This window comes from Corynebacterium gottingense (genome assembly GCF_003693265.1).
Lineage (GTDB): Bacteria > Actinomycetota > Actinomycetes > Mycobacteriales > Mycobacteriaceae > Corynebacterium > Corynebacterium gottingense.
The window spans coordinates 1-55,981 of record NZ_RDRE01000013.1; the positions used below are offsets into that span (position 1 = coordinate 1).

The 55,981-nt window shown below is 66.3% G+C and carries 46 protein-coding genes and 2 pseudogenes; 17 read left to right on the plus strand and 31 right to left on the minus strand.

Annotated elements, in window-relative coordinates:
- The 9 genes from ftsY to gdhA form a co-directional block, all read right to left on the minus strand.
- On the minus strand, window positions 1–1,516 hold a 1,516-nt coding region (ftsY, locus tag EAW56_RS08475), incomplete at its 3' end, for a signal recognition particle-docking protein FtsY (protein ID WP_122086112.1).
- 46 nt (window positions 1,517–1,562) lie between these two features.
- Window positions 1,563–5,006: a chromosome segregation protein SMC gene (smc, locus tag EAW56_RS08480; protein WP_122086114.1), complete on the minus strand. Its 3,444-nt coding sequence runs from the start codon at window positions 5,004–5,006 to the stop codon at window positions 1,563–1,565.
- 36 nt (window positions 5,007–5,042) lie between these two features.
- The gene (locus EAW56_RS08485) at window positions 5,043–5,333 is read right to left on the minus strand and encodes an acylphosphatase (protein ID WP_122086115.1); all 291 of its coding nucleotides are present in this window, start codon (window positions 5,331–5,333) and stop codon (window positions 5,043–5,045) included.
- 19 nt (window positions 5,334–5,352) lie between these two features.
- Window positions 5,353–6,855: an alanine/glycine:cation symporter family protein gene (locus tag EAW56_RS08490; protein WP_122086117.1), complete on the minus strand. Its 1,503-nt coding sequence runs from the start codon at window positions 6,853–6,855 to the stop codon at window positions 5,353–5,355.
- Window positions 6,856–6,930: 75 nt separating this feature from the next.
- Entirely contained in the window at window positions 6,931–7,785 is an 855-nt protein-coding gene (gene mutM / locus EAW56_RS08495; RefSeq protein WP_095536782.1) for a bifunctional DNA-formamidopyrimidine glycosylase/DNA-(apurinic or apyrimidinic site) lyase, read from the minus strand.
- A complete protein-coding gene (gene rnc / locus EAW56_RS08500; protein WP_095277509.1) occupies window positions 7,786–8,559 on the minus strand; it encodes a ribonuclease III in 774 nt (257 codons plus the stop codon).
- Window positions 8,556–9,092 carry a YceD family protein gene (locus EAW56_RS08505; protein ID WP_122086118.1) on the minus strand — a complete coding sequence of 179 codons (537 nt, stop codon included), beginning with the start codon at window positions 9,090–9,092 and terminating at the stop codon, window positions 8,556–8,558. Before EAW56_RS08505 ends, rnc begins: the two co-directional genes overlap by 4 nt.
- A 13-nt stretch (window positions 9,093–9,105) precedes the next feature.
- The gene (locus EAW56_RS08510; RefSeq protein WP_122086120.1) at window positions 9,106–9,909 is read right to left on the minus strand and encodes a DivIVA domain-containing protein; all 804 of its coding nucleotides are present in this window, start codon (window positions 9,907–9,909) and stop codon (window positions 9,106–9,108) included.
- A 70-nt stretch (window positions 9,910–9,979) separates the two neighbouring features.
- Window positions 9,980–11,326, minus strand: coding sequence for an NADP-specific glutamate dehydrogenase (gdhA, locus tag EAW56_RS08515; protein ID WP_122086121.1), 1,347 nt, complete (start codon window positions 11,324–11,326; stop codon window positions 9,980–9,982).
- Between the two features lie 158 nt (window positions 11,327–11,484).
- Between gdhA and EAW56_RS08520 the strand changes: the two genes are divergently transcribed.
- The gene (locus EAW56_RS08520; protein WP_122086123.1) at window positions 11,485–12,642 is read left to right on the plus strand and encodes a glycerate kinase family protein; all 1,158 of its coding nucleotides are present in this window, start codon (window positions 11,485–11,487) and stop codon (window positions 12,640–12,642) included.
- 30 nt (window positions 12,643–12,672) lie between these two features.
- Here the strand turns inward: EAW56_RS08520 and EAW56_RS08525 are convergent, their stop codons facing one another.
- Window positions 12,673–13,071 carry a hypothetical protein gene (locus EAW56_RS08525; protein ID WP_122086124.1) on the minus strand — a complete coding sequence of 133 codons (399 nt, stop codon included), beginning with the start codon at window positions 13,069–13,071 and terminating at the stop codon, window positions 12,673–12,675.
- A gap of 35 nt (window positions 13,072–13,106) precedes the next feature.
- On the opposite strand from EAW56_RS08525, the gene EAW56_RS08530 reads away from it, so the two are divergent.
- The 5 genes from EAW56_RS08530 to EAW56_RS08550 all read left to right on the plus strand — a co-directional run bounded on the left by EAW56_RS08530 (window position 13,107) and on the right by EAW56_RS08550 (window position 20,956).
- Window positions 13,107–14,432: a DUF4921 family protein gene (locus tag EAW56_RS08530; protein ID WP_208636502.1), complete on the plus strand. Its 1,326-nt coding sequence runs from the start codon at window positions 13,107–13,109 to the stop codon at window positions 14,430–14,432.
- Window positions 14,433–14,533: 101 nt separating this feature from the next.
- Window positions 14,534–15,817: an amidohydrolase gene (locus tag EAW56_RS08535; RefSeq protein WP_122086126.1), complete on the plus strand. Its 1,284-nt coding sequence runs from the start codon at window positions 14,534–14,536 to the stop codon at window positions 15,815–15,817.
- A 47-nt stretch (window positions 15,818–15,864) separates the two neighbouring features.
- A complete protein-coding gene (locus EAW56_RS08540; protein ID WP_122086127.1) occupies window positions 15,865–18,282 on the plus strand; it encodes a glycogen/starch/alpha-glucan phosphorylase in 2,418 nt (805 codons plus the stop codon).
- 35 nt (window positions 18,283–18,317) lie between these two features.
- Window positions 18,318–20,201: an aminodeoxychorismate synthase component I gene (gene pabB, locus EAW56_RS08545; protein ID WP_122086129.1), complete on the plus strand. Its 1,884-nt coding sequence runs from the start codon at window positions 18,318–18,320 to the stop codon at window positions 20,199–20,201.
- On the plus strand, window positions 20,171–20,956 hold the full coding sequence (locus EAW56_RS08550; RefSeq protein ID WP_122086130.1) for an aminotransferase class IV: 786 nt from the start codon (window positions 20,171–20,173) through the stop codon (window positions 20,954–20,956). Before pabB ends, EAW56_RS08550 begins: the two co-directional genes overlap by 31 nt.
- Here the strand turns inward: EAW56_RS08550 and EAW56_RS08555 are convergent.
- The 17 genes from EAW56_RS08555 to EAW56_RS08630 all read right to left on the minus strand — a co-directional run bounded on the left by EAW56_RS08555 (window position 20,925) and on the right by EAW56_RS08630 (window position 37,161).
- The gene (locus EAW56_RS08555; RefSeq protein WP_122086132.1) at window positions 20,925–23,327 is read right to left on the minus strand and encodes an ATP-binding cassette domain-containing protein; all 2,403 of its coding nucleotides are present in this window, start codon (window positions 23,325–23,327) and stop codon (window positions 20,925–20,927) included. The genes EAW56_RS08550 and EAW56_RS08555 overlap by 32 nt on opposite strands.
- 105 nt (window positions 23,328–23,432) lie before the next feature.
- A complete protein-coding gene (gene pyk, locus EAW56_RS08560) occupies window positions 23,433–24,857 on the minus strand; it encodes a pyruvate kinase (RefSeq protein ID WP_095534968.1) in 1,425 nt (474 codons plus the stop codon).
- 52 nt (window positions 24,858–24,909) lie between these two features.
- Entirely contained in the window at window positions 24,910–25,911 is a 1,002-nt protein-coding gene (lgt, locus tag EAW56_RS08565; protein ID WP_122086134.1) for a prolipoprotein diacylglyceryl transferase, read from the minus strand.
- Between the two features lie 59 nt (window positions 25,912–25,970).
- On the minus strand, window positions 25,971–26,807 hold the full coding sequence (locus EAW56_RS08570; protein ID WP_095277546.1) for an indole-3-glycerol phosphate synthase TrpC: 837 nt from the start codon (window positions 26,805–26,807) through the stop codon (window positions 25,971–25,973).
- Between the two features lie 73 nt (window positions 26,808–26,880).
- Window positions 26,881–27,594, minus strand: a complete 714-nt coding sequence (locus tag EAW56_RS08575; protein WP_122086135.1) for a TIGR02234 family membrane protein — start codon at window positions 27,592–27,594, stop codon at window positions 26,881–26,883.
- 26 nt (window positions 27,595–27,620) lie between these two features.
- On the minus strand, window positions 27,621–27,989 hold the full coding sequence (hisI, locus tag EAW56_RS08580) for a phosphoribosyl-AMP cyclohydrolase (RefSeq protein WP_122086137.1): 369 nt from the start codon (window positions 27,987–27,989) through the stop codon (window positions 27,621–27,623).
- Window positions 27,990–28,763: an imidazole glycerol phosphate synthase subunit HisF gene (gene hisF / locus EAW56_RS08585; RefSeq protein WP_095534841.1), complete on the minus strand. Its 774-nt coding sequence runs from the start codon at window positions 28,761–28,763 to the stop codon at window positions 27,990–27,992.
- Window positions 28,764–28,809: 46 nt separating this feature from the next.
- On the minus strand, window positions 28,810–29,643 hold the full coding sequence (locus EAW56_RS08590) for an inositol monophosphatase family protein (protein WP_341867419.1): 834 nt from the start codon (window positions 29,641–29,643) through the stop codon (window positions 28,810–28,812).
- A 30-nt stretch (window positions 29,644–29,673) separates the two neighbouring features.
- Window positions 29,674–30,429: a bifunctional 1-(5-phosphoribosyl)-5-((5-phosphoribosylamino)methylideneamino)imidazole-4-carboxamide isomerase/phosphoribosylanthranilate isomerase PriA gene (gene priA, locus EAW56_RS08595; protein WP_122086138.1), complete on the minus strand. Its 756-nt coding sequence runs from the start codon at window positions 30,427–30,429 to the stop codon at window positions 29,674–29,676.
- A 29-nt stretch (window positions 30,430–30,458) separates the two neighbouring features.
- Window positions 30,459–31,142 (minus strand): imidazole glycerol phosphate synthase subunit HisH, encoded by a 684-nt coding sequence (gene hisH / locus EAW56_RS08600; RefSeq protein WP_122086140.1) that lies wholly within the window; start codon window positions 31,140–31,142, stop codon window positions 30,459–30,461.
- Between the two features lie 11 nt (window positions 31,143–31,153).
- On the minus strand, window positions 31,154–32,398 hold the full coding sequence (locus EAW56_RS08605; RefSeq protein ID WP_240511634.1) for an MFS transporter: 1,245 nt from the start codon (window positions 32,396–32,398) through the stop codon (window positions 31,154–31,156).
- A gap of 58 nt (window positions 32,399–32,456) precedes the next feature.
- Window positions 32,457–32,633 carry a hypothetical protein gene (locus EAW56_RS12725; protein WP_158221631.1) on the minus strand — a complete coding sequence of 59 codons (177 nt, stop codon included), beginning with the start codon at window positions 32,631–32,633 and terminating at the stop codon, window positions 32,457–32,459.
- A complete protein-coding gene (hisB, locus tag EAW56_RS08610; protein ID WP_095536795.1) occupies window positions 32,634–33,257 on the minus strand; it encodes an imidazoleglycerol-phosphate dehydratase HisB in 624 nt (207 codons plus the stop codon).
- Window positions 33,250–34,368, minus strand: coding sequence for a histidinol-phosphate transaminase (locus EAW56_RS08615; protein WP_122086141.1), 1,119 nt, complete (start codon window positions 34,366–34,368; stop codon window positions 33,250–33,252). The genes hisB and EAW56_RS08615 overlap by 8 nt, the downstream gene beginning before the upstream one ends.
- 2 nt (window positions 34,369–34,370) lie before the next feature.
- Window positions 34,371–35,684, minus strand: coding sequence for a histidinol dehydrogenase (hisD, locus tag EAW56_RS08620; RefSeq protein WP_095555123.1), 1,314 nt, complete (start codon window positions 35,682–35,684; stop codon window positions 34,371–34,373).
- Between the two features lie 114 nt (window positions 35,685–35,798).
- Complete coding sequence (locus EAW56_RS08625) at window positions 35,799–36,371, minus strand: hypothetical protein (protein WP_133064784.1); 573 nt, start codon at window positions 36,369–36,371, stop codon at window positions 35,799–35,801.
- Between the two features lie 13 nt (window positions 36,372–36,384).
- Window positions 36,385–37,161 carry a nuclear transport factor 2 family protein gene (locus EAW56_RS08630; RefSeq protein ID WP_095277568.1) on the minus strand — a complete coding sequence of 259 codons (777 nt, stop codon included), beginning with the start codon at window positions 37,159–37,161 and terminating at the stop codon, window positions 36,385–36,387.
- A gap of 226 nt (window positions 37,162–37,387) precedes the next feature.
- On the opposite strand from EAW56_RS08630, the gene EAW56_RS08635 reads away from it, so the two are divergent.
- From EAW56_RS08635 to EAW56_RS08660, 6 genes are all read left to right on the plus strand, one after another.
- Window positions 37,388–37,975: a TetR/AcrR family transcriptional regulator gene (locus EAW56_RS08635; RefSeq protein WP_095553937.1), complete on the plus strand. Its 588-nt coding sequence runs from the start codon at window positions 37,388–37,390 to the stop codon at window positions 37,973–37,975.
- Window positions 37,976–38,014: 39 nt separating this feature from the next.
- The gene (gene glgX, locus EAW56_RS08640; protein WP_095547224.1) at window positions 38,015–40,207 is read left to right on the plus strand and encodes a glycogen debranching protein GlgX; all 2,193 of its coding nucleotides are present in this window, start codon (window positions 38,015–38,017) and stop codon (window positions 40,205–40,207) included.
- A gap of 81 nt (window positions 40,208–40,288) precedes the next feature.
- Window positions 40,289–41,716: an exonuclease domain-containing protein gene (locus EAW56_RS08645; protein ID WP_095547225.1), complete on the plus strand. Its 1,428-nt coding sequence runs from the start codon at window positions 40,289–40,291 to the stop codon at window positions 41,714–41,716.
- 87 nt (window positions 41,717–41,803) lie between these two features.
- On the plus strand, window positions 41,804–42,433 hold the full coding sequence (locus EAW56_RS08650; protein WP_095553935.1) for a hypothetical protein: 630 nt from the start codon (window positions 41,804–41,806) through the stop codon (window positions 42,431–42,433).
- Window positions 42,434–42,501: 68 nt separating this feature from the next.
- Window positions 42,502–45,006, plus strand: coding sequence for a malto-oligosyltrehalose synthase (treY, locus tag EAW56_RS08655; RefSeq protein ID WP_122086143.1), 2,505 nt, complete (start codon window positions 42,502–42,504; stop codon window positions 45,004–45,006).
- A gap of 55 nt (window positions 45,007–45,061) precedes the next feature.
- Window positions 45,062–46,117 carry a GTP pyrophosphokinase gene (locus EAW56_RS08660; RefSeq protein WP_122086145.1) on the plus strand — a complete coding sequence of 352 codons (1,056 nt, stop codon included), beginning with the start codon at window positions 45,062–45,064 and terminating at the stop codon, window positions 46,115–46,117.
- Here the strand turns inward: EAW56_RS08660 and EAW56_RS08665 are convergent.
- Genes EAW56_RS08665 through EAW56_RS08675 form a run of 3 tightly spaced genes read right to left on the minus strand, consistent with a single transcriptional unit; the run spans window position 46,114 to window position 47,436 of the window.
- Window positions 46,114–46,497: an RNA-binding S4 domain-containing protein gene (locus EAW56_RS08665; RefSeq protein ID WP_095534854.1), complete on the minus strand. Its 384-nt coding sequence runs from the start codon at window positions 46,495–46,497 to the stop codon at window positions 46,114–46,116. The two genes, EAW56_RS08660 and EAW56_RS08665, sit on opposite strands and share 4 nt — an antisense overlap.
- 12 nt (window positions 46,498–46,509) lie before the next feature.
- Complete coding sequence (locus EAW56_RS08670) at window positions 46,510–46,743, minus strand: hypothetical protein (protein ID WP_095534855.1); 234 nt, start codon at window positions 46,741–46,743, stop codon at window positions 46,510–46,512.
- Window positions 46,744–46,791: 48 nt separating this feature from the next.
- Window positions 46,792–47,436: an IMPACT family protein gene (locus EAW56_RS08675; RefSeq protein ID WP_122086146.1), complete on the minus strand. Its 645-nt coding sequence runs from the start codon at window positions 47,434–47,436 to the stop codon at window positions 46,792–46,794.
- Between the two features lie 66 nt (window positions 47,437–47,502).
- Between EAW56_RS08675 and treZ the strand changes: the two genes are divergently transcribed.
- Window positions 47,503–49,296: a malto-oligosyltrehalose trehalohydrolase gene (gene treZ / locus EAW56_RS08680; protein WP_122086148.1), complete on the plus strand. Its 1,794-nt coding sequence runs from the start codon at window positions 47,503–47,505 to the stop codon at window positions 49,294–49,296.
- 33 nt (window positions 49,297–49,329) lie between these two features.
- Here the strand turns inward: treZ and ilvA are convergent, their stop codons facing one another.
- Window positions 49,330–50,637, minus strand: coding sequence for a threonine ammonia-lyase IlvA (ilvA, locus tag EAW56_RS08685; protein ID WP_095277592.1), 1,308 nt, complete (start codon window positions 50,635–50,637; stop codon window positions 49,330–49,332).
- 466 nt (window positions 50,638–51,103) lie between these two features.
- On the opposite strand from ilvA, the pseudogene EAW56_RS08690 reads away from it, so the two are divergent.
- The 4 genes and pseudogenes from EAW56_RS08690 to EAW56_RS12595 all read left to right on the plus strand — a co-directional run bounded on the left by EAW56_RS08690 (window position 51,104) and on the right by EAW56_RS12595 (window position 55,731).
- Window positions 51,104–52,311 (plus strand): annotated as a pseudogene (locus EAW56_RS08690) (IS110 family RNA-guided transposase).
- A gap of 224 nt (window positions 52,312–52,535) precedes the next feature.
- Window positions 52,536–54,517 (plus strand): annotated as a pseudogene (locus EAW56_RS08695) (choice-of-anchor I family protein).
- Between the two features lie 218 nt (window positions 54,518–54,735).
- Window positions 54,736–55,167, plus strand: a complete 432-nt coding sequence (locus EAW56_RS08700) for a hypothetical protein (RefSeq protein ID WP_122086149.1) — start codon at window positions 54,736–54,738, stop codon at window positions 55,165–55,167.
- A gap of 78 nt (window positions 55,168–55,245) precedes the next feature.
- Window positions 55,246–55,731, plus strand: coding sequence for a hypothetical protein (locus EAW56_RS12595; protein WP_143340178.1), 486 nt, complete (start codon window positions 55,246–55,248; stop codon window positions 55,729–55,731).
- The last annotated feature ends 250 nt before the right edge of the window (window positions 55,732–55,981 follow it).

A 55,981-nucleotide genomic window follows, 5' to 3' on the forward strand; every position in this document is an offset into this window, starting at 1 on the left:
CGAGCTTGACGGGCACGCCGAGCTCCTCCTGGACCTGGAAAACGATGCCGCCCTTCGCCGTACCGTCGAGCTTGGTCAAGACGACGCCGGTGATGTCAACGACCTCGCGGAACACGCGCGCCTGCGCGATGCCGTTCTGGCCGACGGTGGCGTCGAGCACGAGCAGCACCTCGTCGACGTTGCTCTTCTTCTCCACTACGCGCTTAACCTTGCCCAACTGGTCCATGAGGTCGGTGGAGGTGTGCAGGCGGCCGGCGGTGTCAATGAGCACCACGTCCGCGCCCTCCTGCACGCCGGTCGCGACCGCGTCGAAGGCGACGGACGCCGGGTCCGCGCCCTCCTTACCGCGCACGGTCGAGGCGCCGACGCGGCGGCCCCAGGTCTCCAGCTGGTCGGCAGCGGCGGCGCGGAACGTATCGGCTGCGCCGAGCACCACGGAGTGGCCCATGGACACGAGCACGCGCGCAAGCTTGCCGGTGGTGGTGGTCTTGCCGGTGCCGTTCACGCCGGCGACCAGGATGACGGCGGGCTTGCCCTCATTCGGCATCGCCTTGATAGAGCGGTCCATGTCCGGACGCGCGGCCTCGATGAGCGTCTCGCGCAGCATCGCGCGGGCCTCAGCCTCCGTGGACACGCCGCGCTCCGCGATCTTCTCGCGCAGATTCTCGGTGACACGCAGGGTCAGGTTGGTGCCGAGGTCCGCCATGATCAGCGTGTCCTCGATCTCCTCCCATGCGTCCTCGTCGAGGTCGCCGGCAGTGAGGATCCCGAGCAAGCCCTGCCCGATCGCGTTCTGCGAACGCGACAGGCGCCCGCGCAGCTTGCCAATGCGCCCGGCAGCAGGCTCGATCTCGTCGAGCTCTTCCGCGGGGGCGTCATGCTTCTCGACGACCACCTCATCACTCGGCTCAGCACCCGCTTCACGCGCAGCGCCGGCGCTCTCGGCGGTCACAGCAGCGGCTTCGGCGGCCTCGGTGGCTTCGGTCTCCTGCTCGGTGGGCGCGACGTCCTCCGGGGCCACGACGGTCTCGGAGGCCTCCGGCTCGTCAGTGTTCAGCACGACCGTCTCGTCGGTGTCGCTGGAGTCGCTGGGATTGCTGGTGTCGCGGTCGGCGGCTTCCACCGGCGCCTCGTTCTGTGCGGGCTCCTCAACCGGCTCCGCAACCGGATCCTCCACCGGCTCCTCCACCGGCTCCGCGACAGGTTCCGGGATGGGAGCCGCTGCAGCCTTCGGCTCTTCCTTGGCTACTGGGGCCACGGGCTCGTTGCGAAGCACTGGCTCCTTGACCGGCTCCTTCGCAGGTGCGTCGGGGGCGGCGGCGGGCGCAAAATTGAAACCACCCTTGGCCTGGTAATTGCCGGATTTCTCCTGCTGGGTGAGCTCCTTCGGCTCCTCCGTCTTTTCAAAGGAGACGGTCTTTTCTTCTTTCCTGCGGCGCCCGACCACGACGATGCCCACGATGATGAGGACAACGACGATGATCGCGACGATGATCCACAGCAGTGGCGAGTTCATTGCTAGTTCCATATCCATGGCACCCATAGTGCCAGGCGCGGCGGAGCTAGTCAGCCGCAGGCTGCATTCGCTGCGACAGGACGCGCGTCACGCCGTCGCCGCGCATGGTCACGCCGTAGAGCACGTTCGCCACATCCATGGTCGGCTTCTGGTGCGTGATCACGATCAGCTGCGAGTCCTCCCGCAGCTCCTTGAGCAGGGCGATGAGGCGGCGAAGGTTGACGTCATCAAGCGCTGCCTCGACCTCATCCAGCACGTAGAACGGGCTGGGGCGGGCGCGGAAGATGGCCACCAAGAACGCGAGCGCGGTGAGCGACTTCTCGCCGCCGGAGAGCAAGGACAGGCGCTTAACCTTCTTGCCCGGCGGGCGCGCCTCGATCTCAATTCCGGTGGCGAGCATGTCGTCAGGCTCGGTGAGCACGAGCCGCGCCTCGCCGCCCGGGAACAGGGTGTGGAAGACGCGCGGGAACTCGTCCTCGACGTCTTTCCACGCCTCGGTGAAAAGTTGCAGGATCTGCGCGTCGACGTCGTTGATCACGCCGGTGAGATCCTCGCGCGCCTTGATCACGTCATCCAGCTGCGTGGACAGGAACGAGTAGCGCTCCTCGAGCGCCTTGAACTCCTCGAGCGCCAACGGGTTCACCTTGCCCAGCGCGCGCAGATCCTTCTCGGCTTGCTTCAGCCGCGCCTGTTCGGCGGCCTCATCGAAATCCTCTCCCGGGGTGTAATCGCGCAGGAGGTCCGGGATGGCAACGCCGAGGGACTCGGTGATCTTCTTCTCGGCTTCGTCGATACGCACCTGCGCCTGCGACTGCGCAATCTCCGAATTGTGCGCGCTGTCGGTGAGCCGCTTGAGCTGCTGCCGGGCCGCCGAGACCTGGCTGCGGGCCTGCTGCAGTCGCGCCTGCAGCTTGACGACGCTCCCCTGCCACCGGTCGCGCTCCTCCGCCGCACGGGACAACGCGTCCTGGATCCGGGCGATCAGGTCGCGGCCCTGCTCGGAGACGGTGCGGGCGAGCTCCGCCTGCGCGCGACGCTTCTGCATCGCCGCGTCGTGGCGTGCCTTCGCCTGCTTCTCGTGCTCCGCCTGCCGGCGCAGGGCGTCGCCGCGCCCTGCGCGCTGCTCCGCCTCGGCCTGCGCGGACCGGGAGGCGAGCGTGGCCTCCATCTCCATCGCCTTGACCTGGTTCAGTTCCTGCTGCGCCGCGTCGCGCTGGGCGGACGACGGCTCCTCGCTGGGCGTGTCCTCATCGTTGACGCGGGCAAGTCGGTCACGAGTCTGCGCCAAGTCCTCGCGGCGGGCGGCGAGCCGGGCCTCTGCCTCCGTGGCGCGCTGCGCAGCACGCTCATGTTCGTGTTTGTTGGCCTGCCACTGCTTTTCCAGCCGCTCGTGGTCGCGCTGCTGGCGCTCAGACTCCGCGTCGTATTCGCGCAGCGCCGCCTTCGCGCTCGCGGCGGTCACGCGCGCGTCCTCCGCGGCCAGCTTCGCACCCTCCAGCGTGCCCGAGAGCTCCTCAAGTTGGGCCTGGGCCACGTCGAGTTCCTCGCGGGCGCGTTCGATCTGGGCGCTCACTTCCACCGAGGTGGTGGCGCCGGTGCCGGCGGCGACCCAACCTTCGCCGACGACGACGCCGTCGCGCGTAACGGCGCGAAGCCGGGGGTCGTCGTCCACCAGCTGGCGGGCGGTGGGGAGGTCGTCGGTGAGCGCGACGTCGACAAGCAAACGCGTCACCGGCCCCAGCACCGACGCCTCGATGCGCAGGTGGTCAAGCAGCCAGTCCACCGGGGATTCCGCGTCGAGGCGCCACGCGCTGCCGCCGCTGCGGTCGATCACCACGGTGCGGGCCGCATCCGCGAGGAGCTCGACCGTTTCCGCGGTGACGTCGCCGGCCAATGCCTCCGCGTACTGGCCGAGCGCGGCGGACAGTGCCCGGTCCACGCCCGGTTCCGCGGTGACCAGTCCCGCGAGCGGGGCCGCCTCGCTGATGACCTCCGCCGCCGGTTGCTTCGGCGCCTGTTCCTGCAGCGTGGAGATGCGCGACTCCAGGGTGAACACGGCCCGCTCGCGCTCGCGCTGCTGGGCGCGCAGTTGCTCGAGGCGCTTGTCGGCGGCGTCCGACTCCGTGTAGGCGCGCACATGGGCCTCGTCCAGGGGTGCGCGCTGCGTATCCACGTTGGCCACCTGCTCGGCGGCCTCGCGTGCCTCCTTCTCCGCCGCGCGGGCACGGGTGCGCGTCTCTTCGAGCAGCTCGGTCAGGCGCGCCACGTCCTCCTCGGCCGCGGTGATCGCGCTCTGCTGCGATTCCTCCTGCGCGAGCAGCCGCACCACACCTTCGCGCCGGTCCGCGAGCGCGCGCACCTGCGCCATGTGCTCGCGCTCGGCGGCGTCGAACGCTTCCTGTTTCTCCGCGACCTCCTCGCGCAGCGTCTCGAGCCTCTCGGCGGCCTCTTCTGCAGCTTCAAGCGCCTCGGCGTAGTCCTCGTCGGCGAATGCTGCGCGGCGCAGCAGCTCCTCCGGGTCTTGGCCCGCGTAGGGCACCTGCGCGCCCGCGTTCTGTGCGCGCTCGGTGGCGATGCGGACTGTCGCATTGGCACGCTCCGCCAGGGTGGACAGCGTGAACCACACCTGCTGGGCCTGCTCCGCCTGCGGCTGCGCCTCCTCCTGCTCGAACTCGATCTCCGCCTGCGTCTGCTCCGCTTCTTCCAGTGCGGCAGTCGCGGTCTCGACCTGCTCGGCGAGGAGTTCGGCGGCGCGGGTGGCGTCGAGAAGCGTGCTGCGCAGCGTCACCACCTGGTGGCCAGCGAGCGACATGCGGGCCTCGCGCAACGTGGACTGCACGGTGGCGGCACGCTTCGCGGCCTCAGCCTGACGGGCCAGCGGCTTGAGCTGTTTGCCCAGCTCCTCGGTCAGGTCGGTAAGGCGGTCGAGGTTCGCCTGCATGCCGGTGAGCTTGCGCTGCGCCTTCTCCTTGCGGCGCCGGTGCTTGAGCACCCCCGCCGCTTCCTCGATATAGGCGCGGCGCTCCTCGGGGCGCGACTCCAGGATTTCGGAGAGCTTGCCCTGGCCGACGATGATGTGCATCTCGCGGCCGATGCCGGAATCCGACAGCAGCTCCTGGATGTCCATCAGCCGGGCCTTGGACCCGTTGATCTCGTACTCGGACGCGCCGTCGCGGAACATGCGGCGCGTAATCGCTACATCGGTGTACTCGATGGGCAGGTGCTTGTCCGAGTTATCAAAGGTGAGGGTGACTTCCGCGCGGCCGAGCGGCTTGCGGTCACCGGCGCCGGCGAAGATCACGTCCTGCATCTTCCCGCCGCGCAGGTTCTTCGCGCCCTGCTCCCCCATCACCCACGCGAGCGCGTCCACGACGTTCGACTTGCCGGAGCCGTTCGGCCCCACCACGGCGCAAATTCCGGGCTCGAATTTCATCGTGGTCGCTGAAGCGAAGGACTTGAATCCTTTGAGCGTCAGCGATTTCAGGTGCATTGGCGTCAGTGTACCTGCCCGGGCCGCAGCCCGTCCTTAGCGTTCCTCAAAGCCGGAAAGCCCCTTCGGCTCGCCGTACTGCACGCCGACAAACTCCACGCACCCCGGGCGCTTCGCCGTCGACGATTCCTCGTTCAGCAGCGCAAAAAGCTTCTCGACGCTCCCTCGCTCCCCCTCCGCAACAACCTCGACACGCCCGTCGGCGAGGTTCTTCGCGTACCCGCGCAGCCCCAGCTCCAGGGCGCGGGACCGGGTCCACCAACGAAAACCCACGCCCTGGACGTGTCCATGGACGTGGGCTGTCATTCTCACACGCTGTTCAGTCATGCCACCACACTAGCCGCGGCTACTGATCCGGATGATCCGCCACCTTCAGGTCCTCCGCGCTGCGGCGGGTGACCGGGTCGGAGCCGTCCCAGTACTCCACGTTTTTCAGCCCCGGGACCATGTCCCGGTGGAAGACCGGGTCGACGCCCTTGGCGCGTTGCTCGTTGTAGTTCTTCAGCAGCTTGAAGGCCACCCCGCCGAGCGGGACGAGGGCGATGATGTTGATGATTGCCATGGTGCCCGCCATGGTGTCGCCCAGCGCCCACACGAGCGGCAGCGAGCCGAAGGCGCCGAAGATGACAAAGCCGATCACGCCGAGGCGGAAGAGCAGCATGACGAGCTTCGAGTCGGTGAGGTACTCCACGTTGGCCTGCGCCAAGTAGTAATTGCCAATCACGGAGGAGAAGGCGAGGAAGAACAGGATGAAGGTGACGGCGTGGGTGCCCCACGCGCCGACGCTGTCCGCCAGCGCGGACTGGGTCAGCGACGCGCCCTGGATGTCATCGTTGCCGTAGGAAACAGCTGGGCCGAGCAGCACGATAAAGGCGGTGATGGTGCAGACCACGAGGGTGTCAAAGTACACGCCGAGGGTTTGCACCAGGCCCTGCTTGACCGGGTGCGACACCGTCGCGGTCGCCGCCGCGTTCGGCGCGGAGCCCTGGCCGGCCTCGTTGGAGAACAAACCGCGGCGCATGCCCTGGGCGAACGCGACGCCCAGCCCGGCGCCGGCGACCTGCTTGAGGCCGAGGGCGTGTCCGACGATGAGGGCGAACATCCCGGGCACCTCGGTGATGTTCATGATGATCACGAGCAGGCCGATCAGGATGTACGCGATGGCCATGAACGGCACGATGATCTGCGTCACGCTCGCGATGCGGGTCACGCCGCCGAAGATGATCATCGCCGTCAGCGCCGCAACCGCCGCGGCGACGATGCACTTCATGGCGACGGAGTCGGTGTTGAACGAGCCGCCGACTGCCTCCACGATTGAGTTGGTCTGAATGGCGTTGTACACAAAACCGTAGGTCAGCGACAGCGCGACGGCGAAGATGACGGCCAGCGGCTTCCAGTTCAGCCCGCGCGTCATGTAGTAGGCCGGGCCGCCGTGGTAGTTCCCGTCCTCGTCCTTGGTCTTCCACAGCTGCGCGAGCGTGGACTCGACGAACGCGGTAGCGCCGCCGACCAGGGCGATGATCCACATCCAGAACACGGCGCCCGGCCCGCCGACGGAGATGGCCAGCGCAACGCCGGCGATGTTGCCGGTGCCCACGCGGGACGCTGCGGAGATAGTGAAGGCCTTGAACGCGGAGATGCCACCGTATTCCTCATCAAGGTCGCGGCCCTCGCGGTCCTTGCCCTTTGGTGTCTCGGTGACCGCCTTGAGCATTTCAGGCAGGAGTCGGATCTGCACAAAGATGGTGCGGAGGCCGAAGTAGATACCGGCTGCCAGGAGCAGCCAAGGAACGACGTTCCAGATGATGCCATTGAGCGAGTCGTTCACAAACGACGTTGCGGATTCCATGGCGGGAATCTTAATGGGTGATATGAGGAAACTCGCAACGACGATGTACGCTTCCCCACATTCGTGGGCGGGCAGTTAGCCGCGTTGGCACTGGGGGCAGTAGAAGCTGGAGCGCCCGCCCACCACCATCCGTTCGATGGGGGTCCCGCAACGGGCGCACGGTGCGCCCGCTTGCCCGTATGCGTTTAACGAGCGCGAGAAGTACCCTGAGGCGCCGTTGACGTTGACGTAGAGGGAATCGAAACTGGTGCCGCCCTGCTCGAGGGCGCGTGCCATCACGTCCCGCGCGTGGTCCAACAGCGCGATGGTGTCGCGTTGGCGCAGCGAGCGGGCGCTTTTCGACGGCCTCACGCCCGCCGCCCACATCGCCTCATCGGCATAAATCGACCCGATCCCGCTCACCACCTCTTGGTTGAGCAACACCGTCTTAATCGCCGAGCGTTTCGTGCGAATCAGGCGCGCCGTTGCAACCGCGTCAAAGTCGTCCTCGAACGGGTCCGGGGCAATGTGCGCGACTGGTTCGGGCACATCGCCGGAAAACGGGGCGTACTGCCACAGCCCGAAGGTGCGCTGGTCCACGAAGTCCAGCTCGAGCGGCTCCCCTGCCACTGCGCTATCGCGGCCGGAACCGCCAAGCAGGGCCCGAATGCGCAGGTGCGGGCTGTCAACGCTGCCCGGAGCGCCGACGAGCATCTGCCCGCTCATGCGGAGGTGGATGACAAGGGCGTCGGCGCAATCCAGCGTGAGCCACATGAACTTGCCGCGCCGCCCGGTGCCGGTAATGGTTGTTCCGGGCAGGACAGCTGCGAGGTCGTGGGTGTTCCCGCGGACCGCGCGGGGGTGCAGCACCTCGACCGCGGTGAACGTGCGGCCGACCACGTGGCGATCGAGCCCGCGGCGGACCACCTCCACCTCTGGCAGTTCGGGCACTTAGTGCTCCTTGGCGGTGCCCGCCACGGCCTCGGGGTGGTCGCGGAGGAACCGGACCGCGTTGCGCGCCGCTTCTTGCTCCGCCAGCTTCTTGCTCGGGCCGACACCGCGGCCACGGGACTCCTCGCCGACGAAGACGTCGGAAGTAAAGGTCTTGTCGTGGTCGGGGCCCACCGAGGTGGCGCGGTACTCCGCCAACGGGGCCTTCAGCTCTGCGAGGCGCTCCTGCAGTTCGGTCTTCCAGTCCTTGTGCTTGCCGGAGACGGTGGCGTGCTGCAGCTTGTCGTCGAACAACCGGAGCACGACGTCCCGTGCCGCGGTGAAGCCGTGCTGCCGGTAGATCGCGCCAAACAGGGCCTCGGTCGTATCGGCCAAGATCGAGTCCTTCTTCCGGCCGCCCGTGGCCTCTTCGCCTTTGCCCAACAGGATGTGCGGGCCCAGGTCAATCTCGCGGGCGATGTCCGCCAGCCCGTAGCGCGACACGATGGCCGCACGCATCGGAGACAGATCGGACTCCGGCCGTGACGGATAGAGCTCGAACAGTTTCGTGGCCACCGACAGCCCCAGCACGGCGTCGCCGAGGAACTCAAGGCGCTCGTTGTTTGGGAGGTGACCGTGCTCGTTGGCAAAGGAGCGGTGCGTCAGGGCGAGGCGCAGGTAATCGTCGTCAAGCTGCACGCCGATGCGCTCGAGCAGCGGCGAGTGGTCCACTGCGGCGAAGGCTTGCGCAAGGGCTTCCTCGCCGGAGAGTTTGTGTTTGCGGGAACGGCTCACAGGAACTTCTCCAAACCGGCCCAACGCGGGTCGACCAGGTTGTTTTCCTCCCCTGACACGCCGTCCGGGTCGGGGACCCCCGTGTCGCCGTCGCACTCTGGCTCGCAAACCGGGTTGAACGGCAGGGTCAGGCCCGCCTCGTCCACAAACGCCTGCTCAAGGTCAACCGTTTCGTCCTCAATCCGGCGGATCTCATCGCCCGAGCCCTGGTCCTCCTCGGCCTCAGCATCGCCGACGATGAAGCCGTCGTCGCCTTCAAACACCTGCGAGATCTGCAGTGTCTTCGTGGGCGTCAGCGTCTTCAAGCAGCGGACGCACTCGCCCTTGAACTGAGCGGTCAGGCTGGCGTCCACGAGCACGCCCGAGCCGAGCGGGGTGATGGTCGCATCCACTTCCACTTCCTGGCCCTCCGGGAGGGCAATCATCTCCGGCCCCACCCTCGACGGGCTCGGGCCGGACAGGTGGACGGTGACTGGCATTCCGTCGCCGTGGAGTGCGTCGGCGACATCAACAATGAAAGGATTCTTAGCCATAACAGCCAGTATCCTACTCACGGTTTCCGCGGTCAGCTCGCTGGCTCCGGCCGCTGCGCGGGTAGCCGCGAGGATCGTAATGGTCCGTCCTTACGTCTCCCCTGCTGTCACCGCGGTCGCGCGACGTACCGGCTGCACCGGCACCACGGCGCAGCGCGGAACGGTCCGAGGACACAGTGCGCAGGACGGAGGACAACGACTCCTCGAACTCCGCCAGCTTGGAATCCACGTAGTCGTCGCACTCGCCGCGCAGTCGGGACGACTCGGAGTGCGCCTGCTCGACCAAGCGGTGCGCCTCCTCGTCGGCGCGGCGCATGACCTCGGACTCGGAGATGAGGTGCTCCTGCTGCGCAAGGCCCTCGTCGATGGAGCGCTGGTACTGCTGCTTCCCGTCCTCAACGAGGCGCTCGGCCTCGGTGTGGGCGCTGTCGAGCGCGTAGTCCGCTTCCTCCTGAGCGCGCGAGGTGATGCTCTCCGCGTCCTGCTCGGCACGGGCGACCAGCGAGGTGGCCTGCGCCTGCGCGTCGCTCAACATGGATTCGGACTGGGACTGTGCGTCCCCGAGGATGTGGTCTGCCTCCGCCTTCGCGTCGCCCACGAGCTGGTCCGCGCGGTTTTCGGCACCAATAAGGATCTCGTCCTGCTTATCCAGGACGTCCTGCGCATCATCGATCTCCTTGGGGAGGGACTCCCGGATGTCGTCGAGAAGCGTGAGCATCTCGTTGCGCGGAACCATGCAGTTGGCGGTCATTGGCACGCCGTATGCACCCTCAACAGTCTTGACAAGCTCGTCCAGTGCTTCAAATACGCGATACATAGCTCAATAGCCTACTGGAATCCGCCCCGCGCGAAGCGAAGGCGGAACCAGTGTCCAACGACTGCGGCGGTTAGATGACGCCCTGCGCCAGCATCGCGTCTGCGACCTTCTTAAAGCCCGCGATGTTCGCACCGATGACGTAGTCGCCAGCATGGTCGTACTCCTCCGCGGTGTTCGCCGTGACGTTGAAGATGCCGGACATGATCTGGTGCAGGCGGCCGTCGGTGTAGTCGAAGGTCCAGGAGTCACGCGACGCGTTCTGCTGCATCTCCAGTGCCGAGGTCGCCACGCCACCGGCGTTGGCGGCCTTGCCCGGGCCGAAAGAGATCTTCTTTGCGCGGAAGACCTCCACTGCCTCTGCGGTGGACGGCATGTTTGCGCCCTCCGCCACGTACTTCACGCCGTTGGAGATGAGCTTCTTCGCGTGCTCACCGTCCAGCTCGTTCTGGGTCGCGCACGGCAGGGCAACATCCGCCTTGAGGTCCCAGATGGAGCCGTCCTCGTGGTAGGTCGCGCCCTCCGTCTCCTTTGCGTAGTCACTGATGCGTGCGCGGCGAACCTCCTTGACGTCACGCAGCAGCTCAACGTCGACGCCGTTCGGGGTCTCGACCCAGCCGGAGGAGTCGGACATGCCGACGACCGTGGCGCCGAGCTCCTGCGCCTTCTGCGCTGCATAGATGGCCACGTTGCCGGAACCGGAGACGATGACCTTCGCGCCGTCGAGGGACTCGCCCTTTGCCTTCATCATCTCCTGCGTGAAGTACACGCAGCCGTAACCGGTTGCCTCGGTGCGGACGAGGGAGCCGCCCCAGGTCAGACCCTTCCCTGTCAGGACACCGGACTCGTGCTGGTTTGCCAGGCGGCGGTATTGGCCGAAGAGGAATCCGATCTCGCGGCCGCCCACGCCAATGTCGCCGGCGGGGACGTCGCGGTACTCGCCGATGTGGCGCCACAGCTCAGTCATAAAGGACTGGCAGAAGCGCATGACCTCGCCCTCGGACTTGCCCTTCGGGTCAAAGTCGGAACCGCCCTTGCCGCCGCCGATGGGAAGGCCGGTCAGAGAGTTCTTGAAGATCTGCTCGAAGCCAAGGAACTTGATGATGCCCAGGTTCACGGACGGGTGGAAGCGCAGGCCGCCCTTGTAGGGGCCAAGCGCCGAGTTGAACTGGACGCGGAAGCCGCGGTTGACGCGGATCTCGTTATTGTCATCCATCCAGGGGACGCGGAAGATGATCTGGCGCTCCGGCTCGCACAGACGCTCAATGAGCCCGTAGTCCGCGTAGTGCGGGTCCTTGCCCAGGACGATCTTCAGGGAGTCGAGCACTTCGGCGACGGCCTGGTGGAATTCCGGCTCACCGGCGTTGCGCTGGAGCAGCTTGTCGTAGTAGCCAGCGACCTCTTGTTCGATCGAGCTCATGAGCTTTCCTTTCAATACCTGTTAGGCAGTAGGTTTCAGGATCGCGGTTCAGCCTACAGTAGGTTTCGGTCTCGCGATAGAAAACTGCCGAATTTTCATTCTTGGCCGCCAGCTACAATGCCCTCAACATCCCAGCACGCACGGAAAAAGGGGAAATTATGAGCTTGATCACAAATGACGTCGACGGTGTTGAAGCGCCCTCCGCGCGCATCGTTATTGCACCAGACTCGTTCAAGGGCACCGCCACTGCGGAACAAGCCGCACAGTGGCTCGGCGAGGGCGTCCGCAGCGTCATCCGCGACGCCGACATCACCCTCGCACCCATGGCCGATGGCGGCGAGGGCACCTCCTCCCTTTTTGCTGGTGAGCGCATCACTCTCCCCACCACGGACGCCGCCGGGCGTCTCACCGAGGCGACCTACACCTACGACGCGGCCACCGAGACCGCCTACATTGACGTCGCCGCAGCCTCCGGCCTCCCCGCCGTCGCTGACCACCCGGTACCGCTCACCGGCGACACCTATGGCACCGGCGTGCTCATCGCGGATGCGGAAACGCGCGGCGCGAAGCGTATCGTCCTGGGCCTCGGCGGCACCGCCACGATCGACGGCGGCACCGGCATCCTCGTCGCGCTCGGTGCGAACCCCATCGACCAGGCCGGCTACCAGCTCAAGCCGGGCGGTGGCTCCCTCACGCAGCTCGCCGACCTGGACACCGCCAAAGTCAATGTCCCCGCCGGCGCGCTCGAGTGGCTGTTGCTTACCGACGTCACCTCGCCGGCCACCGGCCCCTCCGGTGCAGCCGCAGTGTTCGGCCCACAGAAGGGCGCGTCTGCCGAGGACGTCGAACTCCTCGACGCGGGCCTGACCCGCCTGTGCGAGGTGGCCGGGATCGACCCCGCTACGCCGGGGATGGGCGCCGCGGGCGGCCTGGGCATCGGCATCACGTGGCTCTCCACGCTGCTGCACGGCGACGCCAACCACGTCCACATCACGCCCGGCGCGCGAGCCGTCGCCGACGCGAACGGCGTAGCGGACCTGATCGGAGCTGCCTCCCTTGTGATCACCGGAGAGGGCCGCTTCGACTCGCAGACCGCGAGCGGCAAGGTCGTCGGCGCGATCTGTGAGATGGCTCGCGAGGCAGGAGCAGGCTCCCCCACCGTCGCAGTGGCGGCGGGAAGCTTTGAGGGCGAGCCCGACGGGGGCGTGCTGGCTGTGCAGCTGGAGGATATTGCCGATATCCGCGAGCAGCTCGTCCGCGCGGGCGCGCAGATCGCGGTCGCGTACCTCAACGACGGCGCTACTGGCGCCGAGTAGCCGAGGCATCAGCGAGGGGGCGGCGAAGGGTCAGCGCAGGATCGTGACCATCCACGGGAAGAGCGCGGGCACCTCGAAGCGGTCCTGCTGCTCAAGCGCGACCGGGTCGCGCGGCAGGTCCGCCTTCGGGGTAAGGATGCGCGAGAGGCCCATGGCCAGGCGGTTGTAGCTGTCCACACCCTCGGCGCTGATGAGGTACCGGTGCACCTCGGCCCCGTCGGCGGCGGGGTCGGTGCCGCGCTCTTCCTCGTAGGCGCGCGTGAAAACGGCGAGCACGGGGGCGTCGAGAAGCACTGGGCCCTGGGCCTCGAGCGAGGCGGCGCTGAGCTTGCCACGACGAACGAGAATGTCCAGCGCGCGCTGTAACGCATCGCCGATTTCGCCAGCGTGGGCGGGCGGGACAAAGATATCGAACTGGATGTGAGGCATGCGACAAGCCTAACCAAGGGGTTACGCTGGGTCGCATGAGCTTTCCGCTGCCCTCGCATCGCGACGCACTGTCCACCATGGCCGACGGGACGATCAAGCAGGTCAACCCGTTTTCCGGTACTCAAGTGTGGACCGTGCCGGGGCGTGGGAACCGGCCGCTATCCACACCCGCGGCCGACCCGAAGCCGCTCTCCGGGGACGACTTCACCCACGCGTGCAACTTCTGCGAGGCGAAGCAACTGGCCACGCCACCGGAGAAGTCCCGGATGGTGCGCAACGGCGAGGAGTGGCGCATCCTGCGTAACCAAATGCCGCACGAGCTGGAGCAAACACGTGCCGAATTCAGGCGCGTACCCAACCTCTTCGAAATCGTCTCCTACCAGTACTGGAAGGAGAACTACGGCTACGAGATCACCGAGGCCCAGCGCTCGCGTATGGATGGCTACCTGGCAGACCACGAGGGCCGCGAGCACATCTACAACATTGTCCGCACGCGGCTGAAGGCCTCCGGGCACCAGGGCGAGCCGGACGAGGCGACCCTCATGTCATACGTGCCCGCGTATTTTGCGGGCGGGCATGACGTGATCATCGGACGCAGGCACTACGTTGACGGCGCGGAGAATGACTCACAGCTCGCTGGCTCGGGCACGCTCACGCCGGAGGAACACTTCGGCTTCATCACCTTCACCATCGACGCGCTCGCGGACCTGCTCGACCAGAACCGCTACGCGCCCTACGTGGTGGTGTTTCAAAACTGGCTTGCCCCCGCGGGCGCGTCGTTCAATCACCTGCACAAGCAGCTCGTGGCTATCGACGAGCGCGGGGTCCAAGCCGAGCTGGAGATCAGCAAGTTGCGCCAGAACGTGAACATGTACAACGAGTGGGGCGCGAACTACGCCAGCTACCACAACCTCGTCATCGCGGAGAACGAGCACGCCATTGTGCTCGTCGGCATCGGGCACCGCTACCCCACCGTGAGCGTCTACTCCAAGTCCCCGACTTGCGAGCCGTGGAAGCAGACCTCGGACGAGGTCCGCGGCATGTCCAACCTGCTGCACGCGGTCCACGCAGCGACGGGACCGGAGGTGTCGACGAACGAGGAGTGGCACTACAAGCCGGTGGACCTGGACCTGCCTATGCCGTGGCGGATCAACATCAAGTGGCGTATCTCCACGCTCGCGGGGTTCGAGGGCGGTACGAAGATCTACGTCAACACGCTCTCCCCGTTTGATATTCGCGACCGTGTGGTGACCAACATGTACCGGCTGCGCGAGGAAGGCGCGATCGACCCGGGCATCCGGATTGCGACGGAGTGCGCACCGGCGCGCAACGCGCTGCGCTACAACCCCGCGGTTGGGTGAACGCGGGGCGCACGCGATCGCTCGAGCGCCGCGCAAGGTGGTAAACAGGTAAATACACCCAAACCATCGAGCGTGTGGGTTGACCACACGGAGGAGCAACCTTGAGCGACACGAGCAATATCGCGTCCATAATTGAATCCTACGAGATCGATCCGGCCTGGCAGCGCAGGCTCTACGAGCTGCTGCACGCTAACCCGGAACTCTCGCTGCAGGAGGAGGAAACGCACCAGCGCCTCCTGTTGGAACTGAGCTTCCTTGACTGCGAGGTCATCGCGCCGATTGGCAAGTACGGCATCTGCGCTATCTTCCGCAACGGCGAAGGCAGCACGGTCTTGCACCGTGCGGACTTCGACGGCCTGCCCGTGACCGAGCAAACCGGCGTCCCCTACGCGTCGCACAAGCGCGTCACCACGAAGGACGGCGAAGTAGTAGGGACCATGCACGCCTGCGGCCACGACATTCATACCGCCGCACTGATGGGCATGTGCCACTTCCTGGACAACACGCGCGACAAGTGGTCGGGCACGTTTATCGCCCTGTTCCAGCCTGGTGAGGAGATCGGCGCAGGCGCAGAAGCGATGGTGGACGATGGATTGGTGGACCGCATCCCCTTCCCCGAAGTCTGCTTCGGCCAGCACGTCATGCCCGGGCGCGCGGGGCAGGTCATGTCCAAGTCCGGCCCGCAGTTTGCTGCCTGCGACTCCATCCGCATCCGCATCCCCGGCCGCAGCGCGCACGGCTCGATGCCGCACAACTCCAACGACCCCACATACACTGCCGCGATGATCATCTCCCGTATGCAGGCACTGGTGGGCCGCGAGGTGGATCCGAACGACTTCGCCGTGGTCACCGTGGCCAGCATGCACGCGGGCACGACCAACAACATTATCCCGGGCCACGCGGAACTGGTGTTGAACTGCCGCTTCTACAGCGAGCGCACCAAGGCCCGCATCTACGCCTCGATCGAGCGCGTCGTCCACGCCGAGGTGCTCGCCTCCGGCTCCACCGAGGCGCCCACGATCGAGTACTTCGCGCACGGCGAGCTGATGAGCAACGACGCGGTGGTGTACAACAAGGTCCGCGCCACGTTTAATGATGTCTTTGGCACCGATTCCGTCAACGCCGCGCGCAAGACCGTTTCCGAGGACTTCCCGGTGCTGCCGCAGGCCTTCGGCGTGCCGTACTTCTTCTGGCTCATCGGCTGCACCCCGCGCGAGCAGTGGGACAAGGCCGTCGCGGCGGACCGCGTGGAACAAGACGTACCGGTCAACCACATGTCCACGTTCCTCCCCGAATACGAGCCAACGATCAAGGCGGCAACCAACGCCGGTTTGGCCGCGGTGCTGACCTATCTGGCCACTGATGCGCCCGCGAAGAGCCGGTAGGCTCGGGCAACGTAAACTCATTTTGCAAAATTCCTGGAAGGCAGAGCATGAATAACCCCGCACACGCCCCGTCGCTCGAGGCCGCGCTCGGCGGCCACGTCCGCGCGTTTTCCGGTAGCACGCCGGAAAACGCCACGAACAAGAAGTTCTGGACCGGCTTGTCCTCCGCCGTGATGGAGCAGCTGGCGGACAACTGGAATGCCACCCGTTCCAAGTACGCCGCGGGCCGCCAGGCCGCATACTTTTCCGCCGAGTTCCTGCAGGGCCGCGCACTGCTCAACAACCTGACCAACCTGGGTCTGGTCGACGAGGCACAGCGCGTGGCGCGTGAGTACGGCCACGAGCTGTCGGACGTGCTCGAGGTTGAGCACGACGCGGCACTGGGCAACGGCGGCCTTGGCCGCCTCGCCGCCTGCTTCCTCGACTCTGCAGTCACCCAGGACTACCCGCTGACCGGCTACGGCCTGCTCTACCGCTACGGTCTGTTCCGCCAGGAGTTCGTCGACGGGTTCCAGAAGGAGCACCCGGACGCTTGGAAGGAGTCCTTCTACCCGTTCATCGTGCGACGCGGCTCGGAGCAGCGCATCATCAAGTTTGATGACATGCACGTGCGCGCCATCCCGTTCGACATGCCGATCACCGGATACGGCACCGACAACGTGGGCACCCTGCGTCTGTGGGACGCGTCGCCGATGCACGAGTTCGACTACGACGCCTTCAACCACCAGCGTTTCACCGACGCGATCATGGAGCGCGAAGCGGTCCACGACATCACCCGCGTGCTCTACCCCAACGACTCCAGCTACGCGGGCAAGGTGCTGCGCGTGCGTCAGCAGTACTTCTTCGTCTCCGCGTCCCTGCAGGAGCTGGTAGACAACTACGTCGAGCACCACGGCGAGGACCTCAGCGAGTTCCACAAATACAACTCCATCCAGCTCAATGACACCCACCCGGTCCTAGGCATCCCCGAGCTGATGCGCTTGCTTATGGACGAGCACGGCATGGGCTGGGAGGACGCGTGGGAGGTCACCTCCAACACCTTCGCCTACACCAACCACACCGTGCTGCAGGAAGCGCTGGAGACCTGGGAAGAGTCCATCTTCAAGCAGCTGTTCTGGCGCATCTGGGAAATCGTGCAGGAGATTGACCGTCGCTACCGCATCGACATGGAACAGCGCGGCATCGGCCCGGAGGAAGCGCACCACTACTCCCCCGTGCACGACGGTTCCATCCACATGGCCTGGATCGCCTGCTATGCGTCGTATTCCGTCAACGGCGTGGCCGCGCTGCACACCGAGATTCTCAAGCGTGACACGCTCGCCTACTGGTACGGCATGAACCCGGAGCAGTTCAACAACAAGACCAACGGTGTGACCCCGCGCCGCTGGCTGCGCATGTGCAACCCGCGCCTGTCCGCGCTGCTGGACCGCCTTGCGGGCAGCGACGCCTGGGTGACCGACCTGTCCAAGCTGCAGGAACTGAGCCGCTACGCCGACGACCCGGCCGTGCTCAAGGAGCTGCGCGAGATCAAGGCCGACAACAAGCGCGACTTCGCCGAGTGGATCGCGGAGCGCCAGGGCGCGGAGATCGACCCGGACTCGGTCTTTGATACCCAGATCAAGCGCCTCCACGAGTACAAGCGCCAGCTGATGAACGCGCTGTACATCCTGGACCTGTACTTCCGCATCACGCAGGACGGCGAGCGTGACATCCCGAAGCGCACCTTCATCTTCGGCGCCAAGGCGGCTCCGGGCTACACCATGGCCAAGGGCATTATCAAGCTCATCAACACCATTGCCGAGCTGGTGAACAATGACCCGGAGGCCTCGAAGTACATCACGGTCGTGTTCGTGGAGAACTACAACGTCTCCCCCGCCGAGCACATCATCCCGGCGACCGACGTGTCCGAGCAGATTTCCACGGCCGGCAAGGAGGCCTCGGGCACCTCGAACATGAAATTCATGATGAATGGCGCGCTGACCCTGGGCACCATGGACGGCGCCAACGTGGAGATTGCCGAGGCAGTGGGCGAGGAGAACGCCTACATCTTCGGCGCCCGCGAGGAGCAGCTTCCCGAGCTGAAGCGCAACTACGACCCGAAGCAGGTCGCTGCCGACACCCCGGGGTTGATGCGCGTGCTCGATGCGCTTGTCGACGGCACCCTGGACGACAACGGCAGCGGAGCCTTCCACGACATTCGCACCTCCCTGCTCGACGGCTTCGGCTTCGACGACCCGGACGTCTACTACACGCTCGGCGACTTCGCGGACTACCGCGACACCCGCGACCGCATGGCCGCCGAGTACTACGCAGACCCGGATCACTGGGCGAAGATGTGCTGGATCAACATCTGCGCGTCCGGCCGCTTCTCCTCCGACCGCACCATCCGCGACTACGCGGAGGAAGTCTGGAAGATCGAGCCGCGCCCGGTCAACGCGGAGCACAACGCGTCCACCGCAAACTAGGAGGCGCACACCCCAGCGGTAAGATCATCCGCACCATGATCTTGCTGCTGGACAACCGCGATTCCTACACCTACAACCTCGCCCACCTCGTGGCGAAGGTGACCGGCAGCGAACCCCTGGTGGTCCGCTGCGACGCCCCAGAGGCACCGGAACTCCCCGCGCGCATCCGCGCCGGGGAGTTCTCCCATATCATCATCTCCCCCGGCCCCGGCACCCCGGAGAGCGACGAGGATTTCGGGGCCTCCCGGCGCGCCATCGAGGCCGCAGCGGAGGCCAAACTTCCGCTGCTCGGGGTGTGCCTCGGGCACCAGGGACTCGGGCTTTTCGCCGGTGCGCCGATCCACCGCGCCGCACCGCAGCACGGCATGCTGTCCACGCTCACCCATTCCGGCGAGGGCATCTTCGCGGGGCTCCCGCAGGGCATGCACGTGGTGCGCTACCACTCGCTGTGCGTCGCTGATCCCGCAGCCAGCAACCCGCGTTTGGAAGTCCACGCCCGCGCCGAGGACGGCACGGTCCAAGCGCTCAAGGTCGCGGGCCTGAACCACTGGGGTGTGCAATTCCACCCCGAGTCGATCCTCACCGAGCACGGCGAGGCGCTCATGCGTAACTTCCTCGGCCTGCCCGGTCCGTGGCGCGTGGCGCGCACACGGCTCGAGGGCGCGCTCGACACCGAGGCGCTCTTCCGCGCGCTGCGCTCCACCCTGCCTGCGACGGAGGTGTTTTGGCTCGACTCCGCTACCGGCGACGGCACCACCATCATGGGCACTTCCGCCGGGAGTCTCGCTGCGGTGTTTGGCGGTGCGGGGAGCGTCGATAAGCTTTCTGCCCAGCTGCAACGCGGGGCAGTCGGGCCGATCCCTGGCGGGCTCGTGGGCTACTGCGCCTACGCGCGCACACCCGGCGCGGGCTGGTGGCTGCGCCCGCACGCGTTTGTGGTCTACCACCACGATGGCGCCGTGGTGGAGTGCTGCGTGCTCGTCGACGAGCACGAGACACCCGAGACCGAACGCTTGATGCAGCAGCTTATCCACGCCGTCCGCACCACCCAGGCGACCCCCACCCCGCGACCGCACGAGGCGGGACCGATCGAACTCGGGACCGGGGCGTGGCGGATGGACAAAGACACGTACCTCGGGCGCATCGCGGACATCAAGGAGGCGCTCGCACGCGGCGATTCCTACGAGGTCTGCCTCACCGACACGTGGGAAACCACAATCACCGGGAGCGGTCTCGACGCGTACTGCCGGCTACGCCGCGCCAACCCCGCGCCGTACGCTGCGTACCTGGACACGGGCACGGAGGAGATCCTCTGTTCCTCGCCCGAGCGGTTCCTCCGCCTCCGCGGGGGCATCGTGTCCTCCAAGCCGATCAAAGGCACGATCGCACGCGAGGAAGACCCGGCGTTCCTGCGACAGGACGCGAAGACGCGGGCGGAAAACCTCATGATCGTGGACCTGCTGCGCAACGACCTGTCCCGGGTGTGCGAGCCCGGGTCGGTCGAGGTACCCAGTCTGATGGCCGTGGAGACGTACGCGACGGTCCACCAGTTGGTCTCTACGGTGACGGGGCGGCTGCGCCCCGGAGTCACCGCGGCGGAGCTATTGCGGGCCACGTTCCCCGGGGGCTCGATGACGGGCGCGCCGAAGGAGCGCACCCTAGAGATCATCGAAAGCCTGGAGGCCGGCGAGCGCGGCATCTATTCCGGCACGATCGGGTACTTTGCGTTCGACGGGACGGCGGACCTGAACATTGTGATCCGCACCGCGGTCAAACGTGGCGAGCAGCTCACTGTGGGCGCCGGAGGGGCAATCGTCTGGGATTCTGATCCCGTGGCAGAGTGGGATGAAAAGCAGTTGAAGGCCGATGCAGTAGTGGAGGCGTTGCAGTGTCCGAAAAGTTCGCGGAGTTCCCGTTAACGGAATACGTCTGGGAGGACGGTTTCCGCCCTCGCCGCTGGCAACCCGGCTCCTACGTGGACAGGTACACCGTCGCTGATTCGTGGCGCCATTCTCGTGGCCGTACGAACCGCCTTGACCTCCACCTCGACCGATTCGAGGAGACCGCGGGACCGCTCCCGGAAGGGTTCGTGGAGGAGATGGTCGCCATGGCCTCCGAGGGCGAGCTGTTCCCCCGCATCGCGTTGTACAAGGGTGAACTCATTTTGCAGCTCCGGTTCGCGCCGCTGCCCCGCGACACCACGAGTCTCACCTACGCAGACGCGCCGGACCCGCGGAAGCACCCGCTAGTGAAGGGCCCCGACTTCATCCCACTTCGCTTGCACCGGCGCGAGTACATGGATACACAAACCGATGACATCGCCATCACCGACAGCTCCGGCGCGATGGTTGAAGCGTCAAACGGCGCGCTCGTCGCGTGGGACGGTGAAACGCTTGTCACCCCAGAGGGTGTCTACCTCCCCAGCATCACGCTGCGGCAGGTGACGGAGCGCGCCCGCTGGTTGGGCGTTCCCGTGCGGAAGGAGGCGCTCACCGTGGAGTCGTGCTGCGACCGCCCGCTGTGGTACCTCAATTCACTCCACGGGATTAGCCCGGTGAGCGAGATCCGGACAGCGCAGGGCACGATCATCCCGCCCGCGCACGCGGCGACTGAGCAATGGCGGGAGTGGTGGTGGTCCGGCTTTACGCCCGCGACCGCAGTGCTTCACCAGTAGGCGTATCCAGGCCTGCGAGCTGAGCGGGCGTTGCATCCGCAACGATTTGGCCGCCCTCGGCACCTGCGCCCGGCCCCATCTCCACGATGCGGTCCGCCTGGGCCATCATCGACAGATCGTGCTCGACCACCACGACGGTCTGCCCGGCGTCAACCAGCTTGTGCAGCTCCGCGTTGAGCAGTGCGATGTCGGCCGGGTGCAGGCCGGTAGTCGGCTCGTCCAGGATGTAAACCGTGTGGCCGCGGCGCGAATTGCGGGAGCGCTGCAGCTCGGTGGCGAGCTTAATGCGCTGGGCCTCGCCGCCGGAGAGCTCCGGCGCGCCCTGCCCCAGCCGCAGGTAGCCAAGGCCGACGGCCTGGAGCGTTTCCACCGCGCGCAGGATCTTCGGCTCGTCGGCGAAGACCGTGGCGGCGTCGTCGACAGTCAGCTCCAGCACCTCTGCGATCGTGCGGCCCTCCCACTGGACCTCGAGCGTCTCGTCGTTGTAGCGGGCACCGCCGCAGTCCGGGCAGGTGGTGTACGAACCCGGCAGGAACACGAGCTCCACCTCGATCTTGCCCGCGCCGCCGCAGGTTGGGCACTGGCCTTGCTTCACGTTGTAGGAGAAGCGGGAGACGGTCCACTTGCGGCGCTTCGCCTCGTCGGTGGAGGCGTAGAGCTTGCGCACGTTGTCAAAGAGGCCGGTGTAGGTGGCCAGCGTGGAGCGCGGCGTGCGTCCGATCGGCTTCTGCGTAATCTGCACGACGCGGCTGACGCGCTCGAGGCCTTCCGCATGGTCGACGGACCAACCACGCTCCTCGGCAGGGCTGTCCTCGTCGGTCACCATCGTCGCGTTGCGGCGCAGCAGCCCCGCGAGCACGGTGCTGATCAGCGTGGATTTGCCGGATCCGGAGACGCCAGCCACCGCGGTGAACTGGCCAAGGTGCAAGGTGAAGTCCAACGCGTCGATGCTGCGGGCGCGAACACCGGAGAGCACGAGGTCGCCGGCAGGCTCGGTCGGCTCCACCTTCAGCTCAAGTGTCCTATTGCGCAGGGCGCGCGCGGTGGGGGTGTCAGCGTCGTAGTCCGCAACCGGGCCAGAGTAGACCACGTCGCCGCCGCGCTGGCCGGCGAGCGGGCCGACGTCTACAAGCCAGTCGGCCTGCGCGACCAAGTCCATGTCGTGCTCGACCAGGAGGACGGAGTTGCCGGCGTCGATGAAGCGACGGCAGATGTCCAGCACCGCTCCCCGCTCGGCCGGGTGGAGGCCGGCGGACGGCTCGTCGAGCACGTACGCCACGCCGAACAGGCCGGAGCGCAGTTGCGCCGCCAGGCGGATACGCTGCAGCTCGCCGCCGGAAAGCGTTTGCGCCGGTCGGTCCAAGCTAAGGTGACCCAGCCCGAGCTCCAGGGCGGAGGTCAGCGAGGGCAGAATCTGCTTGAGCAGGAGCGCCTCGGCGGAGCTGGGGTCCTCCGGATGCTGCTGCGCCAACAGCTCGTGGGCGCGGTCGAGCGGGAGGGCGCCGAGCTCGTCGATAGGCAACCCTGCGTAGGTGACCTCGAGGGCGCGCTGGTTCAGTCGGCGGCCGTCGCAGGTTTCGCAAGTCCGCGACTCCATGAAGGACAGGGTGCGCTTGCGCAGCGAGTCGGACTGCGTCTCCGCGAGCGTCTTGCGCAGGTAGCTCGCCACCGAGCGCCAGGTGCCCTCGTAGTTGCGCTGGATCTGGTCCTTGCCGCGCAGGGGTTTGACGGTGACCACCGGGCGCTCGTCCGTAAACAGGATCCACTCGCGGTCCTCCTGTGGCAGGTCCTCCCACGGTGAGTCCAGGTCGTAGCCGAGTGCCTGGAGGATGTCGTGGAAGTTCTTGCCTGCCCACGCGCCGGGCCACGCCTTGATCGCGCCGTCCTCAATGGACAGCGACGGGTCGGGGACCATCGTTGCCTCCGTCGGCTCGTGGACCACGCCCGTGCCGTGACAGGTGGGGCACATGCCTTCCGGCGTATTCGGGGAGAAAGAGTCGGAGTACAGGCCGTGCGGGTTGTCGCCCGCGCGGGAGTATAGGAGGCGGATGCTGTTGGACAGCGCGGAGATCGTGCCCACGGTCGAGCGCGTGCCGCCGGAGGTGGTGGACTGCTGCAGTGCGACGGTGGGCGGCAGGCCCTCGACCTGGCTCACTTGGGGGTCCACGGCGGAGCCGATGAGGCGGCGCGCGAAGGGTGCGACTGACTCGAGGTAGCGGCGCTGGCCCTCGCCGTGGATGGTGCCGAATGCGAGCGAGGACTTGCCCGACCCGGACACGCCCGTGACCGCCACGAGCTTTCCCCGAGGCATGTCGACGTCGACATTGTTGAGGTTGTGCAGGTGGGCGTCGCGGACAGAGATACTAGACATGCTGCCACCATACGTCCGTCCCTGGAAACGCGACATCGCCCCCGGCTGAGCACATGTTTCAGTGCGTCAGCCGGGGGCGATGCGGCAGCAGTTCGCGCGGAAGTCTTAGCGCGGGCTGCGGGTATCCTCGCCCAGCTGGTGGACGTGGATGGTGTTGGTGTTGCCGGAGATTCCCGGCGGGGTACCAGCGACAACCACCATGGTGTCGCCTTCGTCGTAGCGGTCCATGCCCAGCAGGATTTCGTCGACGACCTCGATCATCTCGTCCGTGGAGTGGACATCGCGGCAGAGGAAGGTCTCCGCGCCCCAGGACACGGCGAGCTGCGAGCGCACCTGCGGGTGCGGCGTGAACACCAGAATGGGCAGGTCCGGGCGCAGGCGGGCCACGCGGCGGGCGGTGTCGCCGGAGGTGGTGAAGGTGACAATCGCGCGGGCGTGCAGGTTCTGAGCAATGTCCTTGGCTGAGTACGCCACCACGCCGCGCTTGGTGCGCGGGACGTGCTGGAGCTTCGGCACCTCGCCGGTGCCCTCTGCGGAGCGGACGATGCGGCTCATGGTGCGGACCACGTTGTGTGGGTCAACGCCCACGGAGGTCTCGCCGGAGAGCATGACCGCATCCGCGCCGTCCAGCACGGCGTTTGCAACGTCGGAAGCCTCTGCACGGGTCGGGCGGGAGTTCTCAATCATGGAGTCCAGCATCTGGGTTGCCACGATGACCGGCTTCGCGTTCTCGCGGGCGATCTGGACCACGCGCTTCTGCACGGCCGGGACCTCCTCGAGCGGGATCTCCACGCCGAGGTCGCCACGGGCAACCATGACGGCGTCGAATGCGAGGATGATCGACTCGATGGCGTCAACCGCTTCCGGCTTCTCCAGCTTTGCAATCACCGGGACGCGGCGGCCGACCTCGTCCATGATCTCGTGGACCAGGTCGACGTCCGCCGGAGAGCGGACGAAGGACAGGGCGATCATGTCCACGCCCATGTTCAAGGCGAAACGCAGGTCGGCCTTGTCCTTCTCGCTCAGGGCCGGCACGGAGATGTTCATGCCGGGCAGCGACACACCCTTGTTGTTGGACACCGGGCCACCCTCTGTCACGCGGCACACGACGTCGTTGCCGTCGACCTCGACGCACACCAGGCCGACCTTGCCGTCGTCCACAAGCAGGCGGTCGCCCGGCTGCGCGTCGTTGGCCAGGCCCTTGTAGGTGGTAGAGACGCGGTCGTGCGTACCCTGCACATCATCGATCGTGATGCGGACGGTCTCGCCGGTCTCCCAGTAGGTCTTTTCGTCCTTGAAGCGGCCCAGGCGGATCTTCGGGCCCTGCAGGTCGGCCAGGATGCCGACGGCGTGACCGGTCTCGTCAGTCGCCTCGCGGACCCAGTCGTAGTTCTTCTGGTGATCAGGGTAATCACCGTGCGAGAAGTTCAGGCGGGCGACGTCCATGCCGTCCTTGACCAGCCCGAGGATGCCCTCCTTGGAAGCCACAGCCGGACCCAGCGTACAAACGATCTTTGTTCTTCTATCCACGATCTCCAACCTATCTGGATGTTGACGAACTCTTCAGGGCAACGACCCCGCCTCAGCCTTCATGACCGGGGCGATTGCCGGGCCCTGCTTCCGGTTTCCAACGGTACTCCTTTTCGCCTTCCGATGACCGTTCGGGCACAATCGGACATTCCGCCGTATCTTCCTGCGCTTCCCCGCCGACCGGGCCAGACCCCCTAGTCGACTGCACCTGAGCTGTGGTTTCACGCCCCTTGGGCAAGCGCAGGAACAAGATAACCGCGATCAAAAACACAATTGCAGAAACCCAGGTGTTGACTCTCTGCCCGAAAATCATGGTCGCCTCGTCGCTACGCATGAGCTCCACAAAGAAGCGACCGAACGTGTACCCCGCCACGTAGAGCCAGAACACGCGGCCGTGCCCGAGGCGGAACCGGCGGTCCGCCCAGAGCAGCAGCGCGCAGACGAGCAGGTTCCAGACCAGCTCGTAGAGGAACGTCGGGTGCACACTGGTCAAGACCTCGCCGGTCGAATGCCCGGTCAGTGGCGCGAACTTCCCGGACTCGTCGACCCGGTAGTAGATGTCCAGCGCCCACGGCACATCCGTTTCCGCGCCGTAGAGCTCCTGGTTGAACCAGTTCCCCAGTCGCCCGATGCCCTGTGCGAGCACAACGCTGGGCGCGAGGGCGTCGGCAAGCGGTGCGAACGGCACCTTGCGGTACCGCATGAGGGCCCACACCGCGAGCGTGCCGAGCGCGACCGCGCCCCAAATACCCAGGCCACCGGCGGTAATGTTGAGCGCCTGCAGAGGGTCCTTGCCGGGGTCGAAGTATTTCTCATGGTCCGTAATGACGTGGTAGAGACGGCCGCCGACGATACCCGCCGGGATCGCCACGATGGCCGCGTCCCACACCACGTCCGGGTCGCCGCCGCGCGCCTTGTAGCGCCGCACGCCGAGCCACATTGCCGCGAGGATGCCGGTGATGATGCACAGGGCGTAGGCGCGGATCGGCACCGGCCCGAGGTGCCACACGCCTTGCGGGGGCGACGGAATATTTGCCAAATAAAAGGTTTCCACGACACATAGTGTGCCTGAGCGTGCCCCGAATCTCGAACAGGGCCTCGTGCTTATCGACGCTACCTCCGCGACGGGCAGGCCGGGTGCTGCCCAGCTGCCGCAAGCTTCCTGGTTGCCGCCAAGATGTCTCCCCCGTTCATGATCGCCTCGGCGGCCAGCACCGCGTCCGCCCCGCACGCGGCAGCCGCCATCAAGTCCTTCGCGGTCGCGACGCCGCCGAGGCTGATCTTGATCACCTCGCTGGGCAGACCCGGCGCGATTTCCGCAAACGCGTCGCGGTTGAGCGAGTTGGTCTCAAACGACCACGAGTTCACCGCGATGACGCTCGCCCCGGCCTGAAGCGCGCGGTCCGCTTCCTCTGGGGTGCGCACCTCCGCCATGACCACCATGCCGAGCGACTCCGCGCGGTCCAGCAGCGCGGCGAGCCTCGCCTGCTCCAGGATCTCCACCTGGAGGGGAAGCACGTCCGCGCCGTAGCAGCGCGCCTCGTGGATCTGGTAGGGGTCAACGATCACGTCCCTGCACACCATGGGCAGCTCCACCGCTTCCCTGGCGGCCGCCATGTCCGCCAGGGAACCGTCGAAACGCAGGCGCTCCGTCTGGCACGCGATGAGGTGCGCCCCGCCCTGCTCGATGGCGTGCGCCACCTCCTCGATGGACTGGTAGGTGGCGGCGGTCGGTCCGAACACCGGAGAGTTGCGCTTAATCTCCGCAACCACCCCGCACCCGTGGCGCAGCAGCGCGGCTTTGGCGTCCCGAGTTGGCGCCATTGCGCGGGAGCGGGCCTTAATGTCCTGGAAGGAAACGACAGATTCGCGCTTGGCAACGTCGCGCAGGACGCTGGCGACAACGGTGTTGACCTTGTCGGGCGCGTCAGCCGTGTGCGGTGCCAACATGACTACCTCCAGGAGTCTTGACTGTTGTCCATAGAATAGACGGGTTGGCCGCTGCGCACGAAATCTCCCCTGGTTACTGGTCCCGTCGGCGCACGGAGTGCTCCGGGTGCTCCGGGTGCTCCGGCTGGCCCAACTGCTCAGTCGGATCGATGTCTGCGTCCAGCGCGTCCCACAGGACGCGACCCGAGTCCGGACGTGCTTCGAGGTCCTCATGGATCTTCTCGCGGCGCACCGTCTCCTGCTCGTACTTGTTCAGCTTCGCAGAGTCCTGTCCCGGCTTGGCCGCCAGCAGCACGCCGCCGACCACCGCAACGAGGCAACCGAGCAGCGCGCCGATCGGCCCGAGCGGTGCCACCGTCGTGGCAGTAATGTCGGCCCATTCCGCAATCACAGCTCCTGATGACTGGGATTGTTGCGCGGTCTGCGCGGTGTCGGACCCCACGCTGAGCAGCGTGTGCACCCGCTCGGGGTCGATCGTGCCGAGCAGCGTCGTCGCCGGCGAAATCGCGCCGCCGACGCCCGCGAGCGCGCCAACGATGCCCACCGCGCGCCGACCCCAGCGCCGCAGGGCAACGCCTGCGATCATGCCGACGATGAGCAGCAACGCGACCGCCGTCGTCTCCGTGGACCACTCCGCCCCGCGGATGGCCACGCTGCCTCCGCCGGAGAGGTCGTCCTGGTAGTCCACCTGGATCCATTCCATGCGTGCGAAGGCCCACAGCGCGGCGCCGCCCACGCCGAGCGCGATCGCGCCCGCGCGGGACCAGCCCTTCGACGGTTGGCTCATGTTGTGCTCCTTTGTAGTCGTGCGCGTCAGAGTAGCTGGTCCGCGTCAAAGCAAGTGCGATCGCCCGTGTGGCAGGCCCCACCGGTCTGTTCCACCGTGACAAGGAGGGTGTCGCCGTCGCAGTCCAGACGCACCCCCGTCACGCGCTGCACGTTCCCGCTGGTCAGTCCCTTAATCCAGTAGTCTTGGCGGGAGCGCGAATAGTAGGTCCCGCGCCGCGTGACCAGCGTGTAGGCCAGCGCGTGGTCATCCATCCACGCCATCATAAGCACCTCGCGGGTGTCCGCCGCCTGCACCACTGCCGGAACGAGCCCCGCATCGTTGCGCTTCAAGCGCTGCGCGATCTCCGGATCGAGCGCATAGTCGGCGGGATTATCGCTGTGCTGGGTGTCCATTTACCGGACCTCCTTGCCGGCATCCCGCAGCGCGTCCTTCACCGCGGCGATGGAGACCTCGCCAAAGTGGAAGATCGATGCGGCAAGCACCGCGTCGGCACCTGCATCGACCGCGGGCGGGAAGTGCTCCGCTTTACCGGCGCCGCCGGAGGCGATCACCGGGATCGTCACGGACTCTCGCACCGCGCGCAGCAGGTCCAGGTCGAACCCCTCCTTCGTGCCGTCACCGTCCATGGAGTTCAAGAGGATTTCACCCACGCCCAGGTCCTGGCCGGTGCGGGCCCACTCCACGGCGTCGATACCTGCTGAGCGCGTGCCGCCATGGGTGGTGACCTCGAACCCGGACGGCTGTTCCGCGCCGCCTTCGGGGACGCGCCGCGCATCGACGGACAACACGATGCACTGGGCGCCGAACTCCTCGCTGAGTTCACGCAGCAGCGACGGGTTCGCGATGGCTGCGGTATTCACGCTCACCTTGTCCGCTCCCGCGCGGAGGAGCTCGCGGACGTCGTCAGCAGAGCGCACTCCCCCGCCGACGGTGAGGGGAATGAACACCTGCTCCGCGGTGCGGCGCACGACATCCAACATGGTGCCGCGGCCCTCCTTCGACGCGGAGACGTCGAGGAACGTCAGCTCGTCGGCGCCTGCCTCCCCGTACTTCTTGGCCAGTTCGACCGGATCGCCGGCGTCGCGGAGGTTGGCAAAGTTGACCCCCTTGACCACCCGACCCTCGTCCACGTCGAGGCACGGGATCACACGAATTGCAACGGGCATGGGCGGGCACGTCCTTTCGGGCAGGGCTACAGGGCTACAGGGCTATCTACACAATGGACTTCATCGTACTCAGGGTCCGAGCGTGCGCCTCTGGGGTGCCGAGCAGGGCGCCGACGGAGTGCATGTGCCAGGGCTTGCCTACGGCGTCGGTCACGCGCGCCCCGGCGCAGCGCGCTAGGCACACGCCCGCCGCGTTGTCCCAGATGTGCGGCGAGAAGCTCACGGCCGCCTGGTAGATGCCCTGCGCCACGAACGCCAGGTCCACCCCCACGGAGCCGGAAATGCGGGGGCGCAGCTCCGTCTCCGCGAGCGCCCCGACAAGTCCCAGGCGCATCCGGGCAGGGAACCGCTGCCGGTCGTCCGAGCCGACGGAGCCCACGCCAACCTGCCACGCGGACGCCGTCCGGCTGTTCACCGGTGGCAACGCATCCCCGTTGAGCATGACCGGGCCGCCCGCGACGGCGCTCAGCTGCATGTCCATCAGCGGGATGTCCGTCAGCGCGAGGACCGGCTCGCCGCGCACCACCAGCGAGACCAGAATCGCGCAGTTGGGGTTGCCGGTCGAGTAGTTCGACGTGCCGTCGATGGGGTCCACGACCCAGCACGCGTGCTCGTTGAGCTCCCCGCCCTGCTCCTCCCCAAAGACGGGCACGCCGGTTTCTGACTCGAGGCGGCGCCGCAGGAGCGCCTCGATGGCTAGGTCCGCTTCGGTGGCGAAGTCCCCCTTCCCCTTATCCAACGCCGGCGCCGCCCCGAGGTGCGCGGTGAAGAGCTCGCGAGCTTGCGCTACCACGTCGCGCGCGGCGTCCATGCACCCGGGAAGGTCGACGCCTGTCCCCGCCGCATCGGTGTTGGAATCGGGCTGGTGCAACTCGCTCACGTGCGGTGCCCCTTCTCCTTCGTCTCGCAATTATTCCTGGGCCGCAGGCGTGGCGTGCGCCACCGCGCCCAGCGCTTCGGTCAGCGTGAACTTCCGCTCGTAGAGCGCCTTACCAATGATGGCCGAGTCGATGCCTTCCTCCGCGTAGCTGGCCAGCTCCCGCACGTGGTCGAGTGTGGCGATCCCACCGGAGGCGGTCACCGCAGCGTCGCTCGCCGCCGAGACCTCCCGCAGCAGTTCGATGTTCGGACCGGTCAGGGTGCCGTCCTTGCTGACGTCGGTAAGCACAACGCGCGCGCACCCCGCCGCATCGAAGTACTCCAGGACCTCCCAGAGATCGCCCCCGTCCGAGGTCCAGCCGTTGCCCTTCGTGCGCCACTCGCCGGCTTCCTCGCGCACCGCCAGATCCACCGCGATATTGTCACCAAAACGCGCGATGACATCGGCCGCCCACTGCGGGTTCTCCAGCGCTGCGGTACCGATGTTCACGCGACGCGCACCGGTGGCCAGGGCGCGCTCAAGCGAAGCGTCGTCCCGAATCCCCCCGGTCAGCTCCACCTGCACATCAAGCTTGCCGACGATGTCCGCCATCATCTCGTGATTCGACCCCCGCCCAAAGGCGGCGTCCAGGTCAACGAAGTGGAGCCACTGCGCCCCCTGCTCCTGCCAGCGAAGGGCAGCCTCCAACGGGTCGCCGTAGCTCTTCTCCGTCCCGGCCTCGCCCTGCTCGAGGCGGACGGCCTGGCCATCAACAACGTCTACGGCGGGCAGCAGTGTGAAATCCATGCACACATGGTAGCAGCGCCGCAGCGCGTTTAGCGCAGCGTGTTCACCCAGTTCTCCAGCAGCGCCAGACCCGCGTCTCCGGACTTCTCCGGGTGGAACTGCGTGGCCCACAGCGGGCCGTTCTCCACCGCAGCGACGAACCGGCAGTCGCCGTGCGTTGCCCAGGTGACCTTGGGGTACGCGATGTAGTCGTCGGCGGACAGCGCGAAGTCGCGCACCCCGTAGGAGTGCACGAAGTAAAAGCGCGTCTGCGGGTCCAGACCGGCGAACATCTCACTGTTGTCCGCGATGTCGACGGTGTTCCAGCCCATATGCGGCAGCACCGAAGCCTCGAGCTTCTCAACCACCCCGGGCCACTCGCCGAGCCCCTTGGTGTCCACGCCGTGCTCCACGCCGCGGTCAAACAGCACCTGCAGGCCGACGCAGATCCCCAACACCGGGCGCGACCCGGCGAGGCGCTGGCCAATGACGCGACCGCCGTTGACGCGGTTGATGCCGCGCATGCACGCGTCGAACGCGCCCACCCCAGGAACAAGCAGGCCGTCAGCCTCCACGGCCACGTGCGGGTCTTGTGTGACGGTCACCTGCGCGCCGACATGCTCGAGGGCGCGCTGCGCGGAGCGGATATTGCCCGCTCCGTAATCAAGCAGGGCGACGCTGGGGGCACTGCTCGGCGTTGTCGCGTGGTCCGGGCGCTCAGGGGTGGCGTTCATGGTGGCTCATCTTACCGGTCGCGGCGGCGGTGGCGGCGCGGTGCCTGCACCGACTGGAGCCGGGCGGCGAGGTTGTTCACCTCAACCACGCGGTTGCGGCCCAGCTGGCGGTCCAGCAACGTCACCACCAGGCCGATCATGATGACCGCCGCGGAAATACCGAACATGGGCGAAAACGCCATCGTGGTCAGCAGCATGCCGTAGAAGGTTGAGCCGAGACCGGTGCCGCCGTCGTAGGCCACGTTCCAAATCGCCGCGGCTTCTGAGGTCTTGGACCGGGGCAGCCGGTAGAACATCATGGTCAGCGCCTCGTTCTGCACGGCGCCGAAGCCGAGTCCGTACAGCAGAGCCGCGAGCACCATCCACCACACAGACAGCTGGAACACCAGGATCGCGGCGATGAGGAAGACGCCGAGGGCGGCGGTGATCTGGAAACGAATCATCACGGTACCCGGATACCCCACGCGGTCCATGACGCGGCCCGCGTAGTAGCGCGAGAGCATGGAGGCGAAGTTCATGAACCCCAGCATGAGCCCGCCCAGGGTTGCGCCGGCGACGGGGTCGAGCTCGCGCATCGACGCCGGCAGGAAGTTCGTAATCGCACCGTATGCGGTGGTGACGAACATGAGCGCGAGCGCAGGGACGAGCACCAACCGCCAGATCGGCACGTAAATGTGGTCCGTCTCTGACGTTTCCTTCTCCGGCGGCGGGATGGGCGGGATGCCCTGGCAGGCCACGAGCGCGAGCAGGCCGACGCCGCCCGCGATCAGGTAGACAGCGTCGTACCCGATGCGCTGGACCAGGGCCATGCCAGTGGGCAGCGCGATCATCTGCGCCAGGCCAATCATGATGCCCACCACGCCGGTCGCGCGGCCCAGCAGGCGGATGGGTACCAGCTCCGCGACGATCGCCGCCTCCGCCACCGTCAGCGCACCGAATCCCACGCCGCGGATCGCGGAAATGGTGAGCACCTCGGGCGCCCCCATCCCGAGAAGGTACCCCACCGCGGGGAAGCCCAGGAGAAACGCGGAGACCGACATCACGGTGGTGTAGCCGAACTTTCGTAGCAGCCGCGGAGTAAATACCTGCGTGGTGACGGTAAAGAGCATGAACACACCGGTCGTGGTGCCGGCGAGTGTCTCGCCCCCGCCAGCGTCAAGGACGGCGGTGGGAACGACGGGCAGGAGCAGGGCCCACGCGCCGAACGCGCACGCCATGGCTACGAAGACCGCTTTGAGACCGCGTGCCTGCCACACGCTTGTTAGGGAATTGATCTCTTCCGTAGTCACAGGACGACGGGAAAAGAAGGACACCTCACACCACCTTTGCCATGTTGAACAGCGCGAACACGAATGCCAGCGCAGCGAGTAGAGCTAATACAATTGTGACGGCCTTTGAGCCGTGTTGATACGCCGACCACACTCCCCCGGCGAGCAGCCCGGCAAGCAGGAAAAGGACGACAACCCACATTCCGGCAGCGACGTTAAACACCTACAGCGCCCCTTTCGTCGACGGTACCCCCGAGATACTGGGGTCGCGTTCCACCGCCTGGCGCAGGCTGCGGGCCACCGCCTTGTACTCCGCCTCCGTGATGTGGTGCGGGTCGCGCCCGTAGCGCACGTTGAGGTGGAGCGTGAGGCGCGCGTTGTACGCCAGCGTCTCGAAGAAGTGGCGGTTGATCACGGTGGCGTAGTGCCCGCCGATGACCTGCCAGTCCATGTGCTCGGGCTCGCCGTGCATGACAAAGTAGGGCCGCCCGGAAAGGTCGACGACACCTTCCACCAAGGTCTCGTCCATGGGCAGCAGCATCGAGCCGAACCGGCGGATGCCGCGCTTGTTGCCGATGGCGTCGATAAGCGCCCAGCCCAGCGTGATGGCGGTGTCCTCGACGGTGTGGTGGGCGTCGATGTGCGTATCGCCCTGGGCACGCACGGAGAGGTCGAACGCGCCGTGGGTGCCAAACGCGGTGAGCATGTGGTCAAAAAATGGCAGGCCGGTGTCAACCTCGACTTGGCCCGTGCCGTCAAGGTTGATCTGCACCGTAATGTCGGACTCGCTGGTCGTGCGGGTCGCGGTGCCGATGCGCTGCGCGGCTGGCGCCGGGGACTCAGCCATGGGAAACCTCCTTCGCTGCGGTGAGAAATGCGTCGTTTTCGTGCGGCAGGCCGATGGTCGCGCGCAGGTGGCCGGCCACCCCGACATCGCGAATCAGCACGCCGCGATCGAGGAACTCCTGCCACGCGGCGGGCGCGTTGGCAAACGGCCCGAAGAAGACGAAGTTCGACTCGCTCGGCACGACATCGTAGCCCATCTCCTCCAGCGCCGCCTGGACTCGGTCGCGCTCCTGCGCGAGCTTCTCCACGGTTTCCAGGGTCTGCCCCGCGTACCGAAGCGCCACGCGCGCGGCCGCCTGCGCAAGCACCGAGAGGTGGTACGGCAGCCGCACGAGCATCACTGCCTGGATAAACGCCGGCGCCGCCACGAAGTAGCCGAGCCGCCCGCCCGCAAAATCGAAGGCCTTGGACATGGTCCGCGACACCACGAGCTTCTCCGGGTACCGCTCCAGCAGCGTCACCGCCGAAGCGCTCGGCGAGAACTCGGCGTACGCCTCGTCCACGATCACGATGCCCGGCGCGGCCTGGATGAGCCGCTCGATGTCGTCCAGGGTCGTTACGTCGCCAGTCGGGTTGTTCGGCGTGGTGATAAAGATGACGTCGGGCGCATGCTTATCGACGCCCACCAGCGCCGCCTCAAGATCAATCCGGAAGTCCTCACCGCGCGGGACCGCGATGAACTCCGTTTGCGTGCCCGCAGACAGAATCGGGTGCATGGAGTAGCTGGGGATAAACCCCATCGCACTGCGGCCGGGGCCGGCGAAGGCCTGCAGCAGCTGCTGGAGGATTTCGTTCGAGCCGTTGGCCGCCCAGACGTTGTCGCGGGTGACGCGGACGCCGGTTTGGCCGCTGATGTAGGCGGCGAGGTCGCTACGAAGCGCGAGCGCGTCGCGGTCCGGGTAGCGGTTGAGGTTGCCGGCGACGGCGGCAACTTCCTGCACGAGAGCGTCGATAAGCTCCTGCGATGGCGGGTACGGGTTCTCATTGGTATTCAGCGCGACCGGGACCTTGAGCTGCGGCGCGCCGTACGCGGACTTGCCGCGCAGTTCCTCGCGCAGCGGCAGCCCGGCGAGCTCGGTGGACGCGGCGAGTGTGCCGTCCTGAAACTGCATGGTTAGCGGCCTCCTTCGAGTCGTGCGCGGATGGATTCGCCGTGGGCGGGCAGCTGCTCCTCGGCGGCCAGGGTGATGATCGCCTGGCCGATCTCCGCCAGCGCGGCCTGGTCGTACTCGATGAGGTTGACCGGCTTGAGAAAGGTGTGGGTGGACAGGCCCGCGGAGAACCGCGCGGTGCCGGACGTGGGCAGGACGTGGTTGGAGCCGGCAGCGTAGTCGCCAAGCGGCACCGGCGAGTACGGGCCGACGAAAATCGCGCCGGCGTTGGTCACGCGCTCCGCAACCTCCCGGGCGTTGGCGGTGTGGACCTCGAGGTGCTCCGGGGCGTAGGCGTCGGCCACGGCGACCGCGGCGTCCATGTCGCTCACCAGCACGATGCCGGATTGCGCCCCGCCCAGCGCGCTGCGGGCACGCTCGGCATTGAGCGTGGACGTGGAGTGCTGCTCCACCAGCTCGTCGACGCGGCGCGCGAACGCTTCCGAGTCAGTGATGAGGACACTGGCCGCCTGCTCGTCGTGCTCCGCCTGGGAAATAAGGTCCAGCGCGACGTACTCGGCGTTGGCGTGCTCGTCCGCGATCACCGCGATCTCGCTGGGGCCCGCCTCTGCGTCGATGCCAACCACGCCGTTGACCAGGCGTTTGGCGGCGGCGACGAAAATGTTGCCGGGCCCGGTGACCATGTCCACCGGCTCGAGCTCGACTGCGTCGTCGCCGAACGCCATGAGCGCCACGGCCTGTGCGCCACCGACCGCCCAGACCTCGGTGATGCCGAGCAAGGAGCAGGCGGCGAGCGTGGTCGGGTGCGGCCAGCCGCCGAACTCCTCCTGGGGCGGTGTGCACACCACCATGGAGGTGGCACCCGCCTCCTGCGCCGGGATGACGTTCATGAGCACGCTCGACGGGTAGACCGCCTTGCCCCCGGGGACGTAGAGGCCCACGCGGTTGATGGGAACGAACTTTTCGGTGACGTGCGCCGACGCCGCCAGGCGCGTCGTGTGCGCCGCTGGCTTCTGCTCCGCGTGGACGCGGCGGATGCGCTGGATGGCCAGCTCAAGCGCGTCACGCACCGCGGGGTCAAGGTCGGCGACGGCCCGCTCAATGACCTCGGCGGGCACGCGCACCGACGCGGGGCGGATCCGGTCGAACTGTTCGCCGTATTCCAGGGCTTTCGCAGCTCCTCCGGTGCGCACGGCCTCCACCATCGGCGCCACGGTGGGCAGGACCGCGTTCACGTCCGTCCCGCCGCGCGGTAGTGCGCGACGGAGCTCGGATGTCGTCGGCGTGGTGTCCCGGAGGTCGGTGACGTGCAGCATGGAAACTCCCAACATCGCTCGCGTTGCTTTGAGGTACGGGGCGCGGCCTTTGCGTGGCTGTGCCCCAGGACGTTTCCAGTGTAGGGGTCGGTACCGCTGCGCGCGGCAAGTTCGTCAGTCAGTTGGCGGCTCGTCCCGCTCCACCACGAGGGACATCGCATTGAAGGCCCAATAGATCAGGGAGGAGACAAACGGGCCGACCAACCATGCAGCGCCGAGTTTGGCGGGAGGCACCATCTCGACCTGCTGGCCGTCGGCCAGGTTCGCGTGGTCCAGCGGGTGCAGCGCCGCGGCGAGCACGTCGCCGGTAACGGCCACCGTCAGGACCGCGGAGACCGCGCAGGCGATGAGCCAACATAGCGAGCCGAGGCCTCCACGGGTGCGTCGAGTAGCGAACTGGCGCAACGCGACGACGGCCAGGACGACGCCGATGGCCAGAGTGATCAGGCTGAACCAGCCGGTCGCGGCGAACTCCACGTTTTCCGGACTGGCCACCTGGTCGATGGCGAGCCTCCCGTCATCCGCCGTGCCCACGTACGCCGGGCGCAGCCAGCCCCACACGAGGCCGCCGCCGATACCGAGCAGCAGCGCGCACACTACAAGGCCCGCGTCCGCCCCGATCCGGGCTGGGAACCTCGGGATGCGGGGCCGCGACGCGGGCTGGGTTGTTTCTAATGCGGTACTCAACGAGGGGCGCTGACTAGTTGCAGAGCTTCCAGCGGCCATCCTCGCGCTGGAAGAGCTGGGTCTGGGTATCCTCGCCGGAATCATTCTTGGCCGTCACGGACGCGGAGGCGCGGTCGCCGTCAACGCGCACGTCCGCCAGGGAGATCTCGGACTTCGGCAGGTCCATGGTCATGCCGGCATCTTCCTGCATTCGCGCCGCTTCCTCGACGGAGTCCAGGGTCATGCCCTGACGCTCAAGCTCCTCCATGGCAGGGTCGCGCACGGCCTTGCAGGAGTTATCCAGGATGGTGCGGGTCCAGGTGGCGAGCGACTCCGGGTTGGAGACGGCCTCGACGACCTTGGTCATCTCATCGATGTCGCCCTGCGACGCATCCTGGCCACCGGCGATCGGCTCGTGGGTGACCTGCTCGTACTCACCGTCCGCAAACGGGTTAGCAATGGTGGGCACATCGCCGTTCTCGCCCTGGTTGTCGGAGCCAGAACCCTTCTCGCCGGAGTCCTTGGCGTCCTTCTCCGAGGTCTTCTTCGCGGCATCCCCGCCCTTGGAGTCCTGGTCCTTCTGTCCGTCCTTCTGGTCCTTGTCGTCCCCGGACTTCTTTTCCGATTCCTTCGCGGCGCCGTCGACGGACTCGGTGTTGTCGGCCCCGTTGCCCCCGGCGGCCTCAGCTGCCGTGGACAGACCGCCGCCGTTGGTTTCCTCCCCTGAGCCACACGCAGACAGTGTCAAGGTCAGGGCGATTGCCGTGACGCCTGCTGCAGCAGCTTTCGTCGTCTTGGTGGAAAACCTCACGAATTACCTCTCTTCATCTCCCGGGAAGTCGGACCGCCCGGGTTCGTATCACTCTTGGACGCGCGAACGCACGCTCGAGATACTTGTAAGTTGTCTCGACCATCCTAACAACACCCAGCTGGGGCAATCGTCGAGTTGAGGTGACAACATTCTGGGCGCTTCCTGTGAGCAATCGGGGCAATGAACCTCCCGTGCCCTGACTGCACCACAGTTACGATGGAGCATTATGCAGTTGACCCGGGACACCATTACCGCATCCGCGCTGCGCATTTTGGCAGAGTACGGGCTGGCGGACGTCTCAATGCGCCGCGTGGCCACCTCACTCGGCGTTGCCCCGGGGGCATTGTATTGGCACATCGAGAACAAACAGGAGCTCATCTCCTGCATTGCCGCGGAGATTGTGCGACCAGTTGCAGCCGACGCCGCGGGGGAGGCGACCGCGCCGGAACAGCTCGCGCGCGCCCTCCGGGAGGCCGTCCTGGGCATCCGCGATGGCGCCGAGGTCGTGCTCGCGGCAATGAGCCAGCCGGGAGCGCGCATCCGCGGGGAGCTTTCCACCGTCTTTGAGGAGGCAGTGCGGGAAGTCGCGAACGAGGGCGCTCCGGCAAGTGTCCTTCGCTCAGCGGCGGCGGGCCTGGTCACCATGACGCTTGGCGCGGCGACGGTGTACCAATCGGGCGCGCAGCTGGCGGAAGCCACCGGGGAGCGGCCGGTGGTGGGCGCCGAGGAAGCGACGCGCGAGCACGAGGAAGGCGTCGCGCTCCTCATGGCGGGGTTGCGCGCGGGAGGCACGGCGGGCGAGGCGGGCGCGTAGCCGGGACCGGGCGCGCAAATTTGGCTAGGATCGGGCGACATGACTGAACCTTCTGCACCTTCTGATGCACCCACCACCTCCGAGGCACCGATCGTGTGGCCAGGATCCGCATACCCGCTTGGCTCCACCTACGACGGAGCCGGCACGAACTTCGCGCTGTTCTCCGGTGTCGCCGATGCCGTCGAGCTGTGCCTGATCGACGACGACGGAGCCGAAACGCGCGTCCCACTGGAAGAGATGGACAACCACATCTGGCACGGCTACCTCCCCGGCATCGCCCCCGGCCAGCGCTATGGCTACCGCGTCCACGGGCCGTGGGACCCGGCTGACGGCAAGCGCTGCGACCCGAGCAAGCTGCTCATCGACCCCTACGCGCGCGCATTCGACGGCTCCTTTGACACCCACTCCGCGCTGTTTTCCTACGACCCGGACGCTGAGGAACCCGGCACCGGCCGCAATGAGGAAGACTCCTTGGGTCACACCATGCTTTCGGTCGTGATCAACCCGTTCTTCGATTGGGGCGACGACCGCAGCCCGCGCATCCCCGACGAGGAAACGGTGATTTACGAGTGCCACGTCAAGGGCATGACGCAGTCGCACCCGGACATCCCGGAAAACCTGCGCGGCACCTACGCCGGTATGGCACACCCCGCAATGGTGGAATACCTCAAGGACCTCGGCGTCACCTCCGTCGAGCTGCTGCCGATCCACCAGTTCTTCCAGGACGACCGCCTGAAAGAAATGGGGCTGCGCAACTACTGGGGCTACAACACCTTCGGCTTCTTCGCCCCGGAGCACGACTACGCCTCCACCTCCAACCCCGGCGACGCCGTGGCCGAGTTCAAGCACCTGGTGCGCGCCTACCACGAGGCGGGCATGGAGATCATCCTGGACGTGGTGTACAACCACACCGCGGAGGGCAACCACATGGGCCCGACGATTGCGTTCCGCGGCATTGATAATGAGGCGTACTACCGCCTGGTGGACGATGACAAGTACCACTACATGGACTACACGGGGACGGGCAACTCCTTTAACGTGCGCGACCCGCACTCGCTGCAGCTGATTATGGACAGCCTCCGCTACTGGGTCACTGAGATGCACGTCGACGGTTTCCGCTTCGACCTCGCCTCCACCCTTGCCCGCGAGTTCTCCGATGTGGACCGCCTGGCCACCTTCTTCGACCTCGTGCAGCAGGACCCGGTTGTCAGCCAGGTCAAGCTCATCGCGGAGCCGTGGGACGTCGGCGAGGGCGGCTACCAGGTGGGCAACTTCCCGTCGCTGTGGAGCGAGTGGAACGGCAAGTACCGCGACACCATGCGCGACTTCTGGCGCGGCGAGGGCTCCACCCTGGGCGAGTTCGCGTCCCGCCTCACCGGCTCCTCGGACCTGTACCAACACAACGATCGCCGCCCGACCGCGTCGATCAACTTCATCACCGCGCACGACGGCTTCACGCTCAATGACCTGGTGAGCTACAACGAGAAGCACAACGACGCGAACGGCGAGGACAACCGCGACGGCGAGAGCCACAACCGCTCCTGGAACTGTGGCGTGGAGGGCCCGACGGACGATCCGGAGGTGCGCCAGCTCCGCGCCCAGCAGCGCCGCAACTTCCTCACCACGCTCCTGTTGTCCCAGGGCACGCCCATGATCGCCCACGGCGACGAGTTTGCGCGCACCCAAGGCGGCAACAACAACGTCTACTGCCAGGACAACGAGATCGCCTGGATGAACTGGGACCACCTGGACGAGGCGAACGAGCTCCACGACTTCACCAAACGCCTCATTGCCATCCGCAAGGCCCACCCCGTCTTCCGCCGCCGTCGCTTCCTCTCCGGTGGTGCGTTGGGTGAGGACGTGCTGGACCGCGAGATCGCCTGGCTCGTCCCGGACGGGCAGCAAATGGAGCAGAAGGACTGGGACTTCGCCTTTGGCAAGGCGCTGATGGTCTACCTCAACGGCGACGCGATCTCCGAACCCGATTCGCGCGGCCGCCGCATCACGGACGATTCTTTCGTGCTCATGTTCAACGCCCACTACGAGGACATCGAGTTCCGCATCCCGCCGCAGAAGTTCGGCGCGAAGTGGGAGGTGCTCATCGACACGACCGAGCCCCTGGGCTACCCCGTCGGCTTCGATCCCGCCGACGCTGAGGGCACCCTGACCGTGCCTGCCCGCTCCACCATGGTGCTCAAGCAGATCGAGCCGCCGGTGATGCCGGAGGACTAAGGGGCAGGTGCTTATCGACGCCCCACCGCCCCGGTAGACTAGTGCGAACCCGCATTTGCCTGTGATTGGAGAGTAGTTCACGTGATTTCCGCCCACGGCGCCCTGGTAACGGTGACCAACTCGAAGGTGGTGTGGCGCCCCTCGCCGCTCGCCGCCGCCCTCGCGGGCAAGTCTGACGAGCACAGCGTGGACGTCGCGGACATCACCGAGGTGACCACCGAGCCCGGGGACGGGTGGCAAGAAGGCCGCCTCTCCATCACGCTCGGGGCCGGGGACACCAAGGTGGTGCGCTTCGCGCCCGGCGAGGCGTCGCAGGTAGAAGCGCTCGCGTCGCTCGTGGCTGCGGCGCGCCGGGGCGAAGCCCCGGACGTCGATAATGCGGAAGCCTCTGGCGCGATCCCCGGCTTCGATTTCGTGGGGTTCGACGTGGAGACCGCCAACCCCAACTGGGGCTCCATCTGCCAGATTGGGCTGGTCAAGTTTGTGGACGGCGAAGAGGTCGACCGCGTGTCGTGGCTGTGCCAGCCCCCGGAGAGCTGCAACCAGTTCGAGCCGGGCAACGTGGCCATCCACGGGATTACCGCCGATGATGTGGCTGACGCGCCCGGCGTGGCTGATCGCATCGACGCGATGATTGACTTCGTCGGCGAGCTGCCGTTGGTCGCGCACAACGCGCAGTTTGACGCCTCGGCGCTGCACAGCGCGTGCGTGGCTACGGGGCACCCGGTTCCGCCCATGCTGTTCGCGTGCACGCTCGCGCAGTCGCGCGCGGAGCGCCTTGACGTGCGCAACCACCGCCTGCCCACGCTTTCGGAGTATTTCGGTGTGGGCCTGGACAACCACCACGACGCGTGCGCCGACGCTGCCGCGTGCGCCGGCATCATGCTCGGCCTGGCGCGCCGGGCGCACCACACAGGCTCCCTGGCCAGCTTCGTGCACAGCAGCGGCTTTGTGCTGGGCACCATCGAGCAGGCGAAGGTCACACCGGTGACGCGGGACCGCTCCGGGAAGCGGAGCGCCGCGCAGGCGGAGCTGCTCGCCGATGGCGGCGTGCAGGCCGTCGTGGAGGCTGCCGCCGCGCCGCGCGGCAGCAACCAGGCCGGGCCGAAGCGCGGTGGGCAATCCGGCTCGGGCAAGGGTGCGGGGGCCTCGAGCGGCGGGCAGCGCGGCCCGGCTCCCTGGCAGTCTGTGGCCACGCCCGACAAGGTCCCCGAGCCGAACCTGGACGCCAACCCTGATTCGCCGCTGTACGGCCAGCACGTCACGCTTACCGGCGAATTCGAGCCCTTTGACAAGGGCACGCTCTGGAACGGCATCGCCGAGCACGGCGGCCAGGTGGGCAAGAACGTGACCAAGAAGACGACGATCCTGGTGGTCGGCGCCTGGAACAGCGTCACCTCGAAGGAAAAGCGCGCCAAGGAACTGCAGGAAAAGGGCCAGGAGATCCAGATCTGGCAGGCGGATCGCCTGCTTTCGGTGCTCGAGCTTGACGACGAACCACCGTTCTGACCTGCCAACTCCCCCCTCCGTCAAAAAACTTTCAGCTTTTTTGGCAACGCATGGAACCGGGGCGGCACTTTTTGCGTCTAATAGTGCATGACGCATTTTTCTGACACCCTAGCTCCCCGCGCCCCGGAGCTGCCCGCCTTGCTCATCCCCCGCCTCGCCCGGCGCGACGAGCGTTATTCCACCGGCCCGTACGCGTGGCTCACGCCCGGGCTGAGCTCATCAACTGCGTACATCGGCCTGTCGCCCGGCCTGGCGTGCGTGTTTGACACCCCGGCAACGGCAGCGCTCACGCACCAGCAAGTGGGCATGTTGGGCTTTTCTGAGCACCAAGCGTGGAAGCACGCTGCCGCGCGCCTGCTCCGCTTCGCCGAGGAGCGCGGCCCGGAGGAGGCCTTTTGGGTCCGGGACGCGTCCATCGCGCTCGGTGGTGCCCCGGGCTCGCTCCCGCGCGGCGTTGAGGTCCAAGCGCTTGGGTGGACGGCCGCGGGGTGGGTGACGCACCCGACAACCTTCGACGCGCTGCACTCGCACTTCACGGAAGTGCTGCGCCCGGAGCACGAATTGCTGTACTACGTTGCTGATGACAACAAGTTGTTCGTCTTCGACGCACCACCGAGGGACGTCGCCGGTGTCGTCGGTTGGGAGCGCCTGATGCGGTACTCGCTCGGCTTCCCGCTCCTCCTGTGCCGTCCGCGCAAGATTCGCCGCTTTTACTAGCCACCTCGCTATGGTGAATGGGGTGTCCCTGTGTCCCCGTTCATTCCAGCTCAAGGAGCAGCACGACCATGCGTCGACCCATCACTTCCACCTACCGCCTCCAGCTGCGCGGCCCGGGGGCCGACCCGGCGGGGCGGGCGTTCGGATTTGCTGAGGCGCAGGCGCAGATCCCCTACCTGCGCGACCTAGGGGTATCGCACCTCTATCTCTCCCCCATATTCACCGCCATGCCGGAGTCCAATCACGGCTACGACGTCCTCGATCCGACCGAGGTCAACCCCGAGCTGGGTGGCATCGAGGGTCTGCGCGAGCTCGCCCGGGCAGCACACGACGCCGGACTCGGCATCGTGCTGGACATCGTGCCAAACCACGTGGGCGTGGAGGTCCCGCATCGCAACCGCTGGTGGTGGGACGTGCTCAAGCTTGGCGCGGACTCCGAGTTTGCCACCTACTTTGATATTGATTGGCACGAGGACAACGGCGCCGGCGGTAAGCTCGGGCTCCCGGTGCTTGGCAAGGAGGGCGACGAGGAGCAGCTCCGCCTCACTCACCTGGCCGAGGATGAATTCCCCGCAGGCACTGCCCCGGGCGGGGAGGATGTCCTGGCCTACTACGACAACTACTTTCCCCTCGCGCCGGGGTCGTACGGCGGTCTCGACGACGACCCGCTCGAGGTCTACCAGCGCCAGCCGTACAAGCTGATGTACTGGCGCGACGGCGTAATCTCGTACCGCCGCTTCTTCTCCGTCGATGGGCTCGCAGGGGTACGCCAGGAAGATCCACTCGTCTTCGAGCACACGCACCGGCTCCTTCGCCAGTTGATCGCAGAAGAGCTTATCGACGGCGTACGTGTCGACCACCCCGACGGGTTGACCAACCCCTTCGCGTACCTCTCCCGCCTGCGGGACCTCGTCGGGCACGACCGGTGGCTCGTGGTGGAAAAGATCCTTGGCGTCAACGAGCCGCTCGACCCGCGCCTGCATGTGGACGGCACCACCGGGTACGACGCGCTGCGGGAACTCGACGGCATCTTTCTCAACCGCTCGGCCGAGGACACGTTGAGCATGCTCGCCCTGCAGCAATCCGGCTCGACCTGGGACGAGGAAGCCATCGCGGCGAGCGAGCAGCAGCTCAAGCACGACGTCGCCTCCTCCGAGCTGGGCGCCGAGGTACGCAGGCTCGTCCGCGCCATCCGCCGCGACAACTTCTCCGCGGTGACCGCGGAAGTCTCGGATGAGCAATTGGCGTCGACAGTGATCGAGCTGGTCGCGGCGATGCCCGTCTACCGCGCCGACTACCGGTCGCTCTCGCGCATCACCTCCAGCGTCATCTCGGACATGGCCAAGCGCTTCCCCTCTCGTCGCAACGCGCTCGACCTCATCGCGGCTGCCTTCCTCGCGTCCGGCGAGGCGAAGAACCGCTTCGCCCAAGTCTGCGGTGCCGTCATGGCCAAGGGCGTCGAGGACACGCTGTTCTACCGCGCGAGCAGGCTCGTGGCGCTGCAGGAAGTCGGCGGAGCGCCGGGGCGCTTCGGCGTCGGGGCGGCGGAGTTCCACTTGCTGCAGGACGAGCGCGCCGGGCTGTGGCCGCACGCGATGACATCGCTGTCCACGCACGACACAAAACGCAGCGAGGACACCCGCGCGCGGATCATCGAGCTCACCGAGGTGCCGAACGACTTCGCCGAGCTGGTGCGGCAGGTTGTTGCGCTGGTGCCGCCGCCGGACAGCGCGACCGGCCACTTCCTCCTGCAGAACATCATCGGCGTCTGGCCGGAGGACGGAGCGGTGACGGACGCACTGCGGGAGCGCCTGCACGGTTATGCCACGAAGGCGGTGCGCGAGGCAGCACTCCACACCACCTGGGTGGACCCGGATGCGCGCTACGAACAGCGGGTGCTGGACTGGGTGGACGCTGTCCTGTACGGACCGGCCGCCGCGCGGGTGAGCGCGTTCGTCCGGCAGCTGCACATCGGGGCGGTCCAGGTGTCGCTGGGCCGCAAGCTGCTCCAGCTGGTCGGGCCGGGGATTCCGGATACGTACCAAGGGCAGGAGTTCGTAGAACTTGCGCTCGTGGACCCGGACAACAGGGCGTTCGTAGACTACACTGCGCGCGCGCAAACGCTCGCGCAGTACGACGCCGCCCGCGACGGCGAGTCGTTCGACATTGCTTCGTTCCTGTATGACGAGGTCCCGCCGACCCCCGAGGCGCTGGCGGAGCGCGGCAACCGCGCGAAGCAGGCGGTTACGGCGGAGGCGCTGCGGCTGCGCCGCCAGCGGCCGGAGGTGTTTACGGAGGGCTCGTACCGGGCCGTGTTCGCGCTGGGTCCAGCGCAGCACCACCTCGTCGGCATGGCGCGCGGTATGCAGGGCGAGGACGCGCAGGTGATTGGGCTCGCCACCCGGGAGCCGCTCAAGCTGGCCAGGACCGGCGGCTGGGGCGAAACGACGGTGGACCTGCCGGAGGGTACGTGGGTCGAGCGCCTGAGCAGGCGGGAGTTTCGCGGGACTGTGCAGGTCGCCGACGTGTTCTCCGCGCTGCCGGTGGCGCTGTTCGTGCGGGCGGGGGCGTGAGGATGGGACTGTGGGGGCGTCGATAAGCATGCAGCGGGGTATGCTGTAGCTCCTGATGAGCAACGAGCAGGAGAAGCGCGCCCGGGCGGGCAAGGGGGCGAGGAGGGCTGAGGCGAGGGTTCCCGACGCGACCATCGCCCGGCTCGGCTCTACCTATTTCAACTGGCTCAATGCGCACGAGGACCCGGCGACGGCGTTCCGCCACGCGCTACACGAGCTGATGCGCGATGCCGCCGTGAACTTCGACCGGGTGGACGTGCGGATCAAGACGTGGCCCTCGCTGAAGGAAAAGGCGCGCAAGATGCGCGACGGCGAACCCGTCTACCCGGAACCGTGGACGGACATTAAAGACATCATCGGGGCGCGCATTACGGTGCTGCACTCCACTGAGATCCCCGCTGTGCAGACGCTGCTGGCGGAGGAGTTTGAGGTCCTGCGCAGCGTAGATAAGGCGGAGGAGACGCGCGTGGCCGGTGGATTCGGCTACGGCTCGCACCACCTGGTGCTGCGGGTGCAGGAGAGCTCCGAGGGGCTCGAGGAGTATGTGGGGACCGCCTTCGAGGTGCAAATCCGCACGGTGCTCCAGCACGCTTGGGCCGAGTTCGAGCACGACGTGCGCTACAAGCGGGCCGTTGAGGACGTCGACCCGCAGGTGGACCGTGCGTTCACGCTCGCGGCCGGGCTCATCGAGTTGGCCGATCAGCAGTTTGACCAGATCGCCGGGATCACGGATGTGAAACCTGCGGAGGGGGCGGACGTGGAGGCGCAGATCGCGCCGGAGACCCTGCCGGGCATCCTCACGGTGCTGCTCGGTTCGCGCTACCCGCTCTCGCGGGCGGCGGACTACCGGTTCCTCAACGAGCTGCTGCGCGCGCACGGCCTCGAGCGGGTCTCGCAGGTCGCGGAGCTGCTCAACCCGGCGGACCTTGAGGCGGTAACCAACGGATTGCGCTACTCATTCGTGCCCGGGCAGGTCAGGCTTGTCGACGACCTCCTGCTCAACCGCTACGGCACCGACCACATCGAGCGCACCTGGGACGCCGGCAACCGGCCGAAGGTGCGCCGGGCGCGGCTGACCAAGCGGCTGGCGCAGCTCAGGGCGGCGAACTAGCGGCGCCGACCCAGCAGGCGGTCGGTCTCGCGCCGCTCCTTCTTCGTCGGGCGCCCCGCCCCCCGCTCGCGCTTGGGCATCGTGGCGAAAATGTCCATCGGGGGCGGTGGCGGCGAGTGGTCGAGGTAGCACTGTTTGGCCACGGGCGCCCCGACGCGCTTGCGCACGGTTGCCGTGACCTCCAGGTCGCGGTAGCGGTGGTCCTTCCACACGCGCACCGCGTCGCCGGGCACGACCTGCGCGGCAGGTTTCACCGATTGTTCGTTCAGCTTGACGTGCCCGGCGCGCACGGCCTCCGCGGCCTGGGTGCGGGTCTTGAAGATGCGGACGGCCCACAGCCAGGCGTCGATCCGCACTGCCCTCCCATCGGGTTGGGTCATTCGCCCGCGCCTTTAGTACTCGTCTTTGTGGTTCACGATCTTCTGCACCTTCATCCAGTTGGCCACGCCGCCGACCACGGCGACGACAAAACCGAGGATGAGCAGCGACCATGAGCCTGCGATGAGGCCGAGGGCGACACCGCCGACCACTCCGCCGCCGGCCCAGAGGACGGCGTTCCGGCTGTACTTGCGCACAGCTTCCTTGCGGCGCGCGATGGGGTTATTGAGGCGAGGCTTCATCGTCATGCTGCACAGTCTATCGCGGGATCACGCGCAGCCGGCGTTTGCCGCGGATCAGTCGGTCGTTTCGCCCCACCGGTGCCCGGCTTCCTTCGACTCGACGGTGCCTTGGGTGGACGCTGCCAGGTGGGCGTCGACAAGCTCACGCTCCCCCGGGGCGAACCCGAGCGTGTACGTGGCCAGTGACCCGTAGGCGATGTCCACGACCTCGATGCCCGCGTTGCGCAGTTCCGACTCGATCCGGCCGGCCTCGGCGTGCGGCAGGTTGACGGTGATGAGCTCGCGGAGGTTGCGGGTGGCGCGCGGCAGGTCATCGAGCGCGCCGGTCACCGCGTGCGTGTACGCGCTGACAAGCCCGCCGGTGCCCAGCTTGGTGCCGCCGAAGTAGCGGATGACCACTGCGCATACGTTGACCAGACCCGAGCCTTTGAGCACCTCGAGCATGGGCGTGCCCGCGGTGCCGGACGGCTCGCCGTCGTCGGACGAGCGCTCGATGGGCTGCGCGCCGTCGACGTGGACGATGAACGCCGAGCAGTGGTGGCGCGCATCCGGGAACGCCTCTCGCGCTGCGTGGATGAACTCGCGCGCCTCGTCCTCCGATTCGACGCGACCCACCCAGGTGATGAACCGGGAACGTTTAGTTTCAAGTTCGTGGGTGGTCGGCGCGCCCGCGGCGGGCAGCTCGTAGGTGGTCAGCATAGGGGTGCAGTCTACCGGGGGACGACGTCATTGCGGTGCTCGAGTCGCCTTCTTAGGCTGGAGAACATGAGCGAATCACACAGCACAAACGCTGCCAATAATGCTGCGTCCCACACCGCCCCGGCCCAGTTTGAGGTATGGGCCCCGAAGGGCCAGCAGGTGCGCGTGACCGTCGACGGCGAGGAACACGACATGCAGCCCGACGCGGAGCGCGCGGGCTGGTGGGTGCTCGACCCCGCCACCGCCGCCCCGCAGCCGGGTCAGCACTACACCTTCTCGCTCTTCGACGGCACCCAGTGGTCCATCCCCATGCCGGATCCGCGCACGCGCCTCCAGCCCGAGGGCGTGCATGGCCCGTCCGAGGTCGTGAGCACCGACTTCGCGTGGAACGATGACAACTGGTCCGGCATCCCCACCAAGGACATGGTGATTTACGAGCTCCACGTGGGCACCTTCTCCCCCTCCGGCACCTTCGCCGGCGTGATTGAGAAGCTGGACTACCTCGCCGAGCTGGGCGTCAACACCATCGAACTCATGCCGCTGCAGCCCTTCGCCGGAACCCGAAACTGGGGCTACGACGGCGTCGACTGGTTTGCCATCCATGAGACGTACGGCGGCCCGCAGGGGCTCAAGGAGCTTATCGACGCCGCGCATACCCACGGCATCGCCGTCCTCCTCGACGTCGTGTACAACCACTTCGGCCCGGAGGGCAACTACAACGACGCGTTCGGCCCGTACCTGACGGACGGGCTCACCGCCTGGGGCGAGGTCATCAACATCTCCGGCCCCGGTTCCGACGAGGTGCGCGCCTACATCCTGGATACGGTGCGCCAGTGGCTCGGCGAGTTCCACGCTGACGGGCTGCGCCTGGACGCGGTGCAGACCTACGACGACCGCCTCGCCTTCTCCATCATGGAAGAAATCGCCCGCATCGGCGACGACCTCGCCGCGGACACCGGCGTGCCTCGCACCGTGATTGGCGAGTCCGACCAGAACGACCCGCGCCTGATCAGCGCCCCCGAGCGCGGCGGCTACGGGCTCGAGGGGCACTGGCTCGACGACGTCCACCACGGGATCCACTCTCTGCTGACCGGTGAGACCCAGGGCTACTACGTGGACTACGGCACCATGGAGATCCTCGCGGATACGCTGCGCAACGGCTACCGCTTCCGCAACTCCTACTCGAAGTACCGCGCCCGCACGCACGGCCGCGAGCTGGACCTCTCCCACGTCGCACCGTGGCACCTGGTGTCCTACACCACCAACCACGACCAGACCGGCAACCGCGCTGCGGGCGACCGCCCGAGCCAGAACCTCACCCCCGCCCAGCAGGTGCTCAAGGCCGCGGTGCTCCTGCACTCCCCGTTTACCCCGATGCTGTTCATGGGCGAAGAGTTCGGCGCGAACACCCCGTTCCCCTTCTTCGTCTCCCACTCCAACGAGCAAATTCTGGAGGGCACCCGCCAGGGTCGTCTCCACGAGTTCTCCCGCCAGGGCTGGGACCACGACGAAGTGCCGGACCCGGGCCACGAGGACACCTACACGTCCGCGAAGCTGAACTGGACCTTTACCGACGAGCAGCAGCAGGTCCACGACGCCTACAAGCGCCTGATCCAGCTGCGCCGCGAGCACGGCTGCAACCGCGAGGACCTGCGCACGCTGCAGGTGGACAACGGCGAGAAGTGGCTGACCATGGCGGACGGTAGCGATGACGGAACGGTCGTGCTGGCGGCGAACTTCAGCGACGAGCCGGTCACCGTGCCGGTCGGCGGTACGCTGCTGTACTCGTTCACCGACCCGCAGGTCGGCGCCAATGAGACGGTGCTGGATCCCTGGGGCATCGCCTACATCCAGCGCTAGGCGGGATCCGCACGGCCCGCTCGGCCCACTGGGCTAGCTGGAGACGATGAACTCGTACTCCGGCGTGCCGGGCGTGAGCTGGCGGCACTCGATGACGGACTCATCCATGCGCTCCAGCAGTGGCTCCAGGTCGCTCGCGCGGGTGAGCTCCAGACCGACCAGCGCCGCGCCGGTCTCGCGGTTGTTCTTCTTCAGGTACTCGAACAGGACGATGTCATCGTCCGGGCCGAGGATGTCGGTGAGGAAGGTACGCAGCTGCCCCGGCTCCTGCGGGAAGTTCACCAGGAAGTAGTGCTTGAGCCCGCGGTGCACCAGGGAGCGCTCCATGACCTCCGCGTAACGCAGCACGTCGTTGTTGCCGCCGGAGATGACGCATACGACGGTGGACCCCGGCTGGACCTTCATCCCGGCAAGTCCCGCGACAGACAGCGCGCCTGCGGGCTCGGCGATGATGCCCTCGTTCTGATACAGCGCCAGCATCTCGGTGCACACCGCGCCCTCGTCTGCGCGCAGGAGGTGCGTACGCCCTTGGTTGTGCTCAATCACCTCAAACGGGAACGCGCCGATGCGCTTGACCGCCGCGCCGTCGACGAACGGGTCAATGTCGGTCAGCGTCACCGGGCCCCCGTGCTCGAGGGCAGCGGCGAGCGACGCCGCGCCGCGCGGTTCCACCCCCACCACGGCCGTGCGCGGCGACATGTCTGCCACGTACGACACGATCCCGCCGAGCAGGCCGCCGCCGCCGACGGGCACCATGATGGTGTCCAGTTCCCGGCCAAGCCCCGTCAGCTGTGCGAGGATCTCGGCGGCAACCGTGCCCTGCCCGATGACGGTATCGCGGGCGTCGAAAGGCTCGATGATTGTTGCCCCGCGCTCGCGGGCGTCGGCACGAGCCGCCTCCGCCGCCTCGTCGAACGTATTGCCCGTCACGACGAGCTCGACGTTGTCGCCGCCGTGGACCATAATCCGATCGCGCTTCTGCTTCGGTGTGGGCTTGGGCACGAAGATCTTGCCCTGGATCCCTAGCGCACGGCAGGCGTACGCGACGCCCTGCGCATGATTGCCAGCCGACGCCGCGACCACCCCCGCTGCGCGCTGCTCAGCGGACAGGCGAGAGATGTTGTAGTAAGCGCCGCGAATCTTGTAGGAGCGCACGTCCTGCAAATCCTCACGCTTGAGGTACACATCTGCGCCGTACTGCTGCGACAGCCGCGGGCAGTACTGCAGCGGGGTCGGCTCAATCACCGAGGAAATTTTCGCCTGAGCAGCTTGAATGTCGGCAGCGTGGACCGGTTGGTAGTTGCTCGTTGACTGTTCATTGTGCTCGGTGGCTGCGTTCATGGTGGACAAGTCTATCCGTGAACAGGTATTCGCGCGGGCTATCGCCGCCAGTTTTCATTCACCCGCACGGTTCACCAAGTGTTCACCACGCGTTCTCCTTGGAACTACCTGCCCACTTTAGGATGCCCATTACGTTGTTAGCAGTTCCACCCCAGGGCACCGAAGATTCATAACCTGTCCGCCCGATTGGGCGGGCTATGTTTACTTCCGTTCCCTCCGTCTGAAAGGACAGGGGAACTAGTCACTGGCTTCGGTATGGCTTATTCCTGTCCCTGTCTGAAAATGATCCGGGGGGTGATGTCGCCGAAGACAGTGACATACTCAAACTGCTAATAGGAACCTGACCCAGCCCAGGTGGTATGAGGTCTCACAGTAATGTGGGTGCCAGTCCAAGTATGTCCGACCAACCCCAGTGATGAAGCTTAAATAGTCCAACTTCTCATTCATCGCTAGGAGGCACACACCCATGGCCTATGACTTCGTCATTGGCGTAGACGTCGGCAAATACTTCCACCACGCCTGCGTCCTCGATCCCCAAGGCAGGCAAGTCCTATCCAAACGCATCAACCAGCATGAAGGCTCACTACGCAAGCTCTTCGGCAAATTCCTCACCGACAACGCCTCGGTCCTGGTCATTGTCGATCAACCCAACAACATCGGCCGATTAACCGTCGCAGTCGCCCAAGACATGGGGGCAGATGTTCGCTATCTACCAGGGCTTGCGATGCGACAGCTCTCTCGCATCCACGTCGGCAACTCCAAAACCGATGTACGCGACGCCTACGTCATCGCCCATGCCGGTCTTAACCTTCCAGATTCCTTGCGCAGTGTCGACCGCGTTGAGGAAGTCTTTATCCAGCTGAAAGTACTCAACGGTATTGACGAAGATCTCGCCCGGGCCTACACACGCCTGATTAACCAGATGCGATCCGCGCTCGTAGGAACCTATCCTGCATTCGAACATGTTCTGCGCGGACAGATGATTCACCGAAAATGGATCCTCCACCTACTTGCGAAATACGGTGACCCCACCAAGATTCGACGCATCGGTAAAACACGCCTAGCAGCCTTTGCGCGCAGTCACAAAGCGCGCAATCCCGAGCCTGTCATCGATGCCATGCTTGCTGCCATCCACGGACAGACCGTGTCCATTGCCGGCGCAGAATACGCCGAACTTGGCGTAGCAATGTCCGCCAAAGACGCACTGGCCAAACTAGAGCATCGCAAGGAAATAGAAGCACAGGTACTCAAGCTCATTCAAGACATTCCTCAAACCGAGATTCTTTTATCCATGCCCGACATCGGCCCACGTAGCGCAGCACAGATCCTCATGACCGTTGGCGATATGTCCGACTTCCCCGATGCAGCGCACCTAGCGTCCTATGCAGGCCTATCACCACGGACAAATCAATCAGGAACGTCCATTATGTCGAATTCGCCCAACCGCGCTGGCAACAAAAATTAAAGAACGCCCTATGGCAATCGTCTTTTGCATCGATCAGATTCCACGAGCGTTCCCGGCAATTCTATGAACGAAAACGCAAAGAAGTCAAAAGACACAACGCCGCAGTCGTCGCACTCGCACGCCGACGCCTCAACGTCCTCTTCGCCATGATGCGAAACGGCGAGCTCTACCGAGACATCCCCACAATCCAGGAGGCCGCAGCAGCCTAAAGCCACCAGACCCCCATCCAAGCCGATTGCACAGCAAGCCCAATCGGCTCCTCAAGGTACCCAAAACAACATCTACGAGACGAAGCAGAAGCCGTTCACACCCCCAACAAGCCCACCCGCGGAGTTGACAACCTATATAGGAACACCCCCCCCCAACCGCAGACCACGCTTTTGACAGGCGAACCCAAAGCCGGTCCGAAGCCAGCTCCAAGAAAGGCCTACGCATGTTCCCTTCGCTCCGCCGTCCCCGCTCCCGCGCCCTGCTCGCGTTGCCGGCTACTGCCGCGCTCTCCGCATCGCTGATTGCTGTTGCCCCGGCGGGCGCGGTGGTCGTCGATAAGCCTGTGTACGACCAGGCCAAGGATGCTTCCGCTAAGATCGCTCCGATCGGCTCGTACGACGCTGGCGTCTTCGACGAGTCCGGCGCGGAGATCGTGGCCTACCACAAAGCCTCGAAGCGCGTGCTCACCGTGAATGCGAACTCGGGCAAAATCGACGTGCTCGACGTCTCCGACCCGACGGCACCGACCAAGGTGGGCGAAGTTCACGGCGGCGACGACACCACGATCAACTCCGTCGCCGTGCGCGAGGACGGCCTGGCGGTCGCGACCGTGGAGCCGGACGAGGACAAGACGAAGCCCGGCGAAGTCATCTTCTTCGACGCCGGCGCGGACACGCCGGGCGAAGTGCTCGGCCGCGTGGGCGTGGGCTCCCTGCCGGATATGGTGACCCTGACCCCAACGGCCGCTACGCCCTGGTGGCAAACAAAGGCGAGCCGGCCGAGGACTACTCGGTTGACCCGGAGGGTTCCATCTCCCTCATCCGCCTCGAGCACGACGTTGCCGCACCAACGCAGGACAAGGTCCGTACCGCCGACTTTTCGGCGTTCGAGGGCACGTTGGCGGACAAGGGCGTGCGCATCTTTGGCCAGGTCGGCGCCTCGAAGACTGAGGCGCAGAACCTGGAGCCAGAGTACATCGCCGTCGACGGCAACAAGGCGTATGTGACCCTGCAGGAGAACAACGCGATCGCTGTCGTGGACATCACCTCCGGCAAGGTCGAGGACGTCTGGCCGCTCGGTGTTACCGACCGCCGCGAGGTGCCTTTCGACGCCTCCGACAAGGACGGCACGACCAACATCTCCAAGTGGCCGGTGAAATCCCTCCTGCAGCCGGACTCCATCGCTGCCTACAACGTCGGCGGCGAAACCTACCTGGTCCTGGCCAACGAGGGCGACTCGCGCGACTGGGACGGCTACTCCGAAGAGGCGCGCTTGAAGAAGTTTGGCAAGAAGGACGTCGCCCCGATCTGCGAGGGCTACGCCGGTCTCTCCGCGGACCAGCTCGAGGAGCTGCAGTCCGACGAGCAGCTGGGGCGCCTGAACATGACCACCTCCATGGGCCTCAACGAGGAGAAGGGCTGCTACGACGACCTGTACAACCTGGGCGGGCGCAGCTTCTCCATCTTCACCGCGGATGGCAAGCGCGTCTTCGACTCCGGCTCACAGTTCGAGGAAATCACCTCCCGCATCCTGCCCGAGTACTTCAACTCAAACCACGCCGAAACCTCCTTTGACACCCGCTCCGACGACAAGGGCCCGGAGCCGGAGGGCGTCACCGTCGGCGAGGTCAACGGCCGCACCTACGCGTTCATCGGCTTTGAGCGCCTCGGCGGCGTGATGGTCTACGACATCACCGAGCCGAGCGTTCCGAAGTACCAGGCCTACGTGAACAACCGCGACTTCTCGATCAACATGGAGGCGCTTGCCGACGAGGGCGAAAAGCAGCTTCGCGACGGCCTGTCCAAGGTCGGCGACCTCGGCGCCGAGGGACTTACATTCATCCCGGCCGAGGACTCCCCGAACGGCGAAGCGCTCCTGGCCGTGGGCAACGAGGTCTCCGGCACCACCACGCTCTTCCAGGTGGAATCCCTGCTGGACAAGGCGGAGGAGCCGGAGGAGACGCCGGGTGAGGAGCCTGGCGAGGCGCCGGAAAAGAAGCCGGAAGAAAAACCGGACTCCCCGGATCAGCAGACTGGTGACGAGCAGGAGGGCTCCTCCACCGCGGGCAAGGTTGTCGCTGCGGTCACAGGCGTGCTCGCCGCTCTGGTGGCACTCGTTGCCGGAGGCGTTTCCCTGGGCCTGATCCAGAACCCGGTTGACCAGCTGCTCGGCCAGAATCCGGGCGCACCCAAGCTTCCCTTCTAGCGGGATTTCGCGGACGCTTGCCCCGCGACCCAGTAGTTTTGCGAAGCAAACCCAGCTAAGCTGGAGCTCGTTTTGAACAAATGGATGGTGTGGCACCCTGCACTATCCTTTTCGTAAGAAACCTGCTACTTTCTCTAACGACATCGCTGTAACCGAGCTGTAATCTTTCAGCCCGGTTTCGGCGCAGGACCAAAACTCTCACGAGGAGCTAGAAACTAATGAAGCGTATTTCCACCGCTGCCGTCGCAGCTGCAACCGCACTGGCCATCACGGCAGGACCGGCACTGGCTGAGGACGCGACCACCACCCAGACTGCTACGGTTACCGCTACCCCGACCGAGAAGCCCACCACCGCGGCTACCGAGACCTCCGAGCCGACCGCCGAGGCTCCCGCAGGCACCGAGGGCACTGAGACCACTCAGCCGACCACCCCGAACAAGCCGGCTCCGCAGCCGAACAACGGTGGCTCGAAGTCTTCCGGCTCCTCCAACGGCCACATCGTCGGCTTCGTGTCCGGCACCCTGGCTGCAGTCCTGACCACCACCCTGATCGTTGCTTCCGACCCGACCGGCGCAAACAAGATCATCGACATGGTCAACGCGCAGTTCCACCTCGGCATCCCGCACCTGAACATTCCGAAGGTATTCTAAGACGCGGCACTTCGGCGGGGCTTTCACTCGAAGGCCCCGCCGATTTTTTTCTCTCTACTCCCACTGGAAGGACACAAAGTGAAGGCGACCTACCCCGTTGCTGCTGCCACCGTCGTTGCACTCGCCGTAGCAGGTCTGAGCCCCGTTTCTGCGAAGAGCACTGACTCAAGCACGACCGAAGCTTCCGCGACCACCAGTGCGGCTCCGGCCCGCACAACTGCCACGCCCAGCCCGTCTGCAACCGCGGCACCGAGCCCCTCTGCGTCAGCAACCGGAACCGCCACTCCGTCGTCCTCCCAGGACGGTCCTACGCCGGTGACGGTGACGGTGACTGCACCGGCTGTGACCGCAACCCCCACCCCGTTCCGCGCAACGGGTCCGAGCTCGGAGTGGATCAACAAGGGCATTCTTGATGAGCGCGGCAAGGAGATCTTTACCTACATCAACTTCGCCATCACGATGCTTGCCGGCCTGATCCAGGCGCTTTCCCTGGTCGTGGCGTCGAACCCACGGATGCAGGAGCAGCTTAAGGCAATGCTCGCCCAGGCGGGTATCAAGTCCTAGACGCTGGACGGCCGCGCGTTTTCGGGGGGGGCGCTGCGGTTGTCGGCGTGGTGGTTACCGGCGTGGTGGTTACCGGCGTGGTGGTTCTGAGCGCGGTGGGTCGGTGCCAAACGGAGCTAGCTCTGTCATGTCTAGGGACTTTTTGGACAAGGAGTCCAGGAGGTTTTTGGACAGGATGTCTAGTAGCTTTTTGGACGCCTACAGCGGTGGAATAGCCGGATGGCTATTCCACTACACAAGCGCAGAAAGG

Coding starts and splice junctions, on each gene's coding strand:
- smc (WP_122086114.1), bottom strand. CDS start 5,006: ATGCACCTGAAATCGCTGACGCTCAAAGGATTCAAGTCCTTCGCTTCA.
- EAW56_RS08485 (WP_122086115.1), bottom strand. CDS start 5,333: ATGACTGAACAGCGTGTGAGAATGACAGCCCACGTCCATGGACACGTC.
- EAW56_RS08490 (WP_122086117.1), bottom strand. CDS start 6,855: ATGGAATCCGCAACGTCGTTTGTGAACGACTCGCTCAATGGCATCATC.
- EAW56_RS08505 (WP_122086118.1), bottom strand. CDS start 9,092: ATGGCTAAGAATCCTTTCATTGTTGATGTCGCCGACGCACTCCACGGC.
- EAW56_RS08510 (WP_122086120.1), bottom strand. CDS start 9,909: ATGTATCGCGTATTTGAAGCACTGGACGAGCTTGTCAAGACTGTTGAG.
- gdhA (WP_122086121.1), bottom strand. CDS start 11,326: ATGAGCTCGATCGAACAAGAGGTCGCTGGCTACTACGACAAGCTGCTC.
- EAW56_RS08520 (WP_122086123.1), top strand. CDS start 11,485: ATGAGCTTGATCACAAATGACGTCGACGGTGTTGAAGCGCCCTCCGCG.
- EAW56_RS08525 (WP_122086124.1), bottom strand. CDS start 13,071: ATGCCTCACATCCAGTTCGATATCTTTGTCCCGCCCGCCCACGCTGGC.
- EAW56_RS08530 (WP_208636502.1), top strand. CDS start 13,107: ATGAGCTTTCCGCTGCCCTCGCATCGCGACGCACTGTCCACCATGGCC.
- EAW56_RS08540 (WP_122086127.1), top strand. CDS start 15,865: ATGAATAACCCCGCACACGCCCCGTCGCTCGAGGCCGCGCTCGGCGGC.
- pabB (WP_122086129.1), top strand. CDS start 18,318: ATGATCTTGCTGCTGGACAACCGCGATTCCTACACCTACAACCTCGCC.
- EAW56_RS08555 (WP_122086132.1), bottom strand. CDS start 23,327: ATGTCTAGTATCTCTGTCCGCGACGCCCACCTGCACAACCTCAACAAT.
- EAW56_RS08570 (WP_095277546.1), bottom strand. CDS start 26,807: ATGTTGGCACCGCACACGGCTGACGCGCCCGACAAGGTCAACACCGTT.
- EAW56_RS08575 (WP_122086135.1), bottom strand. CDS start 27,594: ATGAGCCAACCGTCGAAGGGCTGGTCCCGCGCGGGCGCGATCGCGCTC.
- hisI (WP_122086137.1), bottom strand. CDS start 27,989: ATGGACACCCAGCACAGCGATAATCCCGCCGACTATGCGCTCGATCCG.
- hisF (WP_095534841.1), bottom strand. CDS start 28,763: ATGCCCGTTGCAATTCGTGTGATCCCGTGCCTCGACGTGGACGAGGGT.
- priA (WP_122086138.1), bottom strand. CDS start 30,429: ATGGATTTCACACTGCTGCCCGCCGTAGACGTTGTTGATGGCCAGGCC.
- hisH (WP_122086140.1), bottom strand. CDS start 31,142: ATGAACGCCACCCCTGAGCGCCCGGACCACGCGACAACGCCGAGCAGT.
- hisB (WP_095536795.1), bottom strand. CDS start 33,257: ATGGCTGAGTCCCCGGCGCCAGCCGCGCAGCGCATCGGCACCGCGACC.
- EAW56_RS08615 (WP_122086141.1), bottom strand. CDS start 34,368: ATGCAGTTTCAGGACGGCACACTCGCCGCGTCCACCGAGCTCGCCGGG.
- hisD (WP_095555123.1), bottom strand. CDS start 35,684: ATGCTGCACGTCACCGACCTCCGGGACACCACGCCGACGACATCCGAG.
- EAW56_RS08635 (WP_095553937.1), top strand. CDS start 37,388: ATGCAGTTGACCCGGGACACCATTACCGCATCCGCGCTGCGCATTTTG.
- glgX (WP_095547224.1), top strand. CDS start 38,015: ATGACTGAACCTTCTGCACCTTCTGATGCACCCACCACCTCCGAGGCA.
- EAW56_RS08650 (WP_095553935.1), top strand. CDS start 41,804: ATGACGCATTTTTCTGACACCCTAGCTCCCCGCGCCCCGGAGCTGCCC.
- treY (WP_122086143.1), top strand. CDS start 42,502: ATGCGTCGACCCATCACTTCCACCTACCGCCTCCAGCTGCGCGGCCCG.
- EAW56_RS08660 (WP_122086145.1), top strand. CDS start 45,062: ATGAGCAACGAGCAGGAGAAGCGCGCCCGGGCGGGCAAGGGGGCGAGG.
- EAW56_RS08665 (WP_095534854.1), bottom strand. CDS start 46,497: ATGACCCAACCCGATGGGAGGGCAGTGCGGATCGACGCCTGGCTGTGG.
- EAW56_RS08670 (WP_095534855.1), bottom strand. CDS start 46,743: ATGACGATGAAGCCTCGCCTCAATAACCCCATCGCGCGCCGCAAGGAA.
- EAW56_RS08675 (WP_122086146.1), bottom strand. CDS start 47,436: ATGCTGACCACCTACGAGCTGCCCGCCGCGGGCGCGCCGACCACCCAC.
- treZ (WP_122086148.1), top strand. CDS start 47,503: ATGAGCGAATCACACAGCACAAACGCTGCCAATAATGCTGCGTCCCAC.
- ilvA (WP_095277592.1), bottom strand. CDS start 50,637: ATGAACGCAGCCACCGAGCACAATGAACAGTCAACGAGCAACTACCAA.
- EAW56_RS08700 (WP_122086149.1), top strand. CDS start 54,736: ATGAAGCGTATTTCCACCGCTGCCGTCGCAGCTGCAACCGCACTGGCC.